The sequence below is a fragment of the Pseudomonas sp. 20P_3.2_Bac5 genome (assembly GCF_025466035.1).
Classification (GTDB): domain Bacteria; phylum Pseudomonadota; class Gammaproteobacteria; order Pseudomonadales; family Pseudomonadaceae; genus Aquipseudomonas.
This window is the reverse complement of the sequence record NZ_JANLOA010000061.1, coordinates 113,773-171,443: the sequence shown is the minus strand read 5'-3', so window position 1 is coordinate 171,443 and position 57,671 is coordinate 113,773. Positions and strand designations below refer to the sequence as shown.

The following is a 57,671-nucleotide window of genomic DNA, read 5'->3' as shown; positions in this document are numbered from 1 at the left end:
ATCAGCAGATTGAGATCGACGCGGCGCAGGTCGTTACGGTTCATCGGCTTCGCTTCGCTGGCGGTTCGGGGCAAGGGGTGAATCTTACGAGCAAAGGCTGTTACCCTGCACCGTAAATTGTGGCTGTGTGCCAGTGTACGGCAAGCAGCCCGGCATGAGCCCAATCGATGACAAGCATGTCGACTATTAATGACCACTGATGGTCTAACCGTGAAAGCCCCGATAGAGTTCAGGGCATTAGAGGTTCACTAGGCGAGGTTTGCGATGTCCCGCATGATCCGTTTCCACAAGTTCGGTCCGGCCGAGGTGCTCAAGATCGAAGAGCAACCAACACCCGCACCGGCTGCCGGGGAAGTGCAGATTCGTGTCCAGGCGATCGGCGTCAGTTGGTATGACGTGCTCTGGCGGCAGAATCTGGCGCCGTCCCAGGCGCGTCTGCCGGTCGGCATCGGCCATGAGATGGCGGGCGTGGTGACGGCGGTGGGCGAAGGTGTCGATGACCTGGCGGTGGGCGACAAGGTCGCCAGCTTCCCGGCCAGCAGCCCCAACGATCACCCGGTCTACGGCGAAATCATCGTTCTGCCGCGGCTGGCGCTGACCCGCTACCCCGATATCCTGACCCCCATCGAAGCCAGCGTGCACTACACGCCGTTGCTGATGGCCTATTTCGCCTACGTCGATCTGGCCCGTGCCAAGGCCGGGCAGACTGCGCTGGTCACTGATGCCAGCCACTGCGCCGGCCCTTCGTTCGTGCAACTGGGCAAGGCCCTGGGTCTGAAGGTGATTGCTGCCACCCGCGACGCCGAACAGCGCGAGCCGCTGCTCAAGCTGGGCGCCGACAAGGTGATCGTCACCGAGGAGCAGGATCTGCTCATGCAGATCAACAAGTACACCGACAACCGTGGGGTCGACATGGTCCTGGACGGGCTCGGCGGGCCGCAGATGTCGCTGCTCGGCGATGTCCTCGCACCGCGCGGCAGCCTGGTTCTGTACGGCCTGCAGGGTGGCAACCAGACGCCATTCCCGGCCTGCGCGGCGTTCCAGAAGAACATCCAGTTCTTTGTCCACTGCATCAGCAACTTCACCGGCAAGCCGGAGTTGGGCATCACCCAGGACCAGGTCGCCCTGCACCGGGCGCTGCGGGATATCAACCAGTTCACCGCTGACCGCCAGTTGCTGCCGCAAATCATCCAGGTCTACCCGTTCGAGCGTGTCGTCGACGCTCACCGGCATATGGACGAGTGCCCGTGTGGTGGTCGTGTAGTACTGGAACTGCCCGACGCCTGACAGTATTTTCAGCTCCCTCCTGCAAAGCCCGAGAATATGCTCGGGCTTTTTTGTGAAATTTACCTCCTAAAATTTCAGAAATTTCCTATTAGTCTTATGCGGACTAAGGACTTTGCTTCGGCTATGTTGTTGCTGTGGGAATAAAGGTATTCCAGTGTCCGTAGAATTACGCTGCGCTGTGCAAAAGTATCAGTTGCATCAGGACGCAGAGGACTTCCCGCACGTAATCAAACCCGCCTTGCCGTTGTCGTCTCAAGGAGCGAGATATGTACGTTGAATTGTTGATTGCCTTGAATTCCAGCCGGAGCAGGCGCGTTCCGGGTGTCGGGGCTTCCGGCGAAGCCTGTCGGGAGTGCGTGTTTAAGTGTATTGGTTGGGATGTAAGAAACTTCCTGCAAGCTGGAATTAGATTCCTACATTGAAAGTAAAAATTGAATCCGAAGAGAAGGAGAGTTTCTTCTTTGGGCATCTTTTCGGGTGTGTTTCCAGTTTTCAATAGTTGCAATAAATATCAGGGAAATACTATGGGCGCGATTCATGACCAAGCCATGCAATATGTCTATCAGCAAGTCCTGCAGCGACTGCTCGAACGCCTGACCCAGGGCCAACGCGCGTCCTTGCAGTTGCTGATCCAGCGGCTAATGGTGATTGCCGGAGGTCTTGAATGCATCCATGGGTTGAAGGTCATGCTGGTGCACACCGGCAGTCAGGACAGCACCCACACGCTGGCCTTTCTCAGGGCTGCGCAACTGAGCCTGGCGGCGCGCTCGCCCGGCACGTTCAACCTGCGGGTGGCCACGGCGCGGCATACCGATATGCCCGCCGTCGTGCTGAGCAACATCGAGCGGGCGTTCGCCGCGCTGGTGGTGCATGACGATCCGCGGGTCGAGCTGCTGATGGTCGATGATGGCCAGGTGCGTCCCTTCGATGCCCGTCAGGCAATTTCCCGGCCGCAGCAGCAGGCGGACCGCCACGCGGTGCTGATGGCGGGTCATCTGACGCCGGGCCACCCGCACCTGGCCCTGACCCACCGCCATTACCTCGACCTGGCCGACCTGCATCGCCTCGGCGCAGCCTGGAACGGCGGTGTCGACGTGCTGGTCAGCGGTGACCCCGGTCCACGGCGCAAGCGCTTTCTTGCCGGTGCCCTGCGGATGATGCGTGAGGTCGGGCTGCCGCGGGTGCGGCCGGTCGAGGCCTTTCCTCGCGCCTTGTTCGAGCTGGCCTGCGCTGTGCGCCAGGAATACCGGGCGCCTGCGTCTGTCGATGGTGTAGCGGAAAAGCCCGAAGCGCCCGAACCTCGCAGCCGCATGCCGCGCTTTATCGCCGTGGACGACCTGGTCCACGACCCGTCCTGTGGCTCCGGGCAGCTTCTGCTCGAATTGCTGCGCTACCGCCACGATGAATGGTCGTTCGCGTTTCCCGTCACGGAGCCCGGCAACCCGTTGTTGCGCGCGCATCTGCAGGGCCTGCGCAGCGAGTTCGTCGACGGGCGCTGCTATCAGGATGGGCTTGAAGACTGCTTGCGACGTGCGCAAGAGGGGATGCAGCGCGAGCAATTGCCGATGGCCCTGCGTGAACAGTTGCTCGGGCCCTGGCAGAAGGCCGATGACCTGTTGCAGGTAAGGCGTCTTGCCGGAGATTTTGCCTCGCAGGCGTTTGGTGCCAGCGAGGCGCAACTGATCTGCCTGCTGTTCTCGCCCTTCGTCAGCCAGGGCAGGGCGCTGGAGGGCTTTTTGCGGCGCTGTCACCCGGGGATGGTGGTGGCGTTGCCTTATCTGCACAAGGCCCTGCACGGGCAGCCGTCGTCGGAGTCGGTGGTGCAATGGCTGACCGGCACCAGTGGGCTGCCAATGGCCACGCTGCAGGCGCTGTATCGGCGCAAGGCGCTGATCGAGGCATGCGCGGACGCGCCCGACCATTGATCTTGTGCGGTTGCCAATAGCGCTGATCTGTATGTATAACCAGTGTCCGTTCTCCGTTGGTTGCACCGCTCGTGATCGCCCACTCCGTCAACGACCCGCTTTATTACCTGCACAATTTCCGCCAAGTGCTGGACTGGCTGCGTGCGCGCTACACCGATTTGCTGGATGCCGGCGAACACGCCTTCATCGAGCAATTCGAGCGCCTGCCGCAGGCCAGCCAGGCGTTGTTGGTGCGGATGGTGATGCGCAAAGGCGTGCTGTTCCGTGAGCGCCGGCTGGTCTACGCCGAGATAGGTGCGCCCCGCGAGGCGCTGGAACCCTTGCTGGCGCTGGGCTGGGTCGATGATGACGCGCCCTTGGGGCTGGATGCGCTGTTCGAGGTATTGCTCAAGGAGGAAATCAGTACCTGTTTTGCCGCCGTGCTGAGCCGACCCAAAGCTGCCAAGCACGAGCTGTTCGAGCAGTTGCACGAGCAGTTTCCCGAGCCGCGGCCGTTACGGCAGTGGTGGCCGGACTGCGAGGAGGCGATCTATGTGCTGCGCCAGCAGGCGCTCTGCGACCGTCTGCGGCTGATGTTCTTCGGCAATCTCTATCAGGATTGGTCCGAGTTCGTCCTCGCCGACCTGGGTTTGCTGCGCTATGAGCAAGTGCGTTTCAGCACTGATTCCCGGGCCTTGCGCGAGCGGGCCGATATCGAGTTGTGCCTGACGTTGCATGCCTGTGCCGAACAACTGGAAAGCGAACCGGATATCGACCTGTTGCTCGGACAGCTGGCCGCCCTGAGCACGGCCAACCCGTGGCTGGAGCGCCGCCGGGCACGCGTTCAATACCAGCTTGCCTACCACTGCGAGCGCCAGGGCGACTGGCCGCGGGCGTTGCTGATCTATCCGGACTGCGCCCACCCGCAGGCGCGGGAGCGGCATATCCGCGTGCTCGAGCGCAGCGGCGATTACCCCGCAGCCCTCGAATTGGCGCTGCTGGCCGCGGAGCAGCCGGGCAACGCCGCCGAAGCTCAGGCGCTGAGCCGGATTTTGCCGCGGCTCAAGCGCAAGCTCGGCGGTCCGCCGCAGTCACGGCGCAAGCCGCACGTAATCAGTCGCCTGGACCTGTGTCTCTCGCAGGAGCTGGCGGCACTGGGCGTGGAGCGGGCCGTCCAGGTTCACCTGGAACAGGCCGAGGCGGCGCCGGTTCACTATGTCGAGAACACCCTGTTCAACAGCCTGTTCGGCCTGCTGTGCTGGAGCGCGATCTTCGCGCCGCTGCCCGGTGCGTTCTTCCACCCGTTCCAGAGCGGCCCGCAAGACCTGCTGGATGCCGGCTTCCAGGCTCGCCGCGCGGAGCTGTTCGCCGATTGCCTCGGGCAACTGGAGGATGGCCGCTACCGCCAGACCATTCTCGCCAACTACGCCGCCAAGCACGGCCTGCAATCACCGTTCGTGTACTGGGAGCTGCTGACCCTGGGATTGTTGGAACAGGCACTGGAATGCCTGCCGCCCGCGCACCTCAAGCAGTGTTTCCTGCGTTTGCTGGAGGATATCCAGGCCAATCGCGCCGGCATGCCCGACCTGATCCAGTTCTGGCCCGAAGAGAAACGCTACCGGATGATCGAGGTAAAAGGCCCCGGCGACCGCCTGCAGGACAACCAGCTGCGCTGGATCGAATTCTGCTCCACCCACGGGCTGCCGGTGGATGTCTGCCACGTCGAATGGGCGAGCCCGTGAGCTATCGGGTGGCGGTGCGCACCTTGTGCGAGTTCACCGCCAAGGTCGGCGACCTGGACCTGCGGTTTACCCCGTCACCCACTGCGCAGGAAGGGGTGGCCGGGCATCGCCGGGTGGTGAGGCGGCGCGGCAGCGACTACGAGGCCGAGGTTGCGCTGGACGGGGTATTCGGCAGCCTTGAAGTCCGTGGCCGTGCCGACGGCTATGCGCCGGACAGCAATTGCCTGGAAGAGATCAAGACCCATCGCGGTGACCTGAACACCCAGCCGGAAAACCACCGGCAATTGCACTGGGCACAGGCGCGGGTCTATGGCTGGTTGATGTGCCAGCAGCGCAACCTGGCAACGATCAACCTGGCGCTGGTCTACCTGGATGTCGACAGCGACCAGGAAACCCGTTTCGAATGCACCGCCAACGCCGCCGAGCTCGAAGCCTATTTCCACCAGCTATGCGGACGCTTCGTACAGTGGGCCGAGCAACAAAGCCGGCGCCTGACGCTGCGCGATGCCGGGCTGCAGACGTTGGGCTTTCCCTGGCCGGCGTTTCGCAAGGGGCAACGGGAGCTGGCCGAGACCGTGTACAAGGCGGTCAGCACCGGCCGCTGCCTGATGGCCCAGGCCACCACGGGCATCGGCAAAACCCTCGGCACGCTGTTTCCGTTGCTCAAGGCCATGCCCCGCCAGCCGCTGGACAAGATCCTCTTTCTCACCGCCAAGACCCCGGGCCGCGGGCTGGCCCTGGATGCGCTGCGTCAGGTAATGGCGGCCGATCCCGAGCTGGCCCTGCGTAGCCTGGAACTGGTCGCTCGCGACAAAGCCTGCGAATACCCCGGCACCGCCTGCCACGGCGACGCCTGCCCGTTGGCCAAAGGCTTTTATGACCGCCTGCCAGCCGCCCGCGAGGCAGCGATGCGCCTGCCGCTGCTGGACAAAACCCAGGTCCGCGAACTGGCCCTGGCTCATCAGGTCTGTCCGTACTACCTCGCCCAGGAACTGGCACGCTGGGTCGATGTGCTGGTGGCGGACTACAACTACTACTTCGACCAGAGTGCGTTGCTGTTCGGCCTTGCCCAGACCGATCAATGGCGTCTGGCGCTGGCGGTGGACGAGGCGCACAACCTGGTGGAGCGGGCGCGGCAGATGTACAGCGCCAGCCTTGACCAGGGCCAGTTGCAGGCCTTGCGCCGCGAACCGCCGGCGGGCATGGCCAGCGCCTTGCAGAGCCTCAACCGCGAATGGAACCGCCTGCACAAGGAACAGGTGGCGCCGTATCAGGCGGGCAACGAGCTGCCGACGGCGTTTCTTAAGGCGTTGCTACGCTGCGTCGGTCTGGTCCAGGAATTGATGAATCGCACGCCCCAGGCGGTGGACCCGGCGCTGTTGCAGTTTTTCTTCCAGGCTTTGCAGTTCCTGCGTTTGAGCGAGGTGTTCGACGAGCACTTCCTGTTCGACATCAGCAAGCGCAACGGGGCAGGGCGCCGCAGCCTTTCGACCCTGTGCCTGCGCAATGTGGTGCCGGCACCGCTGCTGGCCCCGCGTTTCGCCGCCGCGCGCAGCGCCGTGCTGTTTTCCGCCACGCTCAGCCCACGGCATTTCTACGCCGACCTGCTGGGCATACCTGCCGACACGGCCTGGCTGGAGGTCGAATCGCCTTTCGTGGCCGAGCAGTTGCAGGTGCGTATCGTCAGCGAGGTGTCCACCCGCTACCAGCACCGCCAGGCTTCTCTGGCGCCCATCGTTGAACTGATTGCCCGCCAGTTTCGCGATCAGCCGGGTAATTACCTGGCGTTCTTCAGCAGCTTCGAATACCTCCAGCAGGTGTCGGCGCTGCTGGCCGAGCTTTATCCGGGCATCGAGCAGTGGTCGCAATCCTCGGGCATGGATGAAGAGCAGCGTCAGGGCTTTCTCGATCGCTTTGTCGAAAACGGCTACGGCATTGGTTTTGCGGTGCTCGGCGGGGCGTTCGCCGAGGGCGTGGACCTGCCGGGAACGCGCTTGATCGGCGCCTTCATCGCCACCCTCGGGCTGCCCCAGGTCAATCCGGTGAACGAGCAACTCAAACAGCGCATGGCGGCATTGTTCAGTTCAGGCTTCGACTACACCTATCTCTACCCAGGTGTGCGCAAGGTGATCCAGGCGGCCGGGCGGGTGATCCGTGGCACCGAGGATCGTGGCACCGTCATGCTGATCGACGACCGTTTCGCTGAAGCCCGCGTGCAACGGATGTTTCCGGCCTGGTGGGCGCCTCAGGATAAATAGTCAGGTGGCGTGGATCTTCATCGTCGCCTTGTAGTCGAAGTGCCAGTAAACTGCGTGATTTCATCACCCCGAAACTTTTTTCTTGAGGTTTTGCATGAAGCTCAGTCCTCTGGCTGGCAAGTTGGCTCCCGCTTCCGTACTGGTCGATATCCCGCGTCTGTTGACCGCTTACTACACTGGCCAGCCCGATGTGGGCGTGGCCACCCAGCGGGTCGCCTTCGGCACCTCCGGCCATCGCGGCAGTTCCTTCGACCTGAGTTTCAACGAGAACCATGTGCTGGCTATCAGCCAGGCCATCTGCCTGTACCGCCAGGCCCAGGGCATTGATGGCCCGCTGTTCATCGGCGCCGACACCCACGCGCTGTCGACCCCGGCCCTGGCCAGTGCTCTGGAAGTGCTGGCGGCCAATGGCGTCGAAGTGATGCTGTCGAAGGACGACGAGTACACCCCGACCCCGGCCGTGTCTCACGCGATCATCTGCTACAACCGCGGCCGCACCGCCGGCCTTGCCGACGGCATCGTCATCACGCCGTCGCACAACCCGCCGCAGAGTGGCGGCTTCAAGTACAACCCGCCCAATGGCGGCCCGGCCGACAGCCATGTGACCAAGTGGGTCGAGGCCAAGGCCAACGAACTGCTGGCCGACGGCCTCAAGGGCGTCAAGCGCCTGCCTTACGAGCAGGCACTGAAGGCGGCCACCACCCATCGCCATGACTATGTCGGCAGCTACGTCGCCGATCTGGTCAACGTCATCGATTTCGATGCCATTCGCGGTGCCAACCTGCGCTTGGGCGTCGATCCGCTGGGCGGCGCGGGCGTGCGCTACTGGTCGGCAATCGCCGATCACTACAAGCTCAACCTGGAAGTGGTCAACGCCGAGGTCGATCCGACCTTCCGCTTCATGTCGGTGGACTGGGACGGCCAGATCCGCATGGACCCGTCCTCGCCGTACGCCATGCAAGGCCTGATTGGCCTGCGTGACCGTTTCGACGTGGCCTTCGCCTGCGACCCGGACCACGACCGCCACGGCATCGTCACTCCGACCGGTGGCCTGCTGGCGCCGAACAACTACCTGGCCGTGGCCATCGACTACCTGTTCCAGAACCGTCCGCAGTGGCGTGCCGATGCCGCGGTTGGCAAGACCGTGGTCAGCAGTGGCCTGATCGACCGGGTCACCGCGCGTCTGGGCCGTCGCCTGTACGAAGTGCCGGTGGGCTTCAAGTTCTTCGCCGACGGCCTGTTCGACGGCTCGCTGGGCTTCGGTGGCGAGGAGAGCGCGGGTGCGTCGTTCCTGCGCAAGGACGGCAGCGTCTGGACCACCGACAAGGACGGCCTGATCCCGGCACTGTTGGCGGCTGAAATTACCGCTCGTACCGGCCGTGACCCGAGCCAGGCCTATGCCGAGCTGACCGCCGAACTGGGCGAGCCGTTCGCCACCCGCGTCGAGGCCAAGGCCAATCCGCAACAGAAGGCCCTGCTGGGCAAGCTGGCGCCGGAGCAGGTCAAGTCCACGGAACTGGCGGGCGAGCCGATCCAGCAGATCCTCAGCCATGCACCGGGTAACGACCAGGCCATCGGCGGCCTGAAAGTGATGACCGCCAACGGCTGGTTCGCCGCGCGGCCGTCGGGCACCGAGGACATCTACAAGATCTACGCCGAAAGCTTTATCGACGATGCGCACCTGCAGCGTCTGGTGAGCGAGGCGCAGGAGCTGGTGGACAAGGCGATTTCCTGACCCCGATCGCCGGCAAGCCGGCTTCCACCTTGTGGGAGCCGGCTTGCCGGGCTCCTTGCCGCAGCGATGACCTTTCTCAAATCCCCCTGCTAATCCCCTGATTTTCCAGACAATCAGTTCTGTCCCATTGCGCCCGAATGGGGTAAAACTTCCGGCTTATGTGATTTTCCAGCCGGAGCCGGTGTGTCAGACAAGCTTCCCCCGCAACCCCTCGAATTGACCCCTCCCGCCCAGTTGCCGTGGATTCGGCGCCTCACCGCGCGCCTGCTTGGCCGTGGCCTCAACCGCCTGCGGGCGCAACACCGTGATTCGTGGTTCCAAGGCCATGCCAGTGGTCAGCGCACTGGCCACGCTGATGGCCTGCGCGAGGGTTACGACCAGGGGCGTGTCGATGGCTACGAAGCCGGGCGTCAGGTGCTGGTGATCCGCGACACCCGCCCCGACGGCCATGGCATTCCCGGCCTTGACGACAGCCTGTTCGACGACTGGCGCCTGCCGCTCACCGCCGAGCTGAAGAAGCGCTTCAAGGCCGATGTCGCCCGGCACCTGCCGGAGCACGCCCAACCCAGCGCCGCGCAGTGGAAGATGATCTTCAGCGACACGCCTTCCACTTGTGTCATCGCCGGCGCGGGAGCGGGCAAGTCCACTTCACTGGTGCTGCGCATCCTGCTGCTGCGCCATTACCTGGGCTACGAGCTGGACGCCATGACCGTGGTGACGTTCACCCGCGAGTCGCGCAAGGACTTCATTGCCCGCCTGCTGCAGGTGTTCAGCCTCTGGCAGGTGGCGTTGAACCCGGCGCAGGCGCGGGAGCTGGTGCGCACCTTCCACTCGCGGATCCTGCCGCTGGTGCGCAGCCTGCCGGGATTCAGCCAGGTGCGCGCTTTCGAGACCCTCGGCAGCGAGCTGCCTGCCGGCGCCGAAGCTGATGCCGAGAGCAATCCCTTCGACCTGCGCATCAACGACGCCCAGCGTCAGCAACTCAACCTGTGCTACCGCGACCTGCTGCGGGCCAATCCACGTTTTGCCGCGTTGATCGGCGGGCTGCGCCGCGAGGCGGTGCAACTGAAGTCGCTGGAAAAAGACCATCCCGACGTGCAGAAACGCATGGCGGTGACCCAGCTCTCGGCCAGTCGCGATGAAGAACTGTGCGACACCATCGAAGACCTGTGGTTTGGCGCCGGTGCCTGGCCCATCAAGGGCATCGAGCCGAGCCGTGAGACGGTCGAAATCAACGGCAGCCGCTTCCATTTCCATGGTCATATCGCCGAGCTGGATGCCTGGGTGGTGCTGGGCTTCGATCCGGGAGAAAACCAGCAGTACAAGCGCCCGAGCGCCAAGCTGCCGGTCTGGGCTGAGTGGGTGATCAAACGCACCCTGTTTCAAGCTTTCTGCGATAAGCCTGTGATTTGGTTGGAAAATTATGCTGCCGCCAAGCGCCTGACCGCGTCCCTGGCGGGCGATGCGGTGGCCGGGCCGGGCTTCGACTACAAGGTCAAGGGCGAGTTGGCCGCGGTGCCGCTGCTGGATGCTTTCGTCACGGCGGCGGGCTTTATCGAAAACCTGGGGCTGGATGTCGCGGTCGCGGTGAGTGGCATGAGCTTCCCGCAGGGCGATAGCGATGCGCAGTTCTTCGAGGCCCTGAGCCTGTACTGGAAGGCGCTGGAGGACCATCTGCTGGGGCAGTCGCCGCCGGTGATGAGCTACAACCGCATGTTCGCCCTGTTCGGCGAGAACAACCCCGAGAACCTGCGCCTGCTGCCCGACCCGCTGCTGCGGCCGCTGGCGCACCTGATGGTCGACGAGTTCCAGGATGTCTCGCCGCAGATTGTTTCCTGGCTGCGGGCCAGCCTGCGGGAGATCCGTCGTCGTGGCCCGGCCATGCAGGTCGGGCGCAAAGCGCAGCATTCCTCGCTGCTCTGCGTGGGCGATGACTGGCAGTCGATCTATGGCTGGCGCGGCAGCTCGCCGAAGTACTTCATGGAGTTCGCCAAGACCTTCGTCGCGCCTTCCAGCACCCGGGTGATGCTCACCGACAACTACCGAAGCCACCAGCACATCATCGACGCCGCCGAGCACATCGTGAAGTCCGCGCCGTCGATTACCGGCAAAAAGGCCAAGGCGGTGGGGGCGGCGGCTGAAGAGCGTTGGCCGGTGCAGGTGCAGGAGCGGGACGAGGCAGCGCTGGCACAGCAGGTGATGGAGCACTACCGGCGCGGCGATTCGATCATGATCCTGTTTCGAAAAGGTTCTGATAAGGCATTGATTTCAGATCATATTCAGTCTGTTTTTAATGTGGATTCTAGCTTGCCGCCTGGGCAGCGCCGGCTGCGGCAATTGACCTATCACAGCGCCAAGGGCCTGCAGGCGGACGCGGTGTTCATGCTCGGGGATTGCCAGTATGTGACCCGTTCGCCGTACAAGAATCAGGTCTACCGACTGGCGGGACTGGGCCGCTCGGGTGATCCGGAAGCCTTCGATACGGCGCAGAAGGAAGAGATCCTGCGGCTGGCCTATGTCGCGATTACCCGGGCGGTGCGCCACTGCTACTGGCACGTGGAAGTGCCTAACGGGGAGCAGGCAAACCTGCCCCGGGCTTCGGTGCAGGTGGATGGGAAGAAGGCGTTCTTCGAGGATTTGCGCGTCACAACCAGTAGGTCACAGCCCACCAGCCCAAGCCGCCCATGACAACGGTATACGGCAACGCCATCCACACCATCCGCCCGTAAGATAGCCGGATCAGCGGCGCAATAGCCGAGGTCAGCAGGAACAGGAACGCCGCCTGGCCGTTCGGCGTGGCCACGCTGGGCAGGTTGGTGCCGGTGTTGATCGCCACGGCCAGGGTTTCGAAATGCTCGCGACTCATGGCGCCGTCGAGGAACGCCTGCTTGACCTCGGTGATGTAGATGGTGGCGACGAACACGTTATCGCTGATGGCCGAGAGCAGGCCGTTGGCGATAAACAGCATGCCCGGCTGCTGCTCCGCCGGCAGCGCCAGCACCGCCTGGATCAGCGGGGTGAACAGCGCCTGCTGATGAATCACCGCGACCACGGCGAAGAACACCACCAGCAGCGCGGTGAACGGCATGGCGTCCTGGAAGGCCCGGCCCAGGCGGTGCTCATCGGTGATGCCGGTGAACGAGGTGATCAGCACGATCACCAGCAGGCCGATCAGGCCCACTTCGGCAATGTGCAGCCCCAGGCAGACGATCAAGATCAGCGCGGCAATTCCCTGCACCAGCAGCGCGGCGCGTTGCTGGGCGGTGCGCTGGGCATCGTCCTCGGCGGCGTAGGCGGCGAGCACCTGGCGCACGCGGTCCGGCAGCAGGGTGCCGTAGCCGAACCAGCGCAGCTTCTCCAGCAGCACGCAGGTCACCAGGCCCACCACCAGCACTGGCAGCGATACCGGCGCGACCTTGAAGAAGAAGTCCTGGAAGTGCCAGCCCAACTCATGGCCGATCAACAGGTTCTGCGGCTCGCCCACCAGTGTGCACACGCCGCCCAGCGCGGTGCCCACCGCGCCGTGCATCAACAGGCTGCGCAGGAAGGCACGGAACTGCTGCAGGTCTTCGCGGGCCAGCTCGGGAATCTGTTGGTCGCTGTCGATCTGTGCTTCACCCCGCGGATTGCTGCCGGAGGTCACGCGGTGATAGACGGCGTAGAAACCGACTGCGGCGCTGATGATCACTGCGGTCACGGTCAGCGCATCGAGGAAGGCGGACAGGAAAGCAGAAAGGAAGCAGAAAGTTAGTGAAAGCAATGACTTGGAATTTATTCCTAACAAAATACGCGAGAAGGCGAACAGCAACAGATCCTTCATGAAGTAGATCCCGGCCACCATGAACATCAGCAGCAGGATCACCGGAAAGTTGTGCTGCAGTTCTTCGTACAGCGCCTGTGGCGTGGTCATCCCCAGCAGCAAGGCCTCCACCAGCAGCAGCCCGCCGGGCATCAACGGGTAGCATTTGAGTGCCATGCCCAGGGTGAAGATGAACTGCACCACCAGCACCCAGCCGGTGACTACCGGACCGAGGGTGAACAGCAGCAGCGGATTGAGCAGCAGGAACAGGCACAAGGTGGCCTTGTACCAGCGCGGCGATTGGCCGAGGAAATTGTGGGCCAGGGCGCCGGCCAGGGAGCGGGGCATGAAGATGTTTCCTAATAATTCAAAGACCTGCGCACGGTGCCGCAAGCACTGTTCAAGATCAAGGCGCGCAGTCCCGGTTTTGGCACAAGTGCGGCCTGGCGGTTGCGATATAGTCCGAGCTTTCCTACATCTGCTGCTCAAGGAGCGTCGCCGTGACCGACTACACCGCGTTCAAGGTCGAGCTGTCGAACAACATCGCCCACGTCCAGATCAACCGCCCGGAAAAGATCAACGCCATGAACGCCGCGTTCTGGAGCGAGATCGTCGAAATCTTCCAGTGGATCGACGAGACCGATGCCGTACGGGTGGTGGTCATCAGCGGCGCCGGCAAACACTTTTCCTCGGGCATCGACCTGATGCTGCTGGCCTCGGTGGCCAACGAGCTGGGCAAGGACGTCGGCCGCAACGCCCGCCTGTTGCGCCGCAAGATCCTGCAGATGCAAGCCTCTTTCAACGCCGTCGACAATTGCCGCAAGCCGGTGCTGGCGGCGATCCAGGGTTATTGCATCGGCGGCGCCATCGACCTGATCGCCGCTTGCGACATGCGCTACGCCGCCAGCGATGCCCAGTTCTCGATCAAAGAGATCGACATGGGCATGGCCGCTGACGTCGGCACCCTGCAACGTTTGCCGCGGATTATCAGCGATGGCCTGGTGCGCGAACTGGCCTACACCGGGCGCACCATCGACGCCGAAGAGGCGCGGCGCATCGGCCTGGTCAACCGGACGTTCGACGATCACGGCAGCCTGCTTGACGGAGTCTTTGCCATTGCCACGGAAATTGCGGGAAAATCCCCGATTGCCGTGGCCGGCACCAAGGAGATGCTCAGCTATATGCGCGATCACCGGATCGACGACGGGCTCGAGTACATCGCCACCTGGAACGCCGCCATGCTGCAATCCACCGACCTGCGGGTGGCCGTGGCCGCCCACATGAGCAAACAGAAGCCGGAGTTCGCCGACTGAGCAGGGCGGCGACCCGCTAAGGAAAGGGAACATGTCAGCGCGTTGGACCACAGCGGTACTGGATACGACTCTCAATGGCGGCCTAGCGGTCGTGCGCAGCGCCGAAGGATTCATGCTGGACGCCAACGGCGCACTGTTCCCCCGCGACTGGCTCAAGCGCCAGGAGCTGGATATCCGCTTCGAACACGGTATTGGCCACTACGATGGCCAGCCGGTCTACCTGATCGAGTTGCACGGCGCCCAGGCGTTGTCGGGGTGCCGCTGGCAAGGGTTGCGTCAGTTCATGCTGGACGGCGACTTCGATACCTACAAGATCCTCGGCTATGCCGCGCAGATTTCCACCTGGGCCCGCGAGCACCGCTTCTGCGGCAGTTGCGGCCAGGCCATGACCCAGGTGCCGCTGGAGCGGGCGATGTACTGCCAGCCCTGTGATCTGCGCAGCTACCCGCGGATTTCCCCGAGCATGATCGTGCTTGTCACCCGTGGCGACGAAATCCTCCTGGCGCGTTCGCCGCGCTTTGTCACCGGCGTCTACAGCACCCTGGCCGGCTTTGCCGAGCCGGGCGAGTCGGCGGAGGATTGTCTGGTGCGCGAGGTGCGCGAGGAAGTGGCGATCGAGGTGCAGAACATCCAGTACGTCGGCAGCCAGTGCTGGCCGTTCCCGCACTCGATGATGCTGGGCTTCCATGCCGAGTACGCGGGTGGCGAGATTGTCATGCAGCCGGACGAGATTGAGGACGCCCAGTGGTTCCGCATCGATGCGCTGCCGCCACTGCCGGCCGGGCGTTCCATCGCCCGCTACCTGATCGACCTCTATGTGGCGCGGCGCTTAGGCCTGGCCGAACCAGTGCTGCCACGCTAGGCGCACGGTCAGCGCCAGCACCACGGTGATGAACACTGGGCGAATGAACTTCGAACCGCCGCTGATGGCGGTTCGAGCACCGAAGAAGGCGCCGACCATCAACGCCGAGCCCATCGACAGCCCCACCAGCCAATCCACCTGACCCGAGAAGATGAACACCGACAGCGCCGCCGCGTTGCTGACGAAGTTCATGCTGCGCGCTACGCCGCTGGCCTTGACCAGGTCGATGGGGTAGATCAGCAGCGTGCTGACGGTCCAGAAGGCGCCGGTGCCGGGGCCCGCGACGCCGTCATAGAAACCGAGGGTGAAGCCCTGCGGGAACTGCCATTTCTTCTTGATGGGCGCATCGGCGTCCAGCGGCGCCTTTGGCGTGCCGCCGAACAGCAGATAAACGCCGCAGGCGAAGACCACCACCGGCAACATCTTGTTCAGCCATTCTGCCGGCAGGTAGTGGGCGATGACCGCGCCGATCAGCGCACCTACCAGGGTGCCCACCAGGGCGTGCTTCCACTGCCCCGGATGGAACAGCTTGCGCCGGTAGTAGGTGAAGCCGGCGGTGGCCGAACCGAACGTGGAACTGAGCTTGTTGGTGCCCAGCACCAGGTGCGGCGGCATCCCGGCGGTGAGCAGGGCGGGCGTGGTCAGCAGGCCGCCACCGCCGGCGATGGCATCGATGAAACCGGCAACGAAGGCTACGGCGGCGAGAATGGCGAGGGTGGTGAGGTCAACGCTGAGTTCGAAAGGCATGGGGATTTCTTGAGCGACAGGGGCAGGCGGGAATGGGCTCGCCGGAAGGGCTGTATGTTACCGCTGTCGTCAGGTTTTGTGTTGGGTTGAGGGCCTCATCGCTGGCTTGTGGGGTGCCGAGCCGGAGCGATGAGGCCCGAAAAATCAGGACAGGAACCCACCATCCACATTCAACGCCACACCCGTGGTGTAGCTCGACGCATCGCTGGCCAGATACAGCACCGCGCCCGCCATCTCTTTCGGATCGGCCACGCGCTTGAGCGGGATCTGTTGCAGCGCGGTATTGAGGATGGCCTCGTTCTTCACCAGCGCCGAGGCGAACTTGGTGTCGGTCAGGCCCGGCAGCAGGGCGTTGCAGCGGATGCCGAATGGCGCGCATTCCTTGGCGAAGACCTTGGTCATGTTGATCACGGCGGCCTTGGTCACCGAGTAGATGCCCTGGAACACGCCTGGCGAGACGCCGTTGATCGAGGCGACGTTGATGATGCTGCCGCCGCCGTTCTCGCGCATCAGCTTGCCGGCTTCCACCGACATGAAGAAGTAGCCGCGGATGTTCACGTCCACGGTCTTCTGGAAGGCGCTGAGGTCGGTGTCCAGCACGTTGCAGAACTGCGGGTTGGTGGCGGCATTGTTGACCAGGATGTCCAGGCGACCGAACTGCTCGCGAATACCGGCGAACACAGCTCCGATCTGCTCCATTTCGCCAATGTGGCAGGCAACGGCGGTAGCCTTGCCGCCGGCGGCGATGATGGCGTCAGCGACATGCTGGCAGCCGTCCAGTCTGCGGCTGGAGACGATCACATGCGCGCCTTGCTGGGCCAGCAGGTGGGCGATGGCCTCGCCGATGCCGCGGCTGGCGCCGGAGACGAAGGCGATCTTGCCGTCGAGGTCGAACAGTTGGGTCTTGGACATGGGCGGTTCCTTGTTGTAGTTGTCAGAGGCTGGACGCTTTGATGACCTGCAGGCTCATGTGTTCCAGCAGCTTGTTCATGTGGATGAACTGGGCGAAGCGTTTGTCCTGGGTCTGGCCATGGTAGAAGCGGTAGTAGATCTGCTGGACGATCCCGGCCAGGCGGAACAGGCCGTAGGTGTAGTAGAAGTCGAAGTTGGTGATCTCGATGCCCGCGCGTTCGGCGTAGTAGTCGACGAACTGGCGGCGGGTGAGCATGCCGGGGGCATTGCTCGGCTGGCGACGCATCAGTTGCACCGGCGCCGGGTCATCGGCTTCGATCCAGTAGGCCAAGGTGTTGCCCAGGTCCATCAACGGGTCGCCGATGGTGGTCATTTCCCAGTCCAGCACGCCGATGATGCGCATCGGGTTTTCCGCGTCGAGGATCACGTTGTCGAAGCGGTAGTCGTTATGGATGATGCCGGGGCGGTGATGGTCCGCCGGCATTTTCTCGCGCAGCCAGGCGATCACCGCTTCCCAGCGCGGCGCGTCGGGGGTCAGGGCCTTTTCGTAGCGGGTGTTCCAGCCTTCGATCTGGCGCTGCACGTAGCCCTCCGGCTTGCCCAGGTCGGCCAGGCCGCAAGCGTGGTAATCGACCTGGTGCAGTTCCACCAGGCGATCGATAAAGCTTTTGCACAGCGCCTCGGTGCGCTGGGCGTCGAGGCCCAGTTCAGGCGGCAGGTCGGAGCGCAGGATGATGCCCTTGACCCGCTCCATCACGTAGAACTCGCCACCGATCAGCGACTCGTCGGTGCAGTGCACGTAGGCCTTGGGGCAATACGGGAAACCGGCATTGAGCTGGTTGAGGATGCGGAACTCGCGACCCATGTCGTGGGCCGACTTGGCCTTGTGGCCGAAGGGCGGCCGGCGCAGCACGAATTCGCGCTCCGGGTAGGTCACCAGGTAGGTCAGGTTGGAGGCGCCGCCGGGGAACTGGCTGATGGTCGGAACACCGCTGAGGCCGGGGATGTTCGCCTTCAGGTACGGGTCGATCAGGGTGGGATCGAGTTCTTCGCCGGGGCGGACCTGGGTGGACTGGTCGGTGAGCGTCATGCTTTTCCCTTATTTTGGTAGCCGTGGAACATTGGCTAATCTAATTCTCGCGTGAGTACCTGCCAAGCGTCGCCATGCCTTATTGGCGTGGGTGTTGCCGGTCGATCAACGCACCTGATGCCGCCCGATTCGCGGGCGAAAAAAAACCGAAGCGGGTGAGGGCTTCGGTTCTTTTTTCGCCATGGGCGTGATGCTTAGGCCGGGAACAGCTCGCTGAGCTTCATCGACAGCATCATGTCGCCTTCGACGCGCAGCTTGCCGCCCATGAAGGCCTGCATGCCGTCGGTTTCGCCGCTGACGATGCCTTTCAGGGTTTCGCTGTCCAGCACCAGGGTGCAGTTGGCGTCGGCGTTTTCGCCTTCCTGGATTTCGCAGGTGCCATCCTTGACGATCAGGGCGTAGTGCTTGTCTTCATCGGTGATGTTGAAACCGAAGACCAGGTCCAGGCCGGCAGCGGCAGCCGGGTTGAATTTGGCTTTCATGGCTTCAACGGCTTTGGCGACATCGCTCATGGTGTTTTCCTTATTAAGTGATTTCAGCGACGCAGGGGGTCGCGGTGAGCCGGAATTCATCGATAGGTGACGAGTTCCGGCACCCTCAATAGCCGCACGTGGGCTTGGCTGTTGAAGGAGGCCAGGGTCACTTCGCCGCCACGGAACTTCAGTTGGCTGAGCGAGGTGTTGATGATCTGCCAGTTCAGCTCGAAAGCCTGACTGGCGCTGATACCGGTGACGCGGTGAAGCAGGGCGGCGATGGTGCCACCGGAGGTGAAGATCGCAATGTTGTCGCCGCTGGCGGCCTGCTCCAGGACCCGCTGCAAGCCGTCGCCGGTGCGCTGGACGAAGCCGGCCCAGCTTTCCAGGCCATCGGTGTCGTGTTGCCCGCCATGCCAGCGCTGCACGATCAGCGCGAACAGGCGCTGGAACTCGGCCCGGTTATCGCGGGCGTTGCGCAATATATGCAGGGCTTCGGGCTCATCCGGCAGAAGGCCGGGGAGCAGCGCGCGGATCACCGCGTCGGCGTCGAATTCATTGAAAGCGGCATCGGTTTCAAGCGTTGGCACCAGGGCGCCGCCCGCTTGCATGCTGGCCATCGCCAGGCTCGCGGTGTCTTGTTGGCGGCGCAAGTCGCCGGCCAGGCAGCGATCCAGGCTCAGCCCAAGCTGGGCCATGTGTGCGCCGAGGACTTTGCTCTGGCGTGTGCCGACCGGGGACAGCACGTCGTAATCATCTGCACCGAATGAGGCCTGGCCATGTCGAATGAGGTAGATGCTGCCCACGTCGTACGCCTGGGTAAGTAGGATTTGGCGAGGTTAGGTTGCCACCGGCAGGCTGTCAACGAAAAAACATACAAGCGTTTGAAAAGGGCGTTTGAACTGCGTTGCTGGAAATTTCCTACGCTGGCGACGGCCTGTCGGCGCCGGTATGCTTCACTATCGTTTTCGCGCCCTCGCGGCGCAGGTCAGCTAAGGAGTTATCGTGGAGTTTCTTGCAGAGTACGCAAGCTTTCTCGCCAAGACCGCCACTCTGGTAATCGCGGTTCTGGTTGTGCTGTCGGCTATCGCCGGTCTTCGCGGCAAGGGACGGCGCAAGGCCGGCGGGCAATTGCAGGTTACTCGGCTCAATGAGTTCTACAAGGACTTGCGTGAGCGCCTGGAGTCGGGCCTGTTGGAAAAGAACCAGCTCAAGGCCCTGCGCAAGCAGCAGGCCAAGGAACAGAAGAAACAGAAGAAAGCCCCGGAAGACAAGCCGCGGGTGTTTGTCCTCGACTTTGACGGCGATATCAAGGCGTCGGCCACCGACAGCCTGCGCCACGAAATCACCGCCTTGCTGACGCTGGCAACGCCGCGCGACGAAGTAGTGCTGCGTCTCGAAAGCGGCGGCGGCATGGTCCACAGCTACGGCCTGGCTGCGTCCCAGTTGGCGCGTATTCGCCAGGCCGGCGTGCCGCTGACGGTGTGTATCGACAAGGTCGCGGCCAGCGGCGGCTACATGATGGCCTGCATCGGCGAGCGTATCGTCAGTGCGCCTTTCGCCATCCTCGGCTCCATCGGCGTGGTGGCGCAGTTGCCCAACGTCAACCGCCTGCTGAAGAAGCACGATATCGACTTCGAAGTGCTGACCGCCGGCGAGTACAAGCGCACGCTGACGGTGTTCGGCGAGAATACCGAGAAGGGTCGGGAGAAATTCCAGGAAGACCTGGATGTGACCCATCAGTTGTTCAAGGACTTCGTTTCGCGTTATCGCCCGCAATTGCACATCGATGATGTTGCCACCGGTGAAGTCTGGCTGGGCGTGGCGGCGCTGAACAAGCAACTGGTCGACGAGCTCAAGACCAGCGACGAGTACCTTGGCGAGCGGGCGCGTGATTCGAACCTCTATCACCTGCACTATGCCGAGCGCAAAAGCCTGCAGGAACGGGTAGGGCTGGCGGCCAGCGGCTCGGTCGAGAACGCGTTGCTCGGGTTGTGGAGCCGGCTCAGCCGCTGGCGTTAAGCAGTATGTAGCACCGTTGCAGCAGCTCAAGCAGGTTTCCTTCGTGCTCATTTGCCTTAGGAAAACCTGCGATGACGTCCCCCCAGCCCCTCGCTGTCCCCGATCTGCACGCGCCCTTTATCCAGGGGCGCTTGCCCGATTACTTCAAGCACTCCACTCCTGCCGACTTCAAGCGTCTTCGCGACAGTCAGTTGGCCGAGCAAAACGGCGCCTCGGCGCCTGAGCATTGGTTCAATAGCGCCCCCGAGGTAGAGCGTCAGGCCCTGTTGGAGTATCAGACCCGTCGCCGCCACTCAAGAAAGGCCCTGGCCGTCACGCTCAAGCCGCTGAAAGGGATTGGCGAGTTCGCCGAGCCCTTGCTCCAGGCGCGTATCGCCGCTGCGCTGGGCGTGGCGGTCGACTTGAACAAGGACGAATTCGTCCAGATCACCCGCGAGCCGGACATGGCGGGCTCGATGCTCAGAACCGTTCCGCAGCGCCAAAGCCTGATGCAGGCCGCCCTGCAGAACTTTGCCAGTGACGTCGAATTCGAAGCCGGCACCGCGCTGGCGCCCAAGGATGCGTTCAGCCTGGAGCTGGTTCCCGCCAGCCCGGGTGCTTATCCCCGCTTTCGCTATCGCTATCGGGAGAAGTTATCCATCGAGCCGGCGCGGTTCGCCCGCCTGTGCCACGATCTTGACCTCGGCGGGCAGTACCAGCGGCACCTGACACAGGTGTTCGATAGCCCTGCCACTCGCAACACGGTGCGTGAGCAATCCGTTGTCGCCTGCAAGGATCAATTGCGGGTTGATATGCAGATCGCCTTCCTGAAGCAGGAAATCGGTCCGTCGGCCCGGCAGATGCTGCTGGCGTTGCTGGGAGGGGAGCGGGCCCCACGCTTCAATGACAGGCCGGTCCGTTACTGGCAGTTGTCGATGTTCGAGACCGCATTGGCCCAAGTGTTGCTGATCAGCGGCGGGCTGGGTAGAGGGGACAGGGCTGAGCCGCTGCTGGTCTACCTGCCGGGAGCGCCGTCGAGCCCATTGAAGGAGTATCCCTCGGCCAGCGCTGCCATACGCGACCTGCGGGTCAAGCTGCGCTTGCCCGACTATCAGGCACTGTTGCGCCGGCACGTGCCCAAGGCCAGCGAAGCCCATGTCATGCACCGCCTCGAAGGGGTGTTGTACCACCAGGTTCGCCAGCCCAATGGCGTGCATGAGCGCCAGCCCGATCCCAACGCCAATCTCAACCTGAGCGCGGTGCCCATCGAGGCTGAGCTGTTCGGTCATCTGCAGGACCGTTATGTCGAAAAGCTCAAGGCCGATGCCAGGACGCTGGCCGTCCCCAGCGCCGATGCCGATGAGCAAGCACGCAAGGCGCGCCTGGCGTACTGGGAGAGCATGGGATTCGACCTGCTGAACGCTGCCGCGTTCTTCGTGCCCGGGCTGGATCTGGTCATGGCGGCCGTGGCTGCAGAGCAATTGTTCGCTGAGGTAGTCGATGGCGTTCATCTCTGGGAGGAGGGTGATCTGGATGAGGCCTGGTCGGTTTTTGAGGCGGTGGGTCTGAATATCGCCCTGATGGCGGGCCTGGGACTGGTCGGTCATCAAGCGTCGAGGGCTGCTTCAAGCGAATTTGTGGACGGGCTGATCCAGGTCCGTCGGCCAGACGGCCAGCTTCGTCTGTGGAAGCCGGACCTGAAGCCCTATGCCAGTGAGGTCGATCTGGCCAAAGAGGTGTGCGACGCACAGGGGGTATACGCGCTCGCCGGCAAACGCTACCTGCGCCTGCACGATAGCGTTCATGAGATCGCCCAGGGCGCGGATGGCGAATGGCGGATTCTCCATCCCGCCAACGCCGAAGCCTATCAACCGCAGCTCAGGCATAACGGCCAGGGTACCTGGGTAGCAAAGGGCGAGCAGCCCCTGACCTGGAGCCGGCGGAAACTGTTGTGCCGCATGGGCCCGGTGACTCACGGGCTGGATGATATCGAGCTGGCGCACGCAGCCGATATCAGTGGTATCAGCGACGATATGCTGCGTCGGGTGTACCTGGAGAACACCCCGATCCCGCCGTTGCTGGTCGATACCCTGCGACGGCTGCGCCTGGATCAGCGTATCAGCCGGATGGCCGAACACATGCGCAGCGGCTTGCCCGGCGGGGTGGACATGGGCTTCTGTGCAGGGCTGGCGATAGAGTTGCCGGGCTGGCCGGCGCGGGTTATCGAAGTGTTCGAAGGGCCTGCGTTCTCGGGTACTTCGACGGCCTATGGGCGGCAGCTCTGGCCGGAGGGCCGATCGATCAAGGTGCTTGCCCGGGACCTGTTTGACAACCGCCTGCCCGAAGCCATCGTTGCGCAGCTTGATGAAGACGAGATCAATCACCTGCTGGGCGCGGGTGTGGCGCCCGATACGCGGGCGCAGGTCGTACGTGAGCGATTGGTCAGACGTATCATCCGGCGTCGGAGGACGATATTCGAAAGCCTGTACGATCAAGGCGAGGTGCCCAGGTCGCCGAGGGCCCGGATTCTTCAGCAACGGTATGCCTCGCTGCCTGATGAGGTCGTCGATGAACTGCTCAGCCACGCCAGCGGCCTGGAGGACGGCAATCAGCGGATTCCCCTGACCCTGGCAGAGGAAGCCCGCCTGTATCAGCGCCAGATTCGATTGAGTCGAGCATTCGAGGGCCTGTATCGGTCAACCATGGCAAACCGGGACAGCGATCGCCTGGCCTTGCGCTTGGTGGAAAAGCTGCCCAGCTGGAATGGCGGGGTTCGTTTCGAGCTGCGCAGAGACACCCCGGACGGGCATTTGCTTGAACAGCTAGGCGGCACGGGTGCGGCGTTGAAGAGGACGTTCGTGCGCGAGCACGGGAGCTATGTCACGTACGACGTTGACGGGCAGGTGCTCGCCAAGAACGAGTCCATGGCCGCGGCCATCCTGGCAGCCCTTCCAGCCAACAAGCGCGCCGAGCTGATGCTGGATTTGCCCGGACAGCCGCCGTTGCAGGCCTTGCTGTACCGGTTGGCCACGGACGACCGTGTGCAGGCCTCGCAGTTGTTGGGTCAGCAGCCGGTAAAGCCAGGGTTTCGTTCGCCAATGCGGTTGGCTGACGGACGAATCGGTTATACGCTCGGTGGCACACAGAGCACTCAAGCAACGGGGCGAAGGCTGAGTGAGCTTTACCCAGACTTGAACCGCAATCAGATACGGGACCTCAAGGTCCGTCTGCTATCGAAGTACGAGCATCTGGGCACCGCGATCGAGGCGCTGGAAAACGAATACGGGGAGCTTTCACACAGCCTGCGCGAATGGCAGCTCGAGCTGCGGATCAGTGCCATCGAGCGTGATTACCGCTGGCGGATAGGACAGCGCCTGAAGGAGGCTTGGCGCCTTGCCGGTGACGGCGAGCGATCACATACCCTCGACTTGTCCGGGCAGCGCGTTTCCCGGCTGCCTGTACTGGGGGCCCGATTCGACCACATAAAACTACTGAACATGGAGAGCATGGGGCTGGAAGAACTCCCCGAGAGCTTTCTGGGCTGCTTCGGCGAGTTGCGTGAGCTCATATTGCTCAACAATAACTTGAGCACCGTTCCCGCGTCGGTTGCTCACATGGCCAGCCTGAGCACGCTCGACCTGAGTATCAATTCATTGTCCAACTCGCTGAATGTGTTCGCGCCCCTGCGTTCGCTCCACGGACTGCAGTCGCTTAACCTGACCAGCAATCGCCTGGCGAGCCTTCCGGGTCCGGTATTGCGCGACCTTTGCGGCTTGCCTTCGCTGTGCCGGTTGAGCATGCGGTTCAATGGGTTGGTGTTGAGCGCCAGCGACCTCGAAGCATTGTCGGTCCTGCCGCTGGAGCGTCTGAGCCTGGGCAGTAACCGGATCGTCCTCGATGCCGATGGCGCACGGGCATTCGGCCGCTTTTCGCAGCTTCGGGTGCTGTCACTGTCATCCAATCCGCTGGGGCTTGCGCCGGATGTCGGCAACCTGGCGATGTTGCAGCACCTGGACCTGGAATCATGCGCCATTACCGCCTGGCCCCAAGGCCTTTCCCGGCTGATGAGCTCGCCACGTTGTCGCTTGCGTCAGGTCGAGCTGAGCTCGAACTACATGACTGAACTCCCGGAGCTGGAGAACACCCGCTTCGCCGAGATTCTGCGGCATAGCGATACCAATCAGAGCCGGCTGCACGTCAATTACAACCCGCTGCTGGCCGAGAGCGTGGCGCGGCTCGAAGCCACGGGCTCGATTTTTCACGCCTCGGGGCAGTTCCAGCACCCGACCTTGCCGTGGCTGGTGGGGTGCAGCGCCGAACAGCGCGAGCTGTGGAGCGAGCTGTTCGTTCGCCGCGGTAACAGTGAACTGATGGACGTTCTGGACCGTCTGGCCGAATCCCGGGAATACCAGATCAACAAAGCTGGCCTGAACGACAGGGTCTGGGAATTGCTTGAGTACAGTTCGCAACATGACGAACTGCGCGAGGAACTGATCGAGATTGCCCGAAGCTTTCCGTTTACCTGCGGCGATGCCGGCACGGATGCCTTCAGCGAGCTGGAAACCACTGCGCTGGTTCACCGTTTTGGCGCGGAGGCGGCCAACAACATCGAACTGAGCCATGTGCTGGTTCACCTCTACCGAAAACTGTTTCGGCGCCATGAAGTGCAGCGCCTGAGCGAACTTGTGGCCCAGCGCCGGGTGTTGCGGCGCCGGGCGCTGATCAGGCAGGAGACACTGCCTGATCTGGCCGTTCAGGACGACATCAGTGACGGGTTGCTCATGCGTGAGAATGTGGACGACATCGAGATCCGCCTGGCACTGCGCCAAGGCCTTGCGAAAGCGCTGAACTACCCCGAACTGTCGAAGGGCATGCACTACAGGGCGGAAGCGAACCTTTCGAAGAGAACGGTGATGAACGTCAGGGACGCGGTGCTGGTGAATGAGACCGCTGCAAACCGGCAACAGTGGATGGCCGCGGATGCGAGTTGGCAACGCTACCTCAAACGGCGTTTTCCTCTGCAGTTCGAAAGTGTCGTGGCGCCATGGGCTGATGGGTTGGAGTACCTGGAATACTGTGCGCAGATTTACCAAGGCCCGGTTCCCACACTGGACCAGCGCGTGCTGGAGGTATTGAGTACCGCCCTCGGTGAAAGTCCGCTGGACGGAAATGGAGTGTTACGCAGGGTGGAACTGAGCGGTCAGCGCTACCTGAATGTCGTCAATGCCGTGAGGGATGCTCACCACAAGGCTGAGGTCGACTGTATTTCGCGCTTGACCAAGGCGGAGGACGAGGCGGTCGAGGAACTCTAGGGGCGGGATTGGCTGAATGTACAAAGGCCCGCTACCGGGCAGCCCTTCGCGAGCAAGCTCGCTCCTACACATGCGTCGATGGTGTAGGAGCGAGCTTGCTCGCGAAGACTGACCAGGCATTCCCCGGCAATGGGGCCTTTGCCTGACCGATCAGCGGCGGCGGAACAGCGGCAGCGGTTCGTCAGTGGCGGCCTGGTAGGTCACCGAGAAGTCCTTGAGACTTTGCAGTGCATCTTCCGGGTCTTTGTCGGCGCGCACGGCGAAAGCGTCGAAACCGCAGCGAGCCATGTAGAACAACTGGTCACGCAGCACATCGCCAATGGCACGCAGTTCGCCGGTGAACTTGTAGCGATCACGCAGCAGGCGCGCATTGGAATAGTTGCGCCCGTCGGTGAAGGCCGGGAAGTTCAGCGCGATGACCTGGAAATGCGCGACATCTTCACCGATTTCCTCGGCTTCTTCGTCGCTGTCCAGCCACACGCCCAGGCCGCCGTCGCGGGCTTTCAGGGCGTGGGCGTGTTCGCGCCACAGTTGCAGCGGCACGATGTAGTCGTCGCAGTTGCTCAGTTGGTCCAGGGTCACGTCCTTGGGCAGCAGGTGCCAGGTTTCGTCGACGATCTGGTTGTTCTTAATGATTCGCTGCATAGACGCGCTCCTTGAAGGGGTCGATGCCGATGCGCTGGTAGGTGTCGATGAAGCGCTCGTCTTCGTTGCGTTTTTCAACGTAGACGTTAATCAGCTTCTCGATCACGTCCGGCATGGCGTCCTGGGCGAAGGACGGGCCGAGGATCTTGCCCAGGCTGGCGTCACGGCTGGCGCTGCCACCGAGGGAGACCTGATAGAACTCTTCGCCTTTCTTGTCCACGCCGAGAATACCGATATGACCGACGTGGTGGTGACCACAGGCGTTCATGCAACCGGAGATATTCAGGTCCAGTTCGCCGATGTCGAACAAGTAGTCCAGGTCGTCGAAACGGCGCTGGATGGATTCGGCGATCGGGATCGACTTGGCGTTGGCCAGGGAGCAGAAGTCACCACCCGGGCAGCAGATGATGTCGGTCAGCAGGCCAATGTTCGGCGTGGCGAAGCCATGCTCGCGCAGTTCCAGCCAGAGCGTGTGCAGCTCGCTCTGCTCGACATCGGCGAGGATGATGTTTTGTTCGTGGGAGGTGCGCAGCTGGCCGAAGCTGTAGCGCTCGGCGAGGTCGGCGACCTTGTCCAGTTGCTTGTCGGTCAGGTCGCCCGGGGCGACGCCGGTAGGCTTGAGCGACAGGGTGACGGCAACGTAGCCCGGCTTCTTGTGCGCCAGGGTGTTGCGCACGCGCCAGCGGGCGAAGCCCGGGTGCTGCTGGTCAAGCTCGGCCAGTTGCGTATCGAGGTTGTCGAGGGCCTTGTAGTCCGGATCGACGAAGTGCTTGGCAACGCGATGCACTTCGGCATCGGTCAGGGTGCTGCTGCCGCCGCGCAGGTGGACCATTTCGGCCTCGACCTTCTCGGCAAACACTTCCGGCGTCAGGGCCTTGACCAGAATCTTGATCCGCGCCTTGTACTTGTTGTCACGCCGGCCGTAGCGGTTGTAAACCCGCAGGATGGCGTCCAGGTAGCTCAGCAGGTCCTGCCATGGCAGGAACTCATTGATGAAGGCGCCGATTACCGGGGTACGACCGAGGCCGCCACCGACCAGAACGCGGAAGCCCAGCTCGCCGGCTTCGTTGTGCACCGGCTCCAGGCCGATATCGTGCACTTCGATGGCCGCGCGGTCGCTGGTCGAGCCGTTGATGGCGATCTTGAACTTGCGCGGCAGGTAGGCGAATTCCGGGTGGAAGGTCGTCCACTGACGGACGATCTCGCACCATGGGCGCGGATCGATCAACTCGTCGGCGGCGACACCGGCGAACTGGTCGGTGGTGACGTTGCGCAGGCAGTTGCCGCTGGTCTGGATCGCGTGCATCTGCACGGTGGCCAGCTCGGCGAGGATGTCCGGGATGTCTTCCAGGGCAGGCCAGTTGTACTGGACGTTCTGCCGGGTGCTGATGTGCGCGTAGCCCTTGTCATAGTCGCGAGCGATCTTCGCCAGCAGGCGGGTCTGACGCGAGGTCAGCTGGCCGTAAGGCACGGCAACCCGCAACATCGGGGCAAAACGTTGGATATAGAGGCCGTTCTGCAGGCGCAGAGGGCGGAATTCTTCTTCGCTCAGTTCGCCGGCCAGGTAGCGGCGGGTCTGATCCCGGAACTGCTTGACGCGGTCCTCGATGATCCGCTGATCGTACTCGTCGTATACGTACATAGGGGTCCTGTTCTCAAGCTGCTTGCAGCTAATCGCGCGCACGGCCGCGCACTCCGGATGCGGAGCCGGGGAAAGATAGCAGGTTGTATTTATGCGCAAAAGTGATGTTTTTGCATATGAAAAGAACCATTTGGACTAAGTGAGATTGGCTGGCATTTATCGGTCTTTACGAGGGGGTTGGCAGGTGCCGTCAGCCGGCGAAACGAAGGTCGGACAGGGCGTCCGTCGACTCGTCAAAGTCCCTGCTTGAGCAATGGGCATTGCTGGACTTTACTGCTGGGGGTATGCATTCCCATAACCACCAATAAAAGAGGCAATGCAATGGGAAACCCGACCAAAGCCGTCAAAAGCGACAGCAATGTCGACGCTTGGGCAATCCTCTGCCTGATTGTCCTGGTTGTCGTGACCGCTGTGTATTGGGTCAGTCATCAGTGATGGAGCGCTGAAGCTGCCCGCAACAACCGTGATCTTGCGACCTGAAACGAAAACCGCCCGCGGCATGGACCCCGCGGGCGGTTTTCGTTTCAGCGGGCGGTAAGGTGCAGGGCCAGCTGGACCAGCCCGTACAGCACCAGAATGAACACCAGGGTGAACGCGATGCCCATGGCGATGAAGTGCGAGGGCTTGCCATGGGTGAAGTCGCGTGCGCGGTTCTTGCCGCTCTGCACGCCGAACGCGGCGGCGAGGGTGCTGTGCAGGAGTTGCCAGAAGGTAGGTGGTTTGCTTTGGCTTGGGTCTTCCATGATGGGCTCCCTGTTCAGGTTTGACAGAGAGTCTAGTCGCTGAGGACGCTGGCAGAGCCGCTTGCGCGCCATTCACGGCGGTTCGGTGTCCCGAACCGCCGTGCAGCGGCTTTTAGATCATCAGTTGTCGTAGCCGAGGTTCGGCGCCAGCCACCGCTCGCTCACCGACACATCCTGCGCTTTACGCGCGCTGTAGCTTTCGATCTGGTCCTTGTCTACCTTGCCGACCGCAAAGTACTGCGCCTGCGGATGGGCGAAGTACCAGCCGCTGACCGCCGCCGCCGGGAACATGGCGAAGTGTTCGGTGAGGAACACGCCGCTCTGGCCGGTTTCGCCAATGGCGGTGCCGTCCAGCAGGCGGAACAGGGTGGCTTTTTCGGTGTGGTCCGGGCAGGCCGGGTAGCCAGGGGCAGGGCGGATGCCGGCGTACTGCTCCTTGATCAGCGCGTCGTTGTCCAGGTGCTCGTCTTTCGCGTAACCCCAGTAGTCTTTGCGCACCTGTTCGTGCAGCCATTCGGCACAGGCTTCGGCCAGGCGGTCGGCGAGGGCCTTGACCATGATCGAACTGTAGTCGTCGCCTTTGTCCTGATAGGCCTTGGCCACTTCTTCGGCGCCGATGCCGGCGGTGGTGATGAAGCCGCCCACGTAGTCGGTGACGCCGCTGTCCTTCGGCGCGACGAAGTCGGCCAGGCTGAAGTTCGGCTTGTTGTCCGGCTTGATGGTCTGCTGACGCAGGTGGTGCAGGCGCTCCAGCGGCTGGCCGTCGTCGCCGTAGACCTCGATATCGTCATCGGCGACCTGGTTGGCCGGCCAGAAGCCGAATACTGCGCGGGCGCTGATCAGTTTCTCGTCGATCAGTTTCGTCAGCATCTGCCGGGCGTCTTCGTACAGCGCGGTCGCCGCTTCGCCCACCACTTCGTCGGTGAGGATGCGCGGGAATTTGCCGGCCAGGTCCCAGGAAATGAAGAACGGCGTCCAGTCGATGTACTGGGCCAGCACGTTCAGGTCGATGTCCTGCAGCACTTTGACGCCGGTAAAGCTCGGAACTGCCGGCTGATAGTCGGCCCAGTCGTACTTCGGTTTGGCGGCGATCGACTGCGCGTAGCTCAGGCGCTCGGTGCGGGCGCTGCGGTTGGCGGTGCGCTCGCGAACCTCGACGTACTCGGTGCGGGTCTTCTCGACGAAGGCCGGCTTCAACTCCTTGGACAGCAGTTGCGTGGCCACGCCCACGGCGCGCGAGGCGTCGGTGACGTAGATCACCGCGTCGTTGCTGTAGCGCGGCTCGATCTTCACCGCGGTGTGGGCCTTGGAGGTGGTGGCGCCACCGATCATCAGCGGCAGGTGGAAGTCCTGGCGCTGCATCTCGCGGGCGACGTGGACCATTTCGTCCAGCGACGGGGTGATCAGGCCGGACAGGCCGATGATGTCGCATTTCTCTTCGCGGGCGACCTGGAGAATCTTCTCCGCCGGCACCATCACGCCGAGGTCGACGATGTCGTAGCCGTTACAGCCGAGCACCACGCCGACGATATTCTTGCCGATGTCGTGGACATCGCCCTTGACCGTGGCCATGAGGATCTTGCCCTTGGCCTCCGGTTTGTCGCCTTTCTCTTCTTCGATGAAGGGGATCAGGTGCGCCACGGCCTGTTTCATGACTCGCGCCGACTTGACCACCTGGGGCAGGAACATCTTGCCGGCACCGAACAGGTCGCCAACGATGTTCATCCCGCTCATCAGCGGGCCTTCGATCACTTCGATCGGGCGCGCGCATTGCTGGCGGCAGAGTTCGGTGTCTTCGACGATAAAGGCTGTGATGCCCTTGACCAGCGCGTGTTCCAGACGCTTTTGCACCGGCAGCGAACGCCATTCTTCGGTTTCCACTTCCTTGGTCGCGCCGCCGCCACGGTAATCCTCGGCGATCGCCAGCAGGGCGTCGGTGCCTTCCGGGGTGCGGTTGAGCACCACGTCTTCGACGCGCTCGCGCAGCGCCGGTGGAATCTCGTCGTAGATTTCCAGTTGGCCGGCGTTGACGATGCCCATGGTCAGGCCGTTCTGGATGGCGTGGTAGAGGAATACCGAGTGAATCGCCTCACGTACCGGGTTGTTGCCGCGGAACGAGAACGACACGTTGGACACGCCCCCCGACGACAGGGCGTAGGGCAGGTGGTCGCGGATATAGGCGCAGGCTTCGATGAAGTCCACGGCATAGTTGTTGTGCTCTTCGATGCCGGTGGCGACGGCGAAGATGTTCGGGTCGAAGATGATGTCTTCCGGCGGGAAGCCGACTTCGTTGACCAGGATGTCGTAGCTGCGCTGGCAGATTTCGCGTTTGCGCGCGGCGGTGTCGGCCTGGCCGACTTCGTCGAAGGCCATCACCACCACGGCGGCGCCGTAGCGCTTGCACAGCTTGGCGTGATGTTTGAACGCGTCGACGCCTTCCTTCATCGAGATCGAGTTGACGATGCCCTTGCCCTGGATGCACTTGAGGCCGGCCTCGATCACTTCCCACTTGGAGGAGTCGATCATGATCGGCACGCGGGAAATGTCCGGTTCGCCGGCGATCATATTGAGGAAGCGGACCATGGCGGCCTGGGAGTCGAGCATCCCTTCGTCCATGTTGATGTCGATCACCTGGGCGCCGGCCTCGACCTGCTGCAGGGCGACTTCCAGCGCTTCGGTGTAGTTTTCCTCGCGGATCAGCCGGGCGAACTTGGCGGAGCCGGTGATGTTGGTGCGCTCGCCGACGTTCACGAACAGCGAGTTGCGATCGATGGTGAAGGGTTCCAGGCCGGACAGGCGGCAGGCCCTTGGAATCTCGGGGATTTCCCGCGGCTTGTACTTGGCCACGGCCTCGGCGATCGCCTGGATGTGGCCCGGGGTGGTGCCGCAGCAACCGCCGATGATGTTGAGGAAACCACTGGCGGCGAACTCCTCGACCACCACGGCCATTTCCGCTGGCGTTTCGTCGTATTCACCGAAGGCGTTGGGCAAACCGGCGTTCGGGTGCGCGGAGACGTGGGTGCCGGCCTTGGTCGACAGTTCTTCCAAGTACGGGCGCAGGTCCTTCGCGCCAAGGGCGCAGTTCAGGCCGACGGAGATCGGGTTGGCGTGGCGTACCGAGTTCCAGAAGGCTTCGGTGGTCTGGCCGGACAGGGTGCGGCCGGAGGCGTCGGTGATGGTCCCGGAAATCATGATCGGCAGTTCGATGCCGTCGTCCTCGAACACCTGTTGCACGGCGAAGATCGCCGCCTTGGCGTTGAGGGTGTCGAAGATGGTTTCGATGAGGATCAGGTCGGCGCCGCCCTCGATCAGGCCGCGGGTGGCCTCGATGTAGTTTTCCACCAGTTCGTCGAAGGTGACGTTGCGGTAGCCGGGGTCGTTGACGTCCGGGGAAATCGAGCAGGTGCGGCTGGTCGGGCCGAGCACGCCGGCGACGAAGCGCGGCCGGTCGGGGGTTTCCAGGGTCTTGGCGTCCGCCACCTGGCGAGCGATGCGCGCGCCTTCGACGTTCAGTTCGTACACCAGCGCTTCCATGCCGTAGTCGGCCTGGGAAATCTGGGTGGCGTTGAAGGTGTTGGTTTCGAGAATGTCGGCGCCGGCGTCCAGGTAGGCCTTTTCAATCGCGGCGATCACGTCCGGGCGGCTCAGCAGGAGCAGGTCGTTGTTGCCTTTGACGTCGCTCGGCCAGTCGGCGAAGCGCGTTCCACGATAGTCTTCTTCCTCAAGACGATAGCTTTGGATCATAGTGCCCATGCCGCCATCTAGAATCAGGATGCGCTCTTTGAGTGCTTGCTGAAGTGCTTGGAAACGAGCGCTGCGGTCAGACATTGGGACTACCTGGGTCAGACAAAGACGAAAGTTGCGGGATGATAACAAAGCTGCGCGCTTTTTAGACGCGTTGCACATTTGCATGAATTTCATTCATGTTGGCACCGCGGCCCGAAGTAGAATCGTGAAAAGCCTTTATGAAATCAGGACATACGGCACATGGTGCATCGCTTTCTTGCCGGCGCCTTCGCTCTGCTCATCAGTGGCGCGGCGCTCGGACAAGCCCCTCAGAACGCTCCGGCAATTTCCTACACCCGGGACATCCAACCGATTTTCACCGAGAAGTGCGTGGCCTGCCACGCCTGCAACGACGCGGCCTGCCAGCTCAACCTCGGCAGTGCCGAGGGCGCCAGTCGCGGCATGTCGAAAGTGCCTGTCTACCAAGGCGACCGCAGCCAGGCGGTCGCCCCGACCCGCTTGTTCTATGACGCCAGCGGCCCGGCCGCCTGGCAGCGCATGGGTTTCAGCTCGGTGCTGGATCGCCAGGGCAGCCAGGCCGCGTTGATGGCGCGGATGCTCGAACTCGGGCACACCACGCCGCTGACACCCAATGCCAAGTTGCCCGAGGACATCGTCCTGGGCTTGAACCGCAGCAACATGTGCCCGCTGCCCGGCGAATTCGACGCCTACGCCGGGGCGCACCCGAAGGAAGGCATGCCGCTGGCGGTGACCGGCCTGACCGAGGCCGAGTACCAGACCCTGCAACGCTGGCTGGCCCAGGGCGCGCCGGTTGAGCACAACCCGGTGCAGCCGAGCGCGACGGAAGCGGCGCAGGTCGCGGAATGGGAGGAACTGCTCAACCGTCCGGGTTCCACCGAGGCGCTGGTGGGGCGCTGGCTCTATGAGCACCTGTTCCTCGCGCACATTTACTTCGTCGGCGGCGAGCCGGGGCATTTCTTCCAGTGGGTGCGCTCGCGCACACCGAGCGGCCAGCCGGTCGACCTGATCGCCACGCGCCGCCCCAACGACCCGCCGGGCACCGATTTCTATTACCGGCTGATGCCCGTGCAGGGCGTGATCGTGCACAAGACCCACATCACCTACCCGATGGGGCCGCAGAAGCTCAAGCGGGTGAAACAGTTGTTCTACAGCGGTGACTGGCACGCCGCCTCGCTGCCGGGCTATGGCCCGCGGCACCGTTCCAATCCGTTCGAGACCTTCGAGGCGATTCCGGCGGTCGCGCGTTACCAGTTCATGCTGGATAACGCCGAATACTTCGTTCGCACCTTTATCCGCGGCCCGGTGTGCCGCGGACAGATCGCCACCGACGTGATCCGCGACAACTTCTGGGCGCTGTTCCAGGAGCCGGCCCACGACCGCTATATCACTGACGCGGTGTACCGTGCCGAAGCCACGCCATTGCTGGCCATGCCCGGCCAGATCGACGACGTTGGCAGCATTCTCAGCCTCTGGCACGCCTACCGCGACAAGCGCAACGAGTACGAAAGCCTGCGCCGCGACACCTACGCCGACATGCCGGCGCCGAGTTGGTCGAGCTTGTGGGCGGGCAATGACAACGCGCTGTTGACCATCTTCCGCCACTTCGACAGTGCGTCGGTGACCAAGGGCCTGATCGGCGACGTGCCGCTGACGATGTGGCTGTTCGACTACCCGCTGCTCGAGCGCACCTACTATCAGTTGGCGGTCAATTTCGATGTGTACGGCAACGTTTCGCACCAGGCCCAGACCCGCCTGTACTTCGACCTGATCCGCAACGGCGCGGAGGTCAACTTCCTGCGCCTGATGCCGGCCGACCAGCGTGGCGACATCCTCAGCAACTGGTATCAGAACAGTGGCAAGGTCAAGATGTGGATGGACTACGAGGAAATCGACACCAGCACGCCGACCGCGCTGAAACTCGATCCGCGCAACCCCACGCGTGATTTCGGCCTCAAGCTGATCGAGCGCGCCGGCAGCCTCAATGCTTCGCCTGATCCGATCAACCGCTGTACCGGCGCGTATTGCTCGCGGGACACCGTCAGCGAGGAATTCCGTGATGTCGAGCAGGCCCTGAGCCGGCTGGCATCGCGTCCGGCCGCGGGCTTGAAGGTGATTGGCCAGTTGCCCGAGGCGACGATGCTGCGTATCGAGGGGCAGGGCGGCAAACGGCAGGTCTACAGCATGTTGCGCAACCGTGCGCACAGTAACGTTGCCTTCATGCTGGGCGAGGCCTACCGCTATCAGCCGGGGCTGGACACCTTGACCATTTACCCGGGGGTGATGAGCAGTTACCCGAATTTCATGTTCAACGTGCCGGCCAGCGATGTGCCGGAGTTTGTCGAGGACATGGAAGCAGCGCGTGACGACACGGCGAAGTTCGAGCGGATCGTCATGCGCTGGGGCGTGCGCCGCAGTCACCCGCAGTTCTGGCAGTACTTCCATGACCTGAACAGCTACATCAAGGAGACCGATCCGGTCGAGTCCGGGGTTCTGGATATGAATCGGTACGAGAATCTTTGAAGCGACGAGCTTCAAGCCTTGAGCAACAAGAGAAAGCAGCGCCGCGGCGGGCTGCTTTTTCTTGCCGCTGGTAGCTTGCGGCTTGGTCCTTTCTTTCCCGACATAATTGCTAGGACTTTGTTCGTTGACGCGCTTGGCGTAAACTGCCGCCAAGTCTGTGAGGAAATTCCATGAGCGCTATAACTATTACCGACGCCGCGCACGATTACCTGGCCGATCTGCTGTCCAAGCAGAACACACCGGGGATCGGTATCCGAGTCTTCATCACCCAGCCCGGCACCCAATACGCCGAAACCTGCATTGCCTACTGCAAGCCGGGTGAAGAGAAGCCTGAAGACACCGCGTTGGGCCTGAAGAGCTTTACTGCCTACATCGATGCCGTCAGCGAGCCGTTCCTCGACGACGCCGTCGTCGACTACGCCACCGACCGCATGGGCGGCCAACTGACCATCAAGGCGCCGAACGCCAAGGTGCCGATGGTCAACGATGACAGCCCGGTCAACGAGCGCATCAACTATTACCTGCAAACCGAAATCAACCCGGGGCTGGCCAGCCACGGCGGTCAGGTCAGCCTGATCGAAGTGGTCGAGGACGGCATCGCCGTGCTGCAGTTCGGCGGCGGTTGCCAAGGTTGCGGCCAGGCCGACGTGACCCTCAAGGACGGCATCGAGCGCACCCTGCTCGAGCGCATCCCGGAGTTGAAAGGCGTTCGCGACGTGACTGACCACACGCAGAAAGAAAACGCTTACTACTAAGCACAGAAAACGGAGCCAGAGGGCTCCGTTTTTTTGTCTGGGGATTCTCTTTTCTCGGCATGCTATGCCCTTGTGGTGGCTTGCCAGCGATACGCCGCGCGCGAAGTGGAACGCTTACTACTGACCCCTGTCATAGTCTGGCAATATGACATCGCGGGACCGCCCCGCGATTCATTTCTAGCGCTGAATTTCAGCAGTTCCTCAGTCAGGGTCGACATGCAACCTCTCTATCTCAAAAAAATCGTCAACGCTTACATTCAGGAGTCGCCATTCCTCGACTCGCACTCACAACCGTCGTTCACCACCGTGCCGATGGCCCCAAAGATGGAAAGCTGGTGGGTTGGCGGAACGGTTGAGGTGACGCAGGACGTCCTGGTTTTCTCGGCCAACTTCGCCAACCGCCTGGTTCATGATCATCTCAACGAGGTGCATATCCCCACGGCGAATATGACCTCGATCGGATACGAGTTCGGCTGGCTCACCGGGATCGTGGTGGTGAGGCACCTCAATGGCGAGTTCCGCTTCCGCTGCTACGGCGCCAAAGGCGTGGTGGCCCAGTTGCATGAAGCGTTCATCGAGCCAAGGACCGCGACGCGCTCCCTGGCTCAGCCGGTCAAAAGTCGTAACTCACGCTGGAGTAGTAAAACGCCCCCTGGGCGCCTTCGGGAGAAGTGATCGAGTACTTCGGCACCCCGTACAACTGCGCGCCCTTGAGTTTGTCCGGGTGGCTGTCGAACAGGTTGATCGCGCCCACCGAGACTTTCAGCCCGAGGTCGAAGCGGTAGCTCAGGTCCAGGTCGGTCACCCATTGCGGGCTGAAGGTCTGGTCCAGTGCCGGGTTGCTGGCGTTGAGGTTTTTCCATTCGCCGTAACGCCGCTGGGTCAGGGTCAGGCCCCAGTTTTCGTACAGCCAGTTGGCGCTGAAGGTCAGTTTGTTCTCCGGGGTGCCGTGTTCGATCAGGCCTTGGGTGTTGCGCCCGACGATCTGGTCGCCACGAATGCCACCCACGTCCCGCAGGTCGGTGATCCGCGTGCGGGTCTTGGCGACGCCGGCGTTCAGGTCCAGGCGACCATAGGCGGCCAGGTCCAGTTGGTATTGGCCGCTCAGTTCGATGCCATCGGTGCGGGTGTCGGCGATGTTGGTGTAGAACGCCGCGCTCTGGATGTTGGCGTAGGGCGTGCCGGCGAAGATCGGCCCGACCACGTTGGCCGGCAACTGGTCGGAGAGGGTGATGCGGTTGTCGATGTCGATGCGGTAGGCATCCACGCTCAGCGATGCGTTGGTCAGCGGTCGCCAGACCAGCCCCAGGGAGTAGTTGGTGGACTCTTCCGGCTTCAACGCCCGGCCGCCGAGCAGTGCCGCTTCCGGGCTGTCGGCACGCAGGGTGCGCTGCTGCACTTCAACCCAGTTGCCGCTGCCCGCCGGCTGCTCGACCACTTGCACGCTGAACGATGACAAACCGCTCTGCACCAGCGATGGCGCGCGGTAGCCGCTGCTGATGCTGCCGCGCGCGGCGATCTGCGGGGTGAAGTCGTAGCGCAGCGACAGCTTGCCGTTGGTGGTGTCGCCGAAGTCCGAGTAGTGCTCGGAACGCACCGCCAGGCCGGCCTGGAATTTGTCGGTGATCTGCCCTTCGAAATCCAGATAAGCACCGAGGACCTTGCGCTCCAGCGAGGCGGCATCGACCTGGGTGATCCCCGAGTAATAGCCGGGAATGCGCCGTCCGGTGATCGGGTCGAGGGTATTGAACAGCGCGCCGTTCTGCCAGCCGGCGGCTTCGCCGGCGCTCAGGGCGTAATTTTCCTTGCGCCAGGCCAGGCCCGCGGAAACGGTCAGCGGCTTGGCCAGCAGGTCGGTGGGGAAGTCCCGCACCCAGTCCAGGGTCAGGTTGGTCTGCTCGTTTTCGCGTTCACCGGTGTAGATGTTGTACGGGCTGGCCGTGCCCCAGCTCGGGTTGATGGCATCGCGGTCGGTGGACTTGAGGGTGTCGTTGCCGTAGTTGGCCGCCAGGTCGAACTTGCCCAGTTGCTCGCTCTCGTAACGCACGCCGCCAGTCAGCGCGTAGTCCTCGAGGGCGTAGCGGGTGATCGGCAGGCGCCCGTCCGGGTAGCGCGACAGGGCCACGCTGCCGTAGTTGCTACGCAGGGTGGTGGGCGGGTCGAAGAAGCCTTCGGCGTCGGTGTTCTTGTGCGCGTAGGTGGCGAAGCCGTAGGCGGTCAGGCCGTCGCCGAGGCCGATTTCGCTGTTGGCGACGAGGTTGTATTGATCGGAAACCCCGCCCGAGCCCCAGTTCCAGGTGCGGTAGCGGTTGTTCTGCTCCCGCGGCGTGTTGATGCTGGTGCTGCCGGGATAAAAGATGCGGTTGTCCGGGCGGGTGTCGCTGGCCGGGTCCTGGTTGCCGGCGTCGAACGACAGGGTGAGGAAGCCGTCATTGGGCAGGGCAAAGCCTTTCCAGCCGCTGAGCTTGCGCTGCAGGCCGTCGCCCTTGTCGTAGCCGCCGAAGCGGTAGCCGATGTTGCCGCCGTCATCGTTTTCCTTGAGCACGATGTTGATCACCCCGGCGATGGCGTCCGAGCCGTACTGGGCGGCGGCGCCGTCGCGCAGGATTTCCACCCGCTGTACCGCGCTGAGCGGGATCAGGCTGAGGTCCACCGCCGCCGCGCCGCGGCCGTTGGCCAGGCTCTGGCGGGTAATGTTGGCGCTGCTGTGGCGGCGCTTGCCGTTGACCAGCACCAGCACCTGGTCCGAGGCCAGCCCGCGCAGCGAGGCGCCCTGGGCGATGGAGCCGGCGAAGGCACCCTGCGGCGATTGCGGGAAGCTGAAGGACGGCGACAGCGCGGTGAGTGCGCCGGACAAGTCCTTGGCGCCGGTTTCTTCGAGGCGCTCGGCGCTCAGCACATCCACCGGCGCGGCGCTTTCCAGCGCGGTGACGTCGCTGCGGCGAGTACCGACCACCACCACGGTGTCGAGTTTGTCACTCTTGGCGCCATTGCCGGTGGCGGGCTCCTGGGCCTGAACGACGGGCACGGCAAGGCTGCCGATGACCAGCGCGATGGCGCCGGCCAAGGGATCGAGACGGAACATGTGGGGCTACTCCTGTAACACGAAAGAGGTGCCGGCGGCGCGGGCCGCCGGCGAGGGCGGGATCAGAACCTGCTGGTGACGCTGAGGCCGACGGTGCGTGGGTCGCCGTAGGTGATGACGTATTGGCCGGCGGTGCCGTTGGGCCGGCCGTGGACCTGGTAGCGGCGGTCGGTGAGGTTGTTGACGAAGCCGGTGACGCTGAGTTTTTCGTCAGCGCTGAACCAGGTCAGGCGGCTGTTGACCAGGGTGTAGTGCGGCTGGTTGAGCGGTTCATCGGCGCTGCTCTGGCGGTCGGCGAGGAAGTATTCCTTGTCGCGGTAGCTGACATCGCCACCGGCCACGAGTTTGCCGGGAATGTCCAGCGGCAGGGTGTAGTCGGCGCCCAGCGAGACCACGTGGCGCGGCGAGCGGACGAAGCTGTTGCCGCTGTAGTCGGCGGTGACGGCGCCGGTGGTGGGGTTGGTGTTCTTGAAGTCGGTGTATTCGGTGTCGAGGAACGACAGCGCCGCGCGCAGGTGCAGGCGATCGGTGGGCTGGCCTTCGATCTCCAGTTCCGCGCCCTTGACCTTGCCCTTGGCGCCGTTGGTCAGCGCGGTGGTGAGGATGCCGCTGTTCACGGTCAGCAGGTTGACCTGGATGTCCTGGTAGTCGTAGTAGAAGACGTTGGCGTTGACCGTCAGGCGACGGTCGAACCACTCCGATTTCAGGCCCAGTTCGTAGGCGTCCAGTTCTTCCGGGTCCACCGTGGTCAACTGCGCCAGGCTGGTGGACAGGCCGGTGTTGAAACCACCGGAACGGAAGCCGTGGGCGTAGCGGAAGAACACCCGCAGGTTGTCGTTGATGCGGTATTCCGGGGTCAGGTCGTAGGTCCAGGCGTCCCAGCGTTTTTCTTCTTCCTGGTTGCCGTTGCTGCCGGCGGCGGTCAGCGGGATCAGCGGGCCGTTGGCAGTGGCGCGGGTCAACTGGGTCAGGTTGAGGTCGATGTCCTTTTTCTCGGTGGTCCAGCGCAGGCCGCCGGTGACGGTGAGGTTGTCGGTGAAGTCGTAGGCCAGGTTGCCGAACAGCGCGTAGCTGTCGGTGCGGTGGTCGTAGTTCAGGTCGCGGAAGCCCACGGCGCCGCCGGTCTGGTTGGAGCCGGTGCCGTTGGGCGTCGGGCCGGGGATCACGCGGCGCACGGCGCTGCTGTCGAGGGTTTCGTGGAAGTAGTGGGTGCCGAGCATCCAGCGCAGGGTTTCCTGCTGCGGCGAGGCCAGGCGGAACTCTTGCGAGTACTGGTCGTAGCGGTTGTCGCTGTCGGTGGCGCCGTTGACTTCGTAGGGAGTGTAGTCGGCGTCGGCGAGGGACTGGTTGCGCAGGTAGTCGTAGGCGGTGATCGAGGTGAGGGTGTAGTCGCCGAGGTTCCAGTTCAAGGTCAGCGAGGTGCCGCTGTGGTCGAGTTTGTAGTCTTCGTCGGTGTTCAACTCGATGCGCCGGCCTTCGGGGCGCTGGTAGCCGACGTTGTAATAACGCCCCAGCGGCAGCGAGCCGCTGCTGCCGTCGCCCTTGAACTCGCGGCTGTGGATCTTCAGCAGCGCTTCCAGGTCGTCGGTGACCTTGGCCAGGAACTGCACGCGCACGGCCTTCTTGTTGACGTCGCCGTAGGTCTGGTCGTTGGTCAGGTTGTGGGTGAAACCGTCGCGCTCCTCGGAGTACAGCGACACCCGGCCGGCCAGGCGGTCTTCCACCAGCGTGCCGCCGATGGCGCCGTTGAGGATGCGCTCATTCTTGCTACCGAAGCCGATGGTGCCGTAGCCGTCAGTCTCGAAGGTGGGTTTCTTGGAGATCACATTGACCGCGCCGGCGGTGGTGTTCTTGCCGTACAGGGTGCCTTGCGGGCCGCGCAGGATCTCGATGCGTTCCAGGTCGAACAGCGGACCGCCGCCAGCCACCGGGGCATTGAGGTAGACGTCGTCGGCGTAGATGCCCACCGGGTAGACGGTGGCGGCGCCGGTGTCGCCGGTGCCCAGGCCGCGGATGTACCAGCGCGGACGGCCGTCGCCATCCGGGTTCTTCGCCGAGGCGTTGGGAATGAAGGTGGTGATATCGCCCATGGCGCGAACGCCGTCGGCGACGATGTTGCTGCCCTGGACCGCGGAAACCGCCACCGGCACTTCCTGGAGGGTTTCCTCGCGGTGCTGGGCGGTGACCGTGACGGCCTTGAGTGACGTGGTGGTGGTGTCGTCTTCGGCGTGAGCGAACTGGCCGGCCAACAACAGACTGAGGCCGATGCCTTTAGTGATTGGATTGATCTGGAACATGCTGCTTCTCCCCGAGCGTTGCAGATGCAGGGATAGAGCAGGGTTTGTGCCAGTTTTATAAGGTGTTGATTTACATCAATAAAACGTGATTTTTCGGCGATGGCTGCTAGTTGGGCAGCAGGCGGTTGTGGAATGCCTGCTGCTCCAGCAGCAATCCGCTGTTGATTGCCGCGCATGGCGTGTTGACAGCCAGGCCCGTCGCCGTGTGGAGACGTTGGAAGTATTCCCGTGCGCTGTTATTTCGAAGGGTTATCGCGACCTGTCATTTTTATCAGTTGTTGCCGACGGCCTTCGAATCTAACGTCATCGTAAATGCTTGTTTATGGTGTGCTTAAAGCCGGGTGGTTATTACCACGCGAGGGAGACGTCATGTCCGATAAAAAGAAAGGCGCCGCTGTTATTCCCTCTATCCCGAAGGGCGCGGGTGCGGATCCTGCATCAGAAAGTTCTGAGCAGCCTCTGGCGGGTGGGGGGCTGGAAGTTCCTCGCAGTCACGTTATTTCCATTAATCCTGAAACCGGCCGTGGCGTGTTGAGTATTCCGGTAGGGCGTCTGTTTGCCGATGAGGGGGGGGAGGCAGGGTTTGATATTGATCTTTCCTGGGATCTGGGTAGCCCCGTATTAAAATTTTTCCCGGTGAGCAGGTTGTGGAGTTATTGGCCGCGCGACAGCACTACAGGGGCAGACTGCGAGTTTTCCTTGCGGTTATATGATGGGCGTACAGTCGATGCTAGGTTTCGTGATGAAGGGGTTCAGGTTGGCGCTGATTTTCTACTGGATGCGGTTATGTTATGCGCACGTCTGCAGGTGATAGGTCCTGAGTCGGTCGAAGAAGGTAAAAGTGAGTGTGTCGCTGTTTATCATAAAAATGGCGTCAATGAACTGTATAGTTATGAATTTCCGGAAGGAGAAGAAGGTAAGGGTGACTTCCTTGAAATTTCCGGGAATCTGCTATTAAGTCATTATGTATTGCCCTCAGGCCGGTCGTTGAGTTTTACGTGGGGCCACACGGGAAAACAGCCAACGCTGGTTTCTATTCAGGATGAAAAAAGATGCTTGCTGCGTGCGACATGGACGACAGCAAACGAGGGCCCCGAACTCGAAGGCCTGACGCTGTTCCCGGACAGTGAAGAAAAGGCGTCCTATCTGTTCTCTCGCGCAGGTAAGGTGTTGAGCATCGATGTCGATGGCGCAGGCGCATCGGCCAAGCAGCGCTACCGGCTTGAAAACGACAGTGAAGGCCGGCTCGCGACATTTACGCTGGAAAACCAGGTGACCCTCGTCCCTGAGAAAGAAGGCGACGAGGAGGGACTTGAGACTCGCTGTCACGTCGAATCACTGACGTACACCGACGGCAAAGTCAGCCAGCATTCGGTTGCATCCGGCGGAGGTTGCGCAGTCAGGGTCGAGCAATACACCTATGAGTGCGGCAAGACGTCGATTACTTGCACCCTGCGTGCGGAAAATACCGAGGCAGCGGAGAACAATAGTGTCGCCACCCGTGTTTATACGTTCGGAGACAATTTTTTTTCCGAGTCATCGCACTCCGGTGGCGTGGTTGTTACCACTGAGCAGACTGTTGAGATAGATGAGGTGCGCGGCGGCGCGGTTGTCAAAACGATAAAAACGCAGGGAGGCGCCATTGTTGATGAGTTGACCCTGGAATATGACGCGGGGTGCAACCTGATTACACGTATTCAAGGCGATACGGTGACGGAATGGACTTACTACAATAATTACCAGGCGTATAGCGTTTCCGAGCGTCGCGAAACTCAGCAAGATACAAGTTTTTTGGGGATTATTTTAAAACCATTCGAATACCTGAATCCTGTGGGCTGGGGTTTTGCGCTATTCGGTAACGGAGGGGTCACCTGGGGGACGATACTGACCTCGACGGTCACGATGTCAACCTCTGACAATAACTATGCCCAAAGCGCCTTTCAACTTCCCGTTGAAATCAACTATCCGGGCGATGTCAAAAACTTCGCCGCGCATGTCGAATCAGAACTGGTGTACCGCAAGAAAGGCGATAAGAAGCATGCCTTGAGCCTGACCTATTATGGCTACGAAGCCTTTAAACCGATGCCGGTGCCGGGTGGGCGCACCCACGCGGTTGTTCCTAAGCGCAAGTTGACGGTGCTCGCGCCACTGTATGACGACGTGGATGTATCGGCAGAGCAGTTGGCCGTTGCCAGAAAGGCCGCCAAGGCGGTGCTGGACCTGTTTGCCAGGGAACTCAAGGCCGCCACCGACAATAAGTTGAAGGAGAAACAGCAGGAGTCGCTGGACGAACTGAATACCAGTCTGGAGGTGCAAAGCAAAGCCAATGCCCGAGGGTTCAGGCTGCACACGCCGTGGCCGCAAGGGGCGATGCAGGTCGAGGATCTGGCCTACCACAATCAGGCCGGCAAACCCGGCTTCGGACTGCTCAAGTCCAGTGCCACCTATTTGCTGGGCGGCGACGGCAAGGAAATCGAAGGCTCCAGGGTTACCTCCGCGTTCGACTACAGCCTGGCTGCCGAGGACGCGCGCAAGGTGACGGTAAAAACCACGGTGGAAACCACCGATGCAATCACCCTCACCACAAGCCAGACCCGTTCGGTGCTGAGCGGGCGGCAGCTTGAGCAAGTCGATACCCGGGGCGTCGTCACTACGTTCAGCTATGACGAGCGTGGCCTGCTGAGCAAGGAAACGCTGACGCTGGACGGCAAGGTGCTGCGCGAGGTGGCGCATGCTTCCAGCCCGCTCAAGGGCAATCTGTGGCGCCATGAACGCCACGACACCGAGACTGGACAGGGCATCCGGACCGTGGTGGATGAGTTGGGCCGCGTGCGTGAGCACTGGGAGCAGGAGGGCGCGCTGTGGCTGTTGATGAACAGCTACAGCTATGACTCGGCGGGTCGTAGCGCCAGCCGGTGTGAGTACGACTACGACAGCCAGCATCAACGGCACAGCACCCAGCTCACCACGTGGGCGTACACCGACAGCGGCACGACGATCACCCAGGTGCTCAAGGATGCCAGCGACCAGGAAATCGACCGCCAGTCCCAACGGATGGTGATTACAGCCAATAGCGAGACGGTGATCTCCAACGGCTTCGAGGTGCAACGCCGGTTCGAACCGGACGCTGGCGTGCTGACCGAAACGTTCGGGGACGCGAGCAAGGCTCACTTCAAGATTCAAAGCACCGTGAATGACGCCGGCCAGTTGCTCTCGGCCCGATACCTCAAGGTCGCTGCGGATAAAAAGGAGACCGAGCGGGACAGCCTGGCGATCGCCTACAACTGGCAGGGGCTGGCCGAGACCATGACGCCTGCGTTCGGCGCTGCTTCCACGTACCGCTATGATCGCTTTGGCCGCCTGCTCGGCACCACCACCGGCGGTGTCGAGGTCGGTAACACCTATGCCGATGCGTCGCGCTTGCCCGTGGCAACGACCGGTTTTGTGAAAGAGGCCGACGACGAGGTTTTGCTGGGTAGCCAGACAGCCGATGGCCTGGGGCGGATTACCAGCCGGACAGTCAACGGCTTCAAGACAACGGTCACCTATGCAGGGACGAGCCGCTGGGCCACGCAGGGTGATGCAGACAAGCAGCCACAGGCGGACAAGCATTTCACCCGCACCCGCGACGTCACGGGCCTGGAACTCAGTGAAACCTACGACCAGGGATTCGGTGGTTACATCCACACCTCCCGCACCGTGCTCAGCCGGGGTGGCAGGCTGTTGACGTTCGAAGGGTTATCGGGCGGCGTGACTCACTACCAGTACGATGCCTGCGGCCGAGTGCTGGGGTCGACCAATGACAGTTGCGAGGCGCGGTTCGTGTACGCCGATAACGGTCTTCTGGCCAAGGAAACCATCAAGGCCCTGGCCGAGGGCGTCACCATGACGGTGACCTACGGCTACGACGAGATGGGCCTGGAGATCAGTCGCTCATTCGACTGCGAGGGCTTCGCGCCTCATGTGATTGAGCGGACCTTACTGGGCGATGGGCGCGTGCAGAAAAGCAGCCTGTCAATCAACAAGAAGGAACAGCGCAGCGATCAGTATGAATATGACGAACTCAAGCGCCTGGCATCGTGGTCGTGCACGGGTGAGGGGGTAGACACGGGTAATGACAGGCGTTACGTCAAGCAGGTTTTCAGCTACGACGCGTTCGGCAACGTAGTGTCGCGTCAGGACGATTACTATTTGACCGAGCACAAGCAGCGCCCTGACACGCTCGAAACGAGTACCACGACTTATCGCTACGACCCGCTGAAACCCGGGGTGCTGCTGAGCGTTGACGGGCATGGCATGCAAAACGATGACAGGGGCCGGGTGACCAATCGCTTCTGCCGTGAAATCACTTACCACGACAACGGCCAGGTCAAGCGCTACGCCTGTGAAGAAAGCCCTGAAGAGCCGATGCCTCGCAATGGCCTCAATCAGGATATGGAGCAAGCCTTCCTGTACGACGACCTTGGCCGAGTCCGTGGGGATGGACGCGATTATTATCATTATCGCGGCGATCGCATTTATGCCTGCACCGAACAAAATCTCGTCAACTTCAATCGCGACCACAGCGGGCGGCGGATGTTGGTGTTGCAAAACGACAGCCCCGGTTGCTGGATGCAGGAAGTCAGGGCCGCCAGTAGGGTCAATCCCGCCCAAGGCCTTTGCTTCGACACCTTCGAACTTCGCGACGCCGCCGGGACGGTATTCGCCAGCTTCAACCTGAAGCTCAAGACGATCACTTACCAGGCCTACACCCCTTATGGCGAGCGCAAGTCCAGCCGTGAGTCGTTCACTTGGCTGGGGTTCAAAGGTGAGCCGCAGAATGCGCTTGGGCTGTACCACCTTGGTAATGGCTACCGCCTCTATGACCCGCTTCTTCAGCGTTTCCAGGCGCCTGATGACTGGAGCCCGTTCGGCGAGGGCGGCCCGGCGGCCTATGTTTTCTGCAACGGCGACCCGGTGAATTACTGTGATCCGCAGGGTCATCAGCGGGTCGCCCAGTTCAGCCGCCTGGAGACCGCCCCGTGGATGTACAGCGCCGAATTCAACATTGCGACGAGTGTGCTGGGGGTGCTCGCGGCGCCGTTCACGGCAGGAGGATCGCTTGCCCTCGCCATCGGGCTGACCGGGCTTGCGGCCGTAACGGCCGCGTTCGATATCGCCTCGACGCTGCTCAAGGACAGCGATCCCGAGTTGTCGAAAATTTTCGGGTACGTCGGGATGGCGATGGGGGCAATGGATGCCGGTGGTGGGATCGCGGCCGCATTCGGCAATGCGCCGGGTGTGATAGGCAGGTCGGGCAACAGGGCAAGCGCTGCCTTCAGGAGTCCGCCCGGCGCTGTTCACAGGGCTGATGCGCTCAGCCTTGCGGGTCCAGTCCGAGGAGGCCAGCACAGGTCGCAGATAATGCTTGATGGGGTAGCAGGACATTACAAAGGCGGCGTGGTGAATTCGACCTATGAAATGTACGTGGGAGGGCAGGGATCAAAGACCCTGATGATCGATTCACACGGGTATCCGATCAAGGGCCGGTCGCTCCCGCCAGTGCCTGCCGAAATCCACTTCCGTTCGGGGGTGGGGACGCAGGCCGTCGACACGGGGACCAGTTGGCGTATGCGGGCGGGTCCTAGCAAGTACTCGTACCCGCGCGGTGCACCGGATATTGAAGACTATGTTTTGAGCCAGTTCGGGATCGACGGCTTGGGGCTGTCTCATACGCCCCGGAGTGACCTGATAAGTATTGCCCAAAGGCTGGACATCGATATCATCCGGCCGCTGGGGGACATGCGTTTGAGTGATCTGCTCAACGCGGTTCACGCCCGTGGTTTTCACTACGACAGAATCGTCGGCAATTTCTGCCGGGGAACGATTCCTCCGCATGGCTATTGGAAGGCCGTGCGCCGCAAGCTCGGGTTTTACTACTAGCTGTCGCTGCGAAGGGGCCGCACAGCGGCCCCTGGTTTGCTCAACCTTCGCGTTTCACCACCAACGTCAGAATGTCGTAACTCGCCACCAGCTCACCCAACTGGTTGGTCACTTCCACATCCCACGCCACCACCCCTTGCGGGATGCCCTGCGGGCTCTTCTTGCCCTGGTCGATCTTGCGCTTGCAGGTCAGGCGCGCCTGGATGGTGTCGCCGATGCCCACCGGGTTGATGAAGCGCAGGTTGTCCAGGCCGTAGTTGGCCAGCACCGGGCCGGGCGCGGGGCTGACGAACAGGCCCGCCGCGGCCGACAGCACGAAGTAGCCGTGGGCGATGCGCTTGCCGAACTGCGATTCGCGGGCGGCGATTTCGTCGAAGTGCATGTAGAAATGGTCGCCCGACAGGCAGCCGAAGTTCACCAGGTCAGCCTCGGTGACGGTGCGCCGGTGGGTCAGCAGCGACTCGCCGATGCGCAGGTCTTCGAAGTGGCGGCGGAACGGGTGCACGTCGGTTTCGATCACCTCGGCACCGCGCACGTATTCGCCGGTCACCGCCATCAGCATGCTCGGCGAGCCCTGTATCGCGGCGCGTTGCAGGTAGTGCTTGACCGCCCGCAGGCCGCCCAGCTCTTCGCCGCCACCGGCGCGGCCGGGGCCGCCGTGCTTGAGTTGCGGCAAGGGCGAGCCGTGGCCGGTGGATTCAGTGGCGGCTTCGCGGTCCAGCACCAGCAGCCGGCCATGCCAGGCCGCCGCCACCGGAATGGCCTTGGCCGCCACGGCACGGTCGGCGGTGACCAGGCTCGCCACCAGGCTGCCTTTGCCGCGCGCGGCGAGGTCGAGGGCTTCGTCGAGGTCGTTGTAGGTCATCAGGGTGCTGACCGGGCCGAACGCCTCGATATCGTGGGCGCCGCCTTCGGCGTGGGCATCCCGGGCCAGCAGCAGGGTCGGGGCGAAGAACGCACCGTTGGCGACGCCTTCGCCGCGCGGTTCGAAACCGTCACGGGCGCCGAACAGCAGGTCGCAGCTTTGCAGCAGTTGTTCTACCCGCTCGCCAACGTCGGCCTGCTGATCATGGGACGCCAGAGCGCCCATGCGCACGCCCTCTACCGACGGATCACCCACCACCACCTTGCTCAGGCGCTCGCGCAGGCGCGTGGCCACGGCATCCAGCTGCTTGGCCGGGACGATGGCGCGGCGGATGGCCGTGCATTTCTGCCCGGCCTTGGTGGTCATCTCGCGCACCACCTCCTTGATGTAGAGGTCGAATTCCTCGCTGTCCGGCGTGACATCCGGGCCGAGGATGGCGCAGTTCAGCGAATCGGCCTCGGCGGTGAAGGGCACCGAGTGGCGGATCAGGTTGGGGTTGACGCGCAGCTTCGCCGCGGTGTCGGCCGAGCCGGTGAAGGTCACCACGTCCTGGCCGTCGAGGCGGTCGAGCAGGTCGCCGGTGCTGCCGATCACCAGTTGCAGGGCGCCTTGCGGCAGCAGGCCGGATTCATCCATCAGGCGCACCACGGCTTCGGTCAGGTAGCTGGTGGCGGTGGCCGGTTTGATGATGCACGGCATGCCGGCGAGGAAGGTCGGCGCGAACTTCTCCAGCATCCCCCAGATCGGGAAGTTGAAGGCGTTGATGTGCACCGCGACGCCGGTGCGCGGCACCAGGATGTGGCTGCCGGCGAAGCGCCCCTGTTTGCCCAGCGGGATTGCCGGGCCTTCATGCACGAGGTTGCCCGACGGCAGTTCGCGGGCGCCGATGCCGGCATAGGAGAACAGCGTGGCGTTGCCGCCTTCGATGTCGATCCAGCTATCGGCGCGGGTCGCGCCGCTGTGGTGGGACAGGGCGTAGAGCTGTTCCTTGCGCTCGGCCAGGTACAACGCCAGGGCCTTGAGGCGCTGGGCGCGTTGCTGGAAATCCAGGCTCATCAGTGCCGCGCGACCGCGCCGGCGGGCGTGTTCGACGGCTTCGGCGAAGTCCGGGCGCTCCTCGTGGGCATGGGCCAGGACGTGGCCGTCCAGGGCGCTGCGCAGGGATTGCGCGCCGTGCTCGCCGATCCAGCGGCCGGCGATGAAGCTTTGCAAGGTAGGGGCAGCAGGCATGGTGTGTTCTCCGATTCTTTCAAGACGGCGCTGTTACCACAGCGCCAGGGTGTAGCCGACGATCAGGCGGTTCTCGTCCAGGGCATTGGTCAGGCCGTTGCCGGAACGGAAGGTGACGTTGCGCCAACGCAGGCTGACGTTCTTCAGCGGACCGCTCTGGATGACGTAGGCGAGGTCGGTATCGCGTTCGCGCTCGCGGCCGTTGTCGATGCCCGCCGCCTTGGCGTGGCGGCCATCGGTGTAGCGGGTCATGAAGGTCAGTCCGGGGACGCCGAGGGCGGCGAAGTCGTAGTCGTAGCGCGCCTGCCAGGAGTCCAGCCCGGCGCGGGTGAAGGTGTTGAAGGTGACCAGGTTGACGGTGTACGGGTCGCCGCCGTTGAGGAACGGGAAGGCACTGTCGCCGGACATCTGCTGGAAGGTGCCGCTGAATTTGTGCGCGCCCACCGCCAGGGTGAACATGCCGTTGAAGTTGCGGTTATCGATGCGGCCGGCGCGTTCGGCACCGTCGCCGCGGCTGTCGAAATAACGCAGGTCGCTGCGCAGGCTCAGGCCTTCGCCCAGCGGCTGGGTGTGCACCAGGCCGACGAACTGCTGGCGGTAGATCTCCTCCAGCTTGGCGTAGTAGTAGGTCACCGCCAGTTGCGGGTTGAAGGCGTAGGTGCCGCCGCCGAAGTCGAAGTGGTCGCTGCTGGCGGCGCCGTAGCCGATGTCGTCATTGCTCGACGAGTCGCGCAGGTTGGCCTTGGTCAGGCGACCGCCGTTGAGGGTCAGGCCGTCGAGTTCCTGGCTGGTCAGCAGGCCGCCCTTGAAGGTCGAGGCGAGCAGGCGGGTGTCGTTGTAGGTCACCACCGGCAACAGCGGTTGCAGGGTGCCGAGGCGCAGCACGCTTTTCGACAGGCGCACCTTGGCGGTCAGGGCCAGCTCGCTGTAATCGTCCGCCGGCTCCAGGCTGTTGCGACCGTAAGGCAGCAGGCCGGTGCCGCGGCGGTCGCGGCTGGAATCGAGCTTGATGCCCAGTTGGCCCATGGCATCGACACCGAAGCCCAGCGTGCCGTCGGTGAAGCCCGATTCCAGCTTGGCGGTGAAGCCCTGGGCCCATTCCTCGGCCTTGGCTTGCGGCGCGTTGTCCTGGCGGAAATCGCGATTGATGTAGTGGTTGCGCAGCTCGATTTTTGCGTGGCTGTCCTCGACGAAGCCGGCCATGGCCGGGGCGCAGGCGAGGGGCAGGGTGAGTCCTGCCAGAAGGCGAACAGGGTTCATTGTTGTTATTCCCGAGTCGTTTTCTTGTGAATTAGTGTTTGCTGGCGCCAGCGGCGCCGATACCGGTCATGGAGCGGATGAACTGCGCCAGGTAGCGCCCGCGTTCCTCGCTGGCCTGGGCCGAGCGGTCGGTGACCGAGAACACCCAGGCACTGAGGAAGGCCGCGCTCATGGAGAACAGCGCCGGGTTGCTGTAGGGGAACAGCGCCTTGTCGTGATGCAGCACGTTGACCCACACCACCGGGCTCAACACCAGCAGGATCACGGCGGAGAGCAAGCCCGCCATGCTGCCGGCGACCGCGCCACGGGTGGTCAGGCCCTTCCAGAACATCGAGAGGAACAGCACCGGGAAGTTGACCGACGCCGCGATCGCCAGCACCAGCCCGGACAGGAAGGCGATGTTCTGCGATTCGAACATCAGCCCGAGGATGATCGCCAGCACGCCGATCACCAGGGTGGCGACGCGGGAGACGCGGATCTCTTCCTGTTCAGTGGCCTTGCCCTTGCGGATCACGCAGGCGTAGAGGTCGTGGGACACCGCCGAAGCGCCGGACAGCGCCAGGCCGGCGACCACCGCGAGGATGGTGGCGAAGGCCACTGCCGAGATGAAACCGAGGAACAGGTTGCCGCCCACGGCCTGCGCCAGGTGCACGGCGATCATGTTGCCGCCGCCGATGATTGCGCCGCTGGCGTCGCGGTAGGACGGTTCAGTACCGACCATGACGATGGCGCCGAAGCCGATGACGATCAGCAGCAGGTAGAAGTAGCCGATGAAGCCGGTGGCGTAGAACACCGACTTGCGCGCTTCCTTGGCGTTACTGACGGTGAAGAAGCGCATCAGGATGTGCGGCAGGCCGGCGGTGCCGAACATCATGCCCACGGCCAGGGAAATGGCGTCCACCGGGTTCGACAGCAAGCCGCCCGGGGCCATGATCGCCGCGCCCTTGGCGTGCACGGCGGTGGCGCTGGCGAACATCGCCTCGGTGCTGAAACCGAAATGCTTGAGCACCATGAACGCCATGAAGGTGGTGCCGGACAGCAGCATCACCGCCTTGATGATCTGCACCCAGGTGGTGGCGAGCATGCCGCCGAAGGTCACGTAGAACACCATCAGCACGCCCACCAGCATCACCGCGTAGAGGTAGCTGATGCCGAACAGCAACTCGATCAGCTTGCCGGCGCCAACCATTTGCGCCACCAGGTACAGCAGTGCCACGGTCAGGGTGCCGAAGGCCGAGGTCAGGCGCACCGGCGTTTGCGCCAGGCGGTAGGAGACCACGTCGGCGAAGGTGTATTTGCCCAGGTTGCGCAGGCGTTCGGCGATCAGGAACAGGATGATCGGCCAGCCGGCGAGCACGCCGAGGGCGTAGAGCAGGCCGTCGTAGCCGTTGAGGAACATCATCGCCGAGATGCCGAGGAAGGACGCGGCGCTGATCATGTCGCCGGCGATCGCCAGACCGTTCTGCATCCCGGTCAGGCCGCCGCCGGCGGTGTAGAAATCACTGGCCGAGCGCGTGCGCAGGGCGGCCCAGCGGGTCACGCCGAGGGTGAAGACGACGAACAGCAGGAACATGCCGATGGCGGTCCAGTTCATTGCGCGCACTCCTGCTTGACCTTGTCGTTGAGCGGATCGAGGACGTTGTTGGCGCGGTACACGTAGATACCGGTGAGGGCGAAGGACAACAGCACGATCAACACGCCCACCAGCATGCCCACCGTGGTCACGCCGCCACTGAGGGACTGGCCCAGGGTGCTGGGGGAAAAGGCCACGAGCAGGACGAAGCCGTAGTAGATCACCAGCATGGCGGCGGTCAGCGTGCCGTTGAGCCGGCGCTTGCGCCGGACCAGTTGCTGGAAGTCGGGGTGATTGCTGATGGATTCGATATGACTGGGAGTCATGGGTGGGCGCTCTCTTGATCTTGTTGTAGTTGTGTTGTGGGAGCGGGTTTACCCGCGATGGGTAGCGGACCCTGGGTATTTCCGGTGAAACGGTGTTGCCTGGTTTTGGGGCCTATCGCGAGCAAGCTCGCTCCTACTGGATTTGCGTTCGGGCGTGTAGGAGCGAGCTTGCTCGCGATAGTCAGAGCTGATCGAAGTCGAGCACCACGCGCTCGCTCACCGGGTAGCTCTGGCACGACAGCACATAGCCGGCCGCCACTTCGTAGTCTTCGAGGGCATGGTTGCTGTCCATTTCCACTTCGCCTTCGATGACCTTGCACTTGCAGGTGGAGCACACGCCCGCCTTGCACGACCACGGCAGTTCCGCGCCAATGGCGTTGCCGGCTTCCAGCACGCTCTGGGTGTTGCGCGGCAGGTCGAAGGAGAGGGCGCGGCCATCGCTGATCACGGTGATCTGGCTCACTGCCGCATCCACCTGCCGCGCCGCTTCGCGGGCCTGGCGGCGTTCGCTGTTGCCGGCAGTGGCGAACAGTTCGAAGTGGATGCGCTCGGCCGCCATGCCCTTGGCCTTCAGCGCATCGCGCACGGTCTCGGTCATTTCCTGCGGGCCGCAGATGAACGCGGCGTCGAGGTTGGGCACGTCGAGCCAGCGGCTGAACAGTTGCTCGCATTTGCCGGCGTCGATGCGGCCGTTGTAGAGGTCGATGTCCTGCTGCTCGCGGCTGAACACGAAGATCAGGTTGAGGCGCTGCAGGTAACGGTTTTTCAGGTCTTCGAGCTGTTCGCGAAACAGCGCGCCGCCGCTGGCGCGGTTGCCGTAGAGCAGGGTGACGCGGCTGTTCGGCTCGGCCTCCAGGGTGCTCTTGACGATGGACAGGATCGGCGTGATGCCGCTGCCCGCCGCCACGGCGAGGTAATGGCCGTGGCGCGCCGGATCGAGGGCGACGTGGAAGCTGCCGGACGGCGGCATCACCTCCAGCACGTCACCGGCCGCCAGGGCTTCGTTGGCGAAGGCGGAGAAACGCCCGCCGGTGACTTTCTTCACCGCCACGCGCAATTCGTCGTCGTTGATGCCGGTGCAGATCGAGTAGGAACGGCGCACTTCTTCGTCGTCCAGCCGGGTGCGCAGCACCAGGTACTGGCCCTGGGTGAAGCGGAAGGTTTCGCGAAGGTCGTGCGGCACGTCGAACAGGATCGACACGGCGTCGCGGGTTTCGCTGCGGACTTGCTTGACGGTCAGGCTATGGAACTGGCTCATGGAATTCTCCATCAGGCGCGCTTGGCCGCGCCTAGATGCACTTGAAGTAGTCGAAGGGCTCGCGGCAGTCGCAGCAGCGGTACAACGCCTTGCAGGCGGTGGAGCCGAACTGGCTGAGCAGTTCGGTGTGCACGCTGCCGCACTGCGGGCAGGCGATCACGTCGGGCTCGCCCAGCAGGCTGCGCTTGCTGCTACTGCCGACCGGCGCGGCGATGCCGTAGGCGCGCAGGCGTTCGCGGCCGCTGGCGCTGATCCAGTCGGTGGTCCAGGCCGGGCTCAGTTGCCGGCTCAGCCGCGGCGCGGCGAAACCGGCCTGCTCCAGCGCGTCGCGGATGTCTTGCTCGATCACCTCGGTGGCCGGGCAGCCGGAGTAGGTCGGGGTCACGGTCACGCGCAGGTGACCTTCGGCCCAGTCGAGGTCGCGGACGATGCCCAGCTCGACCACGCTGACCACCGGCACTTCCGGGTCCATGACCTGTTCCAGCACCGTCCAGGCCTGGTGCAGGTCGTCGGCCCGGGGCGCGCGGGCGCCGCGGTCGCTGGCGATCAGCTCACCAGGTCGCATCGGGATAGGCTCGCGGCAGGAATTGCATTTCCGCCAGCAGCAAGCCGAGGTGCTCGCTGTGCACGCCCTGGCGACCGCTGAGGTAGAAGTGGCTGGCCGGCTGCGGCACCGGCAGGCTGGCGCGCTCGAAGGTGGCTTCGACCTGCCGCTGCCAGTCCAGCGCGACCTGCTCGGGATTGCCGATCACGCCGGCCTGGAACAGGCGCTGCTCGACGGCATCGGCCTCCACCAGCTCGACGGTGAAGCGCCAGACCTGGGGCAGGGCGGTGAGCATGCGCTGGCGGCTTTCCTCAGTGCCGTCGCCCAGCCGCTCGACCCACTCGCCGGAGCGGCGCAGGTGATAGGTGACTTCTTTCAGCGCCTTGGCGGCGACGCCCTGCACACGCTCGTCGCTGGAGCGGCACAGGCCTTGAAGCACCGCGTAATGCCAGGCGTCGTAGAAGAACTGCTTGAGGATGGTCACCGCGTAGTCGCCGTTGGGTTGCTCCACCAGCAGCAGGTTGCGGTAGGCGCGTTCGTCGCGGCGGAACACCAGGTGATCGGCGTCGCGGCCGTCATCGGCCAGCTCGGCGGCGTATTCCAGCCAGTTGCGCGCCTGGCCGACCAGATCGAGGCCGACGTTCATCAGCGCCAGTTCTTCTTCCAGCGCCGGGGCGCGGCCGCACCACTGGCACAGGCGCTGGGCCTGGACCATGGCGCTGTCGCCCAGGCGCAGCAGGTACTGGATCAGGTCCTGGTTCATCACATGTGCCCCACTTCGGCCGGCAGCTCGTAGAAGCTGGCGTGGCGGTAGATCTTGTCTTCGGACGGGGCGAACAGCGGGTCTTTCTCGTCCGGCGACGAGGCGGTGATCAGCGCCGACGGCACCACCCACAGGCTCACGCCTTCATTGCGCCGGGTATACAGCTCGCGGGCGTTCTCGATGGCCATTACCGCGTCGGCGGCGTGCACGCTGCCGACATGCTTGTGATTGAGGCCGTGCTTGCTGCGCACGAAGACTTCGAAAAGGGTCCATTCGGACATGGCGGGGTTCTCCTGTCAGGCGGCGGTCAGGCGGCGTTCTTGTTGTGTTTTTTGCGGGCGTGGGCGACCGCGGCCGCGCGGACCCAGGCACCGTCTTCGATGGCCTGGCGGCGGGTGGCGACGCGCTCCTGGTTGCACGGGCCGTTGCCCTTGAGCACTTCGTAGAATTCGTCCCACTGGATCTCGCCGAAATCGTAGTGGCCGCGCTCGGCGTTCCACTTCAGGTCCGGGTCCGGGGCGGTGCAGCCGAGCAGCTCCAGTTGCGGCACAGTCTGGTCGACGAAGCGCTGGCGCAGTTCGTCGTTGCTCTGGCGCTTGATTTTCCAGGCCATGGACTGGGCGCTGTTGGGCGAGTGCTCGTCGCTGGGGCCGAACATCATCAGCGACGGCCACCAGAGGCGGTTGATCGCGTCCTGGACCATGTCCTTCTGCGCCTGGGTGCCCTCGCGCATCATGGTCAGCAGCAGTTCATAGCCCTGGCGCTGGTGGAAACTCTCTTCCTTGCAGATGCGGATCATCGCCCGCGAGTAGGGGCCGTAGCTGGTGCGCTGGAGCACCACCTGATTGACGATGGCGGCGCCATCCACCAGCCAGCCCACCGCACCGATATCGGCCCAGCTCAGGGTCGGGTAGTTGAAAATGCTCGAATACTTGGCTTTTCCGCTGTGCATCTTGTCGATTTCTGTATCGCGATCAGCGCCCAGGGTTTCCATCGCGCTGTACAGGTACAAACCGTGGCCGGCTTCGTCCTGAATCTTCGCCATCAGTTGCAGCTTGCGCTTGAGGCTGGGGGCACGGGTGACCCAGTTGCCTTCCGGCAGCATGCCGACGATTTCGGAGTGGGCGTGTTGGGAAATCTGCCGGATCAGCGTCTGGCGATAGGCGTCCGGCATCCAGTTCTTGGCTTCGATCTTGATCTCGGCGTCGATCCGTTCCTGGAAGGCGCGTTCCTGCTCGGACATCTCTTCGAGGGTCTTCAGGCGCTTGACGCCGGTTTCGACCAATTGTGCGTACATGAGGGGTCTCCCGCCTTTTTGTCGTGGGGGCTTCGGGGCGTGAGACAGTTATAAGTGATACAAAACCAAATATCAAACAGAAAAAATGGTGTCGTAATTGTTTTTTGTATCGGATCGCAGCGTTGATGACGAACGGAGTCCGGGTTGCTTTATGTACTAAAAGTAACCTACCTTTGGTATGTCGATATTTCATCTCAACAACCCGGAGAAACCCATGCACGCCTTGATCGTCGTTGCGCATCCCGACACCGGTTCCCTGACCCATCGCGTCGCCGCCGAACTGGCGCGTGGCGTCGCCGAACACCACGCCTTCGAACTCGCCGACATCAGCGCCGAAGGCTTTGACCCGCGCTACAACCCCGAAGACGTTGCCCTGTTCCGCAACCAGGCGGCGGTGCCCGCGGACGTCCTCGCCGAGCAGGCGCGGATTGACCGCGCCGATGCGCTGGTGTTGGTGTACCCGGTGTATTGGTGGTCGTTCCCGGCGCTGCTCAAAGGCTGGATCGACCGGGTGTTCACCAGCGGCTGGGCCTACGATCAGGCCGAGCAGGGGCTGTTGCAGCGCCTGCCGGTGCACTTGGTCGCCATCGCCGGCGCCGGCCCGCGCACCTACGACAAGCACGGCTACGCGGTGGCGATGCACACCCAGATCGAACACGGGATCTTTGGCTATTGTGGTGCGCGGGTGGCATCCTCGACGCTTTTGACCCAGATGGATGAGCATTTCCCCGAGGGGCATTTCGACACCGCGCGGCGTATTGGTCGTGAGCTGTTCAGTCACAGGAGTTGATGCATGAGCGACACCCGCAAGCGCCTGACCCGCGAGCAGCGCCTGGAGCAGTTGCTGGACGTTTCCCGGCAACTGATCGCCGCAGAGGGCACCGATGCCCTGAGCCTGGGCCGGCTGGCCGAGGCGGCGGGCATCACCAAACCGACGGTGTACGACCATTTCGGTACGCGGGAAGGTTTGTTGACCGCGCTCTACCGGGATTTCGAAACGCGGCAGAACCTGTTGATCGACGCGGCCATGGCGGCGGGTGAAGCCAGCCTGGCGGGTAAGGCGCGGGCGATCGCCGACAGTTACGTCGACTGCGTGCTGGCCGAAGGGCGGGAGATTCCCGGGGTGTTGGCAGCGCTGGAAGGTTCGCCGGAACTGGCGCGGTTGAAGCGCGAGTGTCAGCTTGAGTTTCTCGGCAAATGCCGGGCGGTGCTCGGGCCTTTTGCCGGGGCGCTTTCTACCGCGGGGTTATGGGGAATGCTGGGCGCGGCGGATGCTTTGTCCGGGGCGGCGGTGGCCGGAGAGATTGAGCACGGGCAGGCGCGGGAGGAGTTGTTTGCCGTGATCGTCAGTCTGGTGGGCAGAAGCTGAGGTGAGGGCCTCATCGCTGGCAAGCCAGCGCCCACAAGGTCCGGCGCATGCCGATCCCCGTGGGAGCCGGCTTGCCGGCGATGAGGCCCGAAAGACGGACTCAGCCCTCAACCCGCCTGCTTGCGCTTGTCATACACATGACACGCCTTGCCTTCCGAGCGTTTGATCGAGTACGCCGGCTGCAACACGATCCGCGAGCTGATGCCGATATGGGTCTTGATATGCCGGCTCAGTTCCGAACACACCTCTTTCTGCTGCGCCTCGCCCAGGTGCTGGTGCTCGCCGCGCAGTTCGACATGGATGTCGATGCTGTCCAGGTTGCCGTTGCGATACAGGTGGATCTCGTAGCACTCCGAAAGCTGTTTGACCTTGAG

General features: G+C 63.0%; 38 protein-coding genes and 1 pseudogene (2 of these 39 only partly in view). 16 read left to right on the top strand and 23 right to left on the bottom strand.

Annotation, left to right across the window (positions count from 1 at the left end; all coding sequences use genetic code 11):
* Positions 1 to 44: the beginning of a LysR family transcriptional regulator gene (locus NTD88_RS10500; protein ID WP_095155092.1), read on the bottom strand. The gene continues 871 nt to the left of window position 1, outside the view; only the first 44 of its 915 coding nucleotides appear in the window; its start codon is at positions 42 to 44; its stop codon lies beyond the left edge, outside the window.
* 220 nt (positions 45 to 264) lie between these two features.
* Between NTD88_RS10500 and NTD88_RS10495 the strand changes: the two genes are divergently transcribed.
* From NTD88_RS10495 to NTD88_RS10470, 6 genes are all read left to right on the top strand, one after another.
* Positions 265 to 1,287: a zinc-dependent alcohol dehydrogenase family protein gene (locus NTD88_RS10495; protein WP_095155091.1), complete on the top strand. Its 1,023-nt coding sequence runs from the start codon at positions 265 to 267 to the stop codon at positions 1,285 to 1,287.
* 548 nt (positions 1,288 to 1,835) lie between these two features.
* Complete coding sequence (locus tag NTD88_RS10490; RefSeq protein ID WP_143501927.1) at positions 1,836 to 3,212, top strand: hypothetical protein; 1,377 nt, start codon at positions 1,836 to 1,838, stop codon at positions 3,210 to 3,212.
* Between the two features lie 71 nt (positions 3,213 to 3,283).
* A complete protein-coding gene (locus NTD88_RS10485; protein WP_262154951.1) occupies positions 3,284 to 4,933 on the top strand; it encodes a VRR-NUC domain-containing protein in 1,650 nt (549 codons plus the stop codon).
* Entirely contained in the window at positions 4,930 to 7,191 is a 2,262-nt protein-coding gene (locus NTD88_RS10480; RefSeq protein ID WP_262154962.1) for an ATP-dependent DNA helicase, read from the top strand. Before NTD88_RS10485 ends, NTD88_RS10480 begins: the two co-directional genes overlap by 4 nt.
* 94 nt (positions 7,192 to 7,285) lie before the next feature.
* Positions 7,286 to 8,926, top strand: coding sequence for a phosphoglucomutase (alpha-D-glucose-1,6-bisphosphate-dependent) (gene pgm / locus NTD88_RS10475; RefSeq protein ID WP_095155088.1), 1,641 nt, complete (start codon positions 7,286 to 7,288; stop codon positions 8,924 to 8,926).
* Between the two features lie 183 nt (positions 8,927 to 9,109).
* Entirely contained in the window at positions 9,110 to 11,614 is a 2,505-nt protein-coding gene (locus tag NTD88_RS10470) for a UvrD-helicase domain-containing protein (protein ID WP_262154950.1), read from the top strand.
* Here NTD88_RS10470 and nhaB read toward each other — a convergent pair.
* Positions 11,571 to 13,073, bottom strand: a complete 1,503-nt coding sequence (nhaB, locus tag NTD88_RS10465) for a sodium/proton antiporter NhaB (RefSeq protein ID WP_262154949.1) — start codon at positions 13,071 to 13,073, stop codon at positions 11,571 to 11,573. The two genes, NTD88_RS10470 and nhaB, sit on opposite strands and share 44 nt — an antisense overlap.
* Positions 13,074 to 13,225: 152 nt before the next feature.
* Between nhaB and NTD88_RS10460 the strand changes: the two genes are divergently transcribed.
* Together NTD88_RS10460 and nudC are read left to right on the top strand one after the other, a co-directional pair.
* The gene (locus tag NTD88_RS10460; protein ID WP_095155085.1) at positions 13,226 to 14,038 is read left to right on the top strand and encodes a crotonase/enoyl-CoA hydratase family protein; all 813 of its coding nucleotides are present in this window, start codon (positions 13,226 to 13,228) and stop codon (positions 14,036 to 14,038) included.
* 31 nt (positions 14,039 to 14,069) lie between these two features.
* Positions 14,070 to 14,900 (top strand): NAD(+) diphosphatase, encoded by an 831-nt coding sequence (gene nudC / locus NTD88_RS10455; RefSeq protein ID WP_095155084.1) that lies wholly within the window; start codon positions 14,070 to 14,072, stop codon positions 14,898 to 14,900.
* On the opposite strand, the gene NTD88_RS10450 is transcribed toward nudC, so the two are convergent.
* The 5 genes from NTD88_RS10450 to NTD88_RS10430 form a co-directional block, all read right to left on the bottom strand.
* The gene (locus NTD88_RS10450; RefSeq protein ID WP_262129316.1) at positions 14,868 to 15,647 is read right to left on the bottom strand and encodes a TSUP family transporter; all 780 of its coding nucleotides are present in this window, start codon (positions 15,645 to 15,647) and stop codon (positions 14,868 to 14,870) included. The genes nudC and NTD88_RS10450 overlap by 33 nt on opposite strands.
* Before the next feature lie 144 nt (positions 15,648 to 15,791).
* A complete protein-coding gene (locus NTD88_RS10445; protein WP_262129317.1) occupies positions 15,792 to 16,559 on the bottom strand; it encodes an SDR family oxidoreductase in 768 nt (255 codons plus the stop codon).
* 22 nt (positions 16,560 to 16,581) lie between these two features.
* Positions 16,582 to 17,649, bottom strand: a complete 1,068-nt coding sequence (locus NTD88_RS10440) for a phosphotransferase family protein (RefSeq protein WP_262154948.1) — start codon at positions 17,647 to 17,649, stop codon at positions 16,582 to 16,584.
* 194 nt (positions 17,650 to 17,843) lie between these two features.
* Positions 17,844 to 18,161 carry an SCP2 sterol-binding domain-containing protein gene (locus NTD88_RS10435; protein ID WP_036995189.1) on the bottom strand — a complete coding sequence of 106 codons (318 nt, stop codon included), beginning with the start codon at positions 18,159 to 18,161 and terminating at the stop codon, positions 17,844 to 17,846.
* 56 nt (positions 18,162 to 18,217) lie between these two features.
* A complete protein-coding gene (locus NTD88_RS10430; protein WP_095155080.1) occupies positions 18,218 to 18,928 on the bottom strand; it encodes a histidine phosphatase family protein in 711 nt (236 codons plus the stop codon).
* Positions 18,929 to 19,127: 199 nt separating this feature from the next.
* Here NTD88_RS10430 and sohB point away from each other — a divergent pair, with 199 nt between their 5' ends.
* On the top strand, positions 19,128 to 20,144 hold the full coding sequence (gene sohB / locus NTD88_RS10425; protein WP_262129320.1) for a protease SohB: 1,017 nt from the start codon (positions 19,128 to 19,130) through the stop codon (positions 20,142 to 20,144).
* 71 nt (positions 20,145 to 20,215) lie between these two features.
* The gene (locus NTD88_RS10420) at positions 20,216 to 25,435 is read left to right on the top strand and encodes a dermonecrotic toxin domain-containing protein (RefSeq protein WP_262154946.1); all 5,220 of its coding nucleotides are present in this window, start codon (positions 20,216 to 20,218) and stop codon (positions 25,433 to 25,435) included.
* Between the two features lie 150 nt (positions 25,436 to 25,585).
* Here the strand turns inward: NTD88_RS10420 and NTD88_RS10415 are convergent, their stop codons facing one another.
* From NTD88_RS10415 to metH, 4 genes are all read right to left on the bottom strand, one after another.
* Positions 25,586 to 26,080 (bottom strand): DUF934 domain-containing protein, encoded by a 495-nt coding sequence (locus NTD88_RS10415; RefSeq protein ID WP_095155077.1) that lies wholly within the window; start codon positions 26,078 to 26,080, stop codon positions 25,586 to 25,588.
* Positions 26,064 to 27,722, bottom strand: coding sequence for a nitrite/sulfite reductase (locus NTD88_RS10410; protein WP_095155076.1), 1,659 nt, complete (start codon positions 27,720 to 27,722; stop codon positions 26,064 to 26,066). The genes NTD88_RS10415 and NTD88_RS10410 overlap by 17 nt, the downstream gene beginning before the upstream one ends.
* Positions 27,723 to 28,246: 524 nt before the next feature.
* Entirely contained in the window at positions 28,247 to 28,465 is a 219-nt protein-coding gene (locus NTD88_RS10405; RefSeq protein ID WP_095155075.1) for a DUF2970 domain-containing protein, read from the bottom strand.
* 120 nt (positions 28,466 to 28,585) lie between these two features.
* Complete coding sequence (metH, locus tag NTD88_RS10400) at positions 28,586 to 32,293, bottom strand: methionine synthase (protein ID WP_262154945.1); 3,708 nt, start codon at positions 32,291 to 32,293, stop codon at positions 28,586 to 28,588.
* A 159-nt stretch (positions 32,294 to 32,452) separates the two neighbouring features.
* On the opposite strand from metH, the gene NTD88_RS10395 reads away from it, so the two are divergent.
* The 3 genes from NTD88_RS10395 to NTD88_RS10385 all read left to right on the top strand — a co-directional run bounded on the left by NTD88_RS10395 (position 32,453) and on the right by NTD88_RS10385 (position 36,183).
* Positions 32,453 to 34,753 (top strand): fatty acid cis/trans isomerase, encoded by a 2,301-nt coding sequence (locus NTD88_RS10395; protein WP_262154944.1) that lies wholly within the window; start codon positions 32,453 to 32,455, stop codon positions 34,751 to 34,753.
* A 170-nt stretch (positions 34,754 to 34,923) separates the two neighbouring features.
* On the top strand, positions 34,924 to 35,508 hold the full coding sequence (gene nfuA, locus NTD88_RS10390) for a Fe-S biogenesis protein NfuA (RefSeq protein ID WP_095155072.1): 585 nt from the start codon (positions 34,924 to 34,926) through the stop codon (positions 35,506 to 35,508).
* Positions 35,509 to 35,724: 216 nt separating this feature from the next.
* Entirely contained in the window at positions 35,725 to 36,183 is a 459-nt protein-coding gene (locus NTD88_RS10385) for a hypothetical protein (RefSeq protein ID WP_262154943.1), read from the top strand.
* Here the strand turns inward: NTD88_RS10385 and NTD88_RS10380 are convergent.
* Both NTD88_RS10380 and NTD88_RS10375 read right to left on the bottom strand, forming a co-directional pair.
* The gene (locus NTD88_RS10380) at positions 36,122 to 38,593 is read right to left on the bottom strand and encodes a TonB-dependent receptor plug domain-containing protein (protein ID WP_262154941.1); all 2,472 of its coding nucleotides are present in this window, start codon (positions 38,591 to 38,593) and stop codon (positions 36,122 to 36,124) included. The genes NTD88_RS10385 and NTD88_RS10380 overlap by 62 nt on opposite strands.
* A gap of 62 nt (positions 38,594 to 38,655) precedes the next feature.
* Entirely contained in the window at positions 38,656 to 40,890 is a 2,235-nt protein-coding gene (locus tag NTD88_RS10375) for a TonB-dependent receptor (protein WP_262129326.1), read from the bottom strand.
* 369 nt (positions 40,891 to 41,259) lie between these two features.
* On the opposite strand from NTD88_RS10375, the gene NTD88_RS10370 reads away from it, so the two are divergent.
* Positions 41,260 to 46,812, top strand: coding sequence for an RHS repeat-associated core domain-containing protein (locus NTD88_RS10370; protein WP_262154940.1), 5,553 nt, complete (start codon positions 41,260 to 41,262; stop codon positions 46,810 to 46,812).
* A 40-nt stretch (positions 46,813 to 46,852) separates the two neighbouring features.
* Here the strand turns inward: NTD88_RS10370 and paaZ are convergent, their stop codons facing one another.
* The 9 genes and pseudogenes from paaZ to paaA form a co-directional block, all read right to left on the bottom strand.
* A complete protein-coding gene (gene paaZ / locus NTD88_RS10365; RefSeq protein ID WP_262154939.1) occupies positions 46,853 to 48,907 on the bottom strand; it encodes a phenylacetic acid degradation bifunctional protein PaaZ in 2,055 nt (684 codons plus the stop codon).
* Between the two features lie 33 nt (positions 48,908 to 48,940).
* A complete protein-coding gene (locus NTD88_RS10360; protein ID WP_262154938.1) occupies positions 48,941 to 50,167 on the bottom strand; it encodes an OprD family porin in 1,227 nt (408 codons plus the stop codon).
* Positions 50,168 to 50,198: 31 nt separating this feature from the next.
* Positions 50,199 to 51,767, bottom strand: a pseudogene (locus tag NTD88_RS10355) (cation acetate symporter); the annotation flags it as partial.
* On the bottom strand, positions 51,758 to 52,066 hold the full coding sequence (locus NTD88_RS10350; protein ID WP_095155065.1) for a DUF485 domain-containing protein: 309 nt from the start codon (positions 52,064 to 52,066) through the stop codon (positions 51,758 to 51,760). The pseudogene NTD88_RS10355 and the gene NTD88_RS10350, both read right to left, overlap by 10 nt.
* 181 nt (positions 52,067 to 52,247) lie before the next feature.
* Positions 52,248 to 53,324: a 1,2-phenylacetyl-CoA epoxidase subunit PaaE gene (paaE, locus tag NTD88_RS10345; RefSeq protein ID WP_262154937.1), complete on the bottom strand. Its 1,077-nt coding sequence runs from the start codon at positions 53,322 to 53,324 to the stop codon at positions 52,248 to 52,250.
* Between the two features lie 31 nt (positions 53,325 to 53,355).
* Positions 53,356 to 53,889: a 1,2-phenylacetyl-CoA epoxidase subunit PaaD gene (paaD, locus tag NTD88_RS10340; protein ID WP_262129331.1), complete on the bottom strand. Its 534-nt coding sequence runs from the start codon at positions 53,887 to 53,889 to the stop codon at positions 53,356 to 53,358.
* Positions 53,876 to 54,631, bottom strand: coding sequence for a 1,2-phenylacetyl-CoA epoxidase subunit PaaC (paaC, locus tag NTD88_RS10335; protein WP_262154936.1), 756 nt, complete (start codon positions 54,629 to 54,631; stop codon positions 53,876 to 53,878). The genes paaD and paaC overlap by 14 nt, the downstream gene beginning before the upstream one ends.
* Positions 54,631 to 54,912, bottom strand: coding sequence for a 1,2-phenylacetyl-CoA epoxidase subunit PaaB (gene paaB, locus NTD88_RS10330; protein ID WP_095155061.1), 282 nt, complete (start codon positions 54,910 to 54,912; stop codon positions 54,631 to 54,633). The genes paaC and paaB overlap by 1 nt, the downstream gene beginning before the upstream one ends.
* A 26-nt stretch (positions 54,913 to 54,938) precedes the next feature.
* Entirely contained in the window at positions 54,939 to 55,928 is a 990-nt protein-coding gene (paaA, locus tag NTD88_RS10325; protein ID WP_262129333.1) for a 1,2-phenylacetyl-CoA epoxidase subunit PaaA, read from the bottom strand.
* Positions 55,929 to 56,142: 214 nt separating this feature from the next.
* Between paaA and NTD88_RS10320 the strand changes: the two genes are divergently transcribed.
* Positions 56,143 to 56,718: an NAD(P)H-dependent oxidoreductase gene (locus NTD88_RS10320; RefSeq protein WP_262154935.1), complete on the top strand. Its 576-nt coding sequence runs from the start codon at positions 56,143 to 56,145 to the stop codon at positions 56,716 to 56,718.
* A gap of 3 nt (positions 56,719 to 56,721) precedes the next feature.
* Entirely contained in the window at positions 56,722 to 57,297 is a 576-nt protein-coding gene (locus tag NTD88_RS10315; protein ID WP_262154934.1) for a TetR/AcrR family transcriptional regulator, read from the top strand.
* A 107-nt stretch (positions 57,298 to 57,404) separates the two neighbouring features.
* Here NTD88_RS10315 and paaK read toward each other — a convergent pair whose 3' ends face one another.
* Positions 57,405 to 57,671, bottom strand: the end of a protein-coding gene (gene paaK, locus NTD88_RS10310; RefSeq protein ID WP_262154933.1) for a phenylacetate--CoA ligase PaaK. 1,053 nt of this gene lie beyond the right edge of the window; 267 of the gene's 1,320 nt are visible here — the last part of the coding sequence; its start codon lies off the right edge, out of view — the gene reads right to left on this strand; the stop codon is at positions 57,405 to 57,407.

Bases quoted from the DNA above. Each gene is read 5' to 3' on its own strand.
- pgm (WP_095155088.1), top strand. From the start codon at position 7,286: ATGAAGCTCAGTCCTCTGGCTGGCAAGTTGGCTCCCGCTTCCGTACTG.
- paaA (WP_262129333.1), bottom strand. From the start codon at position 55,928: ATGTACGCACAATTGGTCGAAACCGGCGTCAAGCGCCTGAAGACCCTC.
- NTD88_RS10495 (WP_095155091.1), top strand. From the start codon at position 265: ATGTCCCGCATGATCCGTTTCCACAAGTTCGGTCCGGCCGAGGTGCTC.
- nfuA (WP_095155072.1), top strand. From the start codon at position 34,924: ATGAGCGCTATAACTATTACCGACGCCGCGCACGATTACCTGGCCGAT.
- NTD88_RS10395 (WP_262154944.1), top strand. From the start codon at position 32,453: ATGGTGCATCGCTTTCTTGCCGGCGCCTTCGCTCTGCTCATCAGTGGC.
- NTD88_RS10315 (WP_262154934.1), top strand. From the start codon at position 56,722: ATGAGCGACACCCGCAAGCGCCTGACCCGCGAGCAGCGCCTGGAGCAG.
- NTD88_RS10375 (WP_262129326.1), bottom strand. From the start codon at position 40,890: ATGTTCCAGATCAATCCAATCACTAAAGGCATCGGCCTCAGTCTGTTG.
- NTD88_RS10405 (WP_095155075.1), bottom strand. From the start codon at position 28,465: ATGGAAGACCCAAGCCAAAGCAAACCACCTACCTTCTGGCAACTCCTG.
- NTD88_RS10410 (WP_095155076.1), bottom strand. From the start codon at position 27,722: ATGTACGTATACGACGAGTACGATCAGCGGATCATCGAGGACCGCGTC.
- NTD88_RS10490 (WP_143501927.1), top strand. From the start codon at position 1,836: ATGCAATATGTCTATCAGCAAGTCCTGCAGCGACTGCTCGAACGCCTG.
- NTD88_RS10445 (WP_262129317.1), bottom strand. From the start codon at position 16,559: ATGTCCAAGACCCAACTGTTCGACCTCGACGGCAAGATCGCCTTCGTC.
- paaD (WP_262129331.1), bottom strand. From the start codon at position 53,889: ATGCGACCTGGTGAGCTGATCGCCAGCGACCGCGGCGCCCGCGCGCCC.
- paaE (WP_262154937.1), bottom strand. From the start codon at position 53,324: ATGAGCCAGTTCCATAGCCTGACCGTCAAGCAAGTCCGCAGCGAAACC.
- NTD88_RS10440 (WP_262154948.1), bottom strand. From the start codon at position 17,649: ATGACGCTCACCGACCAGTCCACCCAGGTCCGCCCCGGCGAAGAACTC.
- paaC (WP_262154936.1), bottom strand. From the start codon at position 54,631: ATGAACCAGGACCTGATCCAGTACCTGCTGCGCCTGGGCGACAGCGCC.
- nhaB (WP_262154949.1), bottom strand. From the start codon at position 13,073: ATGCCCCGCTCCCTGGCCGGCGCCCTGGCCCACAATTTCCTCGGCCAA.
- NTD88_RS10360 (WP_262154938.1), bottom strand. From the start codon at position 50,167: ATGAACCCTGTTCGCCTTCTGGCAGGACTCACCCTGCCCCTCGCCTGC.
- NTD88_RS10385 (WP_262154943.1), top strand. From the start codon at position 35,725: ATGCAACCTCTCTATCTCAAAAAAATCGTCAACGCTTACATTCAGGAG.
- nudC (WP_095155084.1), top strand. From the start codon at position 14,070: ATGTCAGCGCGTTGGACCACAGCGGTACTGGATACGACTCTCAATGGC.
- paaZ (WP_262154939.1), bottom strand. From the start codon at position 48,907: ATGCCTGCTGCCCCTACCTTGCAAAGCTTCATCGCCGGCCGCTGGATC.
- NTD88_RS10380 (WP_262154941.1), bottom strand. From the start codon at position 38,593: ATGTTCCGTCTCGATCCCTTGGCCGGCGCCATCGCGCTGGTCATCGGC.
- NTD88_RS10350 (WP_095155065.1), bottom strand. From the start codon at position 52,066: ATGACTCCCAGTCATATCGAATCCATCAGCAATCACCCCGACTTCCAG.
- NTD88_RS10450 (WP_262129316.1), bottom strand. From the start codon at position 15,647: ATGCCTTTCGAACTCAGCGTTGACCTCACCACCCTCGCCATTCTCGCC.
- paaB (WP_095155061.1), bottom strand. From the start codon at position 54,912: ATGTCCGAATGGACCCTTTTCGAAGTCTTCGTGCGCAGCAAGCACGGC.
- NTD88_RS10370 (WP_262154940.1), top strand. From the start codon at position 41,260: ATGTCCGATAAAAAGAAAGGCGCCGCTGTTATTCCCTCTATCCCGAAG.
- metH (WP_262154945.1), bottom strand. From the start codon at position 32,293: ATGTCTGACCGCAGCGCTCGTTTCCAAGCACTTCAGCAAGCACTCAAA.
- NTD88_RS10320 (WP_262154935.1), top strand. From the start codon at position 56,143: ATGCACGCCTTGATCGTCGTTGCGCATCCCGACACCGGTTCCCTGACC.
- NTD88_RS10435 (WP_036995189.1), bottom strand. From the start codon at position 18,161: ATGAGCGATGTCGCCAAAGCCGTTGAAGCCATGAAAGCCAAATTCAAC.
- NTD88_RS10415 (WP_095155077.1), bottom strand. From the start codon at position 26,080: ATGCAGCGAATCATTAAGAACAACCAGATCGTCGACGAAACCTGGCAC.
- NTD88_RS10420 (WP_262154946.1), top strand. From the start codon at position 20,216: ATGACGTCCCCCCAGCCCCTCGCTGTCCCCGATCTGCACGCGCCCTTT.